Annotated in this window: 30 protein-coding genes; 24 read left to right on the forward strand and 6 right to left on the reverse strand. The window is 51.9% G+C overall.

Annotated features, from left to right (window positions below; translation table 11 throughout):
- Positions 1–333 precede the first annotated feature (333 nt).
- From modA to VB741_RS21410, 3 genes are all read left to right on the forward strand, one after another.
- A complete protein-coding gene (gene modA / locus VB741_RS21400; RefSeq protein WP_323367242.1) occupies positions 334–1176 on the forward strand; it encodes a molybdate ABC transporter substrate-binding protein in 843 nt (280 codons plus the stop codon).
- Between the two features lie 59 nt (positions 1177–1235).
- Complete coding sequence (gene modB / locus VB741_RS21405) at positions 1236–3080, forward strand: molybdate ABC transporter permease subunit (protein WP_323367243.1); 1845 nt, start codon at positions 1236–1238, stop codon at positions 3078–3080.
- Positions 3081–3152: 72 nt separating this feature from the next.
- The gene (locus VB741_RS21410) at positions 3153–4604 is read left to right on the forward strand and encodes a carotenoid oxygenase family protein (protein WP_323367244.1); all 1452 of its coding nucleotides are present in this window, start codon (positions 3153–3155) and stop codon (positions 4602–4604) included.
- 129 nt (positions 4605–4733) lie between these two features.
- On the opposite strand, the gene ftsH is transcribed toward VB741_RS21410, so the two are convergent.
- Positions 4734–6521, reverse strand: coding sequence for an ATP-dependent zinc metalloprotease FtsH (ftsH, locus tag VB741_RS21415; protein ID WP_323367245.1), 1788 nt, complete (start codon positions 6519–6521; stop codon positions 4734–4736).
- Between the two features lie 764 nt (positions 6522–7285).
- On the opposite strand from ftsH, the gene VB741_RS21420 reads away from it, so the two are divergent.
- Entirely contained in the window at positions 7286–7825 is a 540-nt protein-coding gene (locus VB741_RS21420) for a hypothetical protein (RefSeq protein ID WP_323367246.1), read from the forward strand.
- On the opposite strand, the gene VB741_RS21425 is transcribed toward VB741_RS21420, so the two are convergent.
- Entirely contained in the window at positions 7803–8966 is a 1164-nt protein-coding gene (locus VB741_RS21425; protein ID WP_323367247.1) for a SagB/ThcOx family dehydrogenase, read from the reverse strand. The two genes, VB741_RS21420 and VB741_RS21425, sit on opposite strands and share 23 nt — an antisense overlap.
- A 185-nt stretch (positions 8967–9151) precedes the next feature.
- Here VB741_RS21425 and VB741_RS21430 point away from each other — a divergent pair, with 185 nt between their 5' ends.
- The 7 genes from VB741_RS21430 to VB741_RS21460 all read left to right on the forward strand — a co-directional run bounded on the left by VB741_RS21430 (position 9152) and on the right by VB741_RS21460 (position 20739).
- A complete protein-coding gene (locus tag VB741_RS21430; RefSeq protein WP_323367248.1) occupies positions 9152–11038 on the forward strand; it encodes a GTPase family protein in 1887 nt (628 codons plus the stop codon).
- 783 nt (positions 11039–11821) lie between these two features.
- The gene (locus VB741_RS21435) at positions 11822–12913 is read left to right on the forward strand and encodes a response regulator (protein ID WP_323367249.1); all 1092 of its coding nucleotides are present in this window, start codon (positions 11822–11824) and stop codon (positions 12911–12913) included.
- A 77-nt stretch (positions 12914–12990) separates the two neighbouring features.
- Complete coding sequence (locus tag VB741_RS21440) at positions 12991–13356, forward strand: response regulator (RefSeq protein ID WP_323367250.1); 366 nt, start codon at positions 12991–12993, stop codon at positions 13354–13356.
- A 96-nt stretch (positions 13357–13452) separates the two neighbouring features.
- Positions 13453–14031: a chemotaxis protein CheW gene (locus tag VB741_RS21445; RefSeq protein ID WP_323367251.1), complete on the forward strand. Its 579-nt coding sequence runs from the start codon at positions 13453–13455 to the stop codon at positions 14029–14031.
- A gap of 73 nt (positions 14032–14104) precedes the next feature.
- The gene (locus tag VB741_RS21450; protein WP_323367252.1) at positions 14105–16513 is read left to right on the forward strand and encodes a methyl-accepting chemotaxis protein; all 2409 of its coding nucleotides are present in this window, start codon (positions 14105–14107) and stop codon (positions 16511–16513) included.
- A gap of 3 nt (positions 16514–16516) precedes the next feature.
- Entirely contained in the window at positions 16517–19711 is a 3195-nt protein-coding gene (locus VB741_RS21455) for a hybrid sensor histidine kinase/response regulator (RefSeq protein WP_323367253.1), read from the forward strand.
- Positions 19712–19884: 173 nt separating this feature from the next.
- Positions 19885–20739 (forward strand): sulfotransferase family protein, encoded by an 855-nt coding sequence (locus VB741_RS21460; RefSeq protein ID WP_323367254.1) that lies wholly within the window; start codon positions 19885–19887, stop codon positions 20737–20739.
- A 35-nt stretch (positions 20740–20774) separates the two neighbouring features.
- On the opposite strand, the gene VB741_RS21465 is transcribed toward VB741_RS21460, so the two are convergent.
- On the reverse strand, positions 20775–22751 hold the full coding sequence (locus VB741_RS21465; protein WP_323367255.1) for an ArnT family glycosyltransferase: 1977 nt from the start codon (positions 22749–22751) through the stop codon (positions 20775–20777).
- A gap of 572 nt (positions 22752–23323) precedes the next feature.
- Between VB741_RS21465 and VB741_RS21470 the strand changes: the two genes are divergently transcribed.
- Entirely contained in the window at positions 23324–24082 is a 759-nt protein-coding gene (locus VB741_RS21470; protein WP_323367256.1) for a TSUP family transporter, read from the forward strand.
- 100 nt (positions 24083–24182) lie between these two features.
- On the opposite strand, the gene VB741_RS21475 is transcribed toward VB741_RS21470, so the two are convergent.
- From VB741_RS21475 to VB741_RS21485, 3 genes are all read right to left on the reverse strand, one after another.
- Positions 24183–24419: a hypothetical protein gene (locus VB741_RS21475; protein WP_323367257.1), complete on the reverse strand. Its 237-nt coding sequence runs from the start codon at positions 24417–24419 to the stop codon at positions 24183–24185.
- 329 nt (positions 24420–24748) lie between these two features.
- A complete protein-coding gene (locus tag VB741_RS21480) occupies positions 24749–25747 on the reverse strand; it encodes a pentapeptide repeat-containing protein (RefSeq protein WP_323367258.1) in 999 nt (332 codons plus the stop codon).
- Between the two features lie 163 nt (positions 25748–25910).
- Positions 25911–28838 carry a DUF4347 domain-containing protein gene (locus tag VB741_RS21485; RefSeq protein WP_323367259.1) on the reverse strand — a complete coding sequence of 976 codons (2928 nt, stop codon included), beginning with the start codon at positions 28836–28838 and terminating at the stop codon, positions 25911–25913.
- A gap of 288 nt (positions 28839–29126) precedes the next feature.
- Between VB741_RS21485 and VB741_RS21490 the strand changes: the two genes are divergently transcribed.
- The 12 genes from VB741_RS21490 (at position 29127) to VB741_RS21545 (ending at position 42479) form a co-directional block, all read left to right on the forward strand.
- Complete coding sequence (locus VB741_RS21490; RefSeq protein WP_323367260.1) at positions 29127–29279, forward strand: hypothetical protein; 153 nt, start codon at positions 29127–29129, stop codon at positions 29277–29279.
- A gap of 360 nt (positions 29280–29639) precedes the next feature.
- Positions 29640–30653, forward strand: a complete 1014-nt coding sequence (locus VB741_RS21495) for an NAD-dependent epimerase/dehydratase family protein (RefSeq protein WP_323367261.1) — start codon at positions 29640–29642, stop codon at positions 30651–30653.
- Positions 30654–30802: 149 nt separating this feature from the next.
- The gene (locus VB741_RS21500; protein WP_323367262.1) at positions 30803–34483 is read left to right on the forward strand and encodes a CHAT domain-containing protein; all 3681 of its coding nucleotides are present in this window, start codon (positions 30803–30805) and stop codon (positions 34481–34483) included.
- Between the two features lie 286 nt (positions 34484–34769).
- On the forward strand, positions 34770–35198 hold the full coding sequence (gene psbQ / locus VB741_RS21505; protein ID WP_323367263.1) for a photosystem II protein PsbQ: 429 nt from the start codon (positions 34770–34772) through the stop codon (positions 35196–35198).
- A gap of 34 nt (positions 35199–35232) precedes the next feature.
- Complete coding sequence (locus VB741_RS21510) at positions 35233–36405, forward strand: NAD(P)/FAD-dependent oxidoreductase (protein WP_323367264.1); 1173 nt, start codon at positions 35233–35235, stop codon at positions 36403–36405.
- Between the two features lie 34 nt (positions 36406–36439).
- The gene (locus tag VB741_RS21515) at positions 36440–37135 is read left to right on the forward strand and encodes a Uma2 family endonuclease (protein ID WP_323367265.1); all 696 of its coding nucleotides are present in this window, start codon (positions 36440–36442) and stop codon (positions 37133–37135) included.
- A 32-nt stretch (positions 37136–37167) separates the two neighbouring features.
- Entirely contained in the window at positions 37168–38049 is an 882-nt protein-coding gene (locus VB741_RS21520; RefSeq protein WP_323367266.1) for an oxygenase MpaB family protein, read from the forward strand.
- A 9-nt stretch (positions 38050–38058) separates the two neighbouring features.
- Positions 38059–38748 carry an SAM-dependent methyltransferase gene (locus tag VB741_RS21525; RefSeq protein WP_323367267.1) on the forward strand — a complete coding sequence of 230 codons (690 nt, stop codon included), beginning with the start codon at positions 38059–38061 and terminating at the stop codon, positions 38746–38748.
- 13 nt (positions 38749–38761) lie between these two features.
- On the forward strand, positions 38762–39868 hold the full coding sequence (locus tag VB741_RS21530; protein ID WP_323367268.1) for an agmatine deiminase family protein: 1107 nt from the start codon (positions 38762–38764) through the stop codon (positions 39866–39868).
- 100 nt (positions 39869–39968) lie between these two features.
- Positions 39969–40466: a DUF302 domain-containing protein gene (locus VB741_RS21535; RefSeq protein WP_323367269.1), complete on the forward strand. Its 498-nt coding sequence runs from the start codon at positions 39969–39971 to the stop codon at positions 40464–40466.
- Between the two features lie 179 nt (positions 40467–40645).
- A complete protein-coding gene (locus VB741_RS21540) occupies positions 40646–41620 on the forward strand; it encodes a DMT family transporter (RefSeq protein WP_323367270.1) in 975 nt (324 codons plus the stop codon).
- 466 nt (positions 41621–42086) lie between these two features.
- On the forward strand, positions 42087–42479 hold the full coding sequence (locus VB741_RS21545) for a hypothetical protein (RefSeq protein ID WP_323367271.1): 393 nt from the start codon (positions 42087–42089) through the stop codon (positions 42477–42479).
- Positions 42480–42590 lie beyond the last annotated feature (111 nt).

Below are 42590 nucleotides of genomic sequence, written 5' to 3' on the forward strand. Positions count from 1 at the left end.
CGTCGCCTCCCAGTCTGCTTTTGGAACCTTAATACCCGCAATTTCGATGGCTTCGCTCATACTCACAACTTAGCAAAGATTGAAGCACTGACACCCTAAGTTTTCTTTAACTTCCTGGGACGGTTACTTAGATTCGGACCTAGAATTTGACTTTTCGACCGATCATTTTGAGCGGTGACGGATGTTAAAACTGGTCCTATGACATTAAGTCGCCACGAAATAAAATTATCGACCAAGAGTCTGTAACTGGATCTAGACCTTTTGGGGTGCTGGGTGGATGGCCCATCGTTTAGAATGCAACCCTGGCTTAGCATTCTGTGAGTTCGGTGGCCCATGTTCCGATGGCAATTTTTACGACAATTTCTACTCCGAGCCACGGTGGGCGGTGTCCTATGTTTAGGCAGTTGCAAGGCACCGGGGACGATGCCACCGAGTCCGATGGACAGTCGTTCCGAGGCGACCATTCCGATCACCCTGTCGGCGGCGGCGAGTCTGCAGGATGTTCTGATTCCCCTCGAGGCCGCGTACCAAGATCTGGAGCCAGCAGTCGAGATTACTTACAATTTTGGGTCGTCGGGTTCCCTGGCTCAACAGATTATCCAAGGAGCTCCGGTGGATGTGTTTCTCTCTGCCTCCCCAGAGTGGCTCGATACCCTGGAAACCCAAGGGCATCTACTACAGAATTCCCGGCAGGCCCTGGTGAACAATTCGATGGTGTTGGTCGTACCCCACGATCCTCAGGGCCAAACGGTTAATGGTCAGACGGTCACTGGGTTTCAGGATCTGTCTCGGGCGCATCGCATTGCCATGGGTGAGCCGGAGAGTGTGCCCGCTGGAGCCTATGCCCAGGAAGTGTTGATGACGCTGAACCTGTATGAGGGTCTCAAGCCCAAGTTAGTCTTTGGCAAAAGTGTTCGCCATGTGTTGGCCTATGTGGAGACTGGAAATGTTGATGCGGGCCTAGTGTATGGGACGGATGCGTTGATATCCCAGCGGGTTGAGGTGGTGGCGACGGCCCCTGACCATAGTCATTCGGCCATTACCTATGGAGCGGCTGTGGTGAATGGCCGGGCCCAGACGGCGGCGGCCCAGGACCTGGTGCGGTTTCTGGGTAGCGCTGCGGCGTTAGACATTTTTGAGCAGCATGGGTTTGTTGCGGTGGAGTCGGACGGTTGAGTAGAGCGTTTGAATAGGGCAAATGACACAATCAAGGGTGCCCCCGTGAGTTTGTTCCTATGCCCACCGATCTGTCCCCCCTATGGATTTCTCTGAAAACGGCCTTTGCGGCCACTTTGTTGGCGCTGAGCCTGGGGGTGATGGCCGCCCGCTGGGTATTGGGGCATAAAATGCGGGGCCTGCTGGACGGCATCTTTACGTTACCCTTGGTGCTGCCTCCTACGGTGATGGGTTTTTTGTTGCTGTTACTGTTGGGCCAAAATAGCCCAGTTGGTCAGGGGCTGAAGGCCCTGGGGATTTCCTTGATTTTTACCTGGGCAGCCACGGTGATAGCGGCTACGGTGGTGGCTTTTCCATTGATGTATAAGACGGTTTTGGCGGCGTTTGAACAGATTGATCCGGCGGTGGTGAGTGCAGCTCGTACCCTGGGGGCAACAGAATGGCGATTGTTTTGGCAGGTGCTGTTGCCCCTGGCTTGGCCGGGGATTGTGGCGGGAATTATTCTCAGTTTTGCTCGGGCTCTGGGGGAATTTGGGGCCACTCTCATGGTGGGGGGCAGCATTCCTGGGGTGACCCAGACGATGCCCATTGCCATCTTTTTTGCGGCGGAAGCGGGCAAGATGGGGGTGGCGTTGGCCTGGGTATTGTTGATGGTGGCGATCGCGTTGGGGGGCATGGGGGTAATGGTGCACATCACCAGCTCTAGCCAGAGGCAACGGCATTATGGGTGGATAAAACGGTGGTTCGACTGGGTTTATTTTGGGACCGACCGGGCAAAAATGGCAGATTTTCCAACCCGGCAGAAATGGTCAGACCGTCCCCTAGAGCCTGAATTGTTAGTGGATCTGGAGAAACCGTTGCCGGGGTTTTCCCTAGCGGTGGGGTTTAAGGCTCAGGCCTTGCCCCTGGGGGTGTTGGGGGCTTCGGGGGCGGGAAAAAGTATGACCCTGCGGTGTATTGCGGGGTTGGAGACGCCGAGGCAGGGCCGCATCGTGCTGAATGGTCGGGTGCTGTTTGATGGGGCGACGGGGGTGAATGTGGGGAGTTGCGATCGCAACATCGGCATGGTGTTCCAAAACTATGCCCTCTTTCCCCACCTCACCGTGGCCCAAAATATTGCCTTTGGCATCCAGCCCGGCCAGCCCCGCTCTCCCCTCGTCCACCAATGGCTGGACATGCTCGAACTGGCGGGCTTGGACCACCGCTATCCCCACCAGCTCTCGGGGGGGCAGCAGCAGCGGGTGGCCCTAGCCAGGGCGCTGGCTAGATCGCCGGATATTCTCCTGTTGGACGAACCCCTATCTGCCTTGGATACCTATCTCCGCAGCCACCTGGAAACCCTACTCCACAGGGCTCTCTCCCAATATGGCGGCGTCACCCTATTCGTCACCCACAAGCTAGAAGAAGCCTACCGCCTCTGTCCCAATCTGTTGGTCCTGGCCAACGGTCAGATTGCCGCCGCCGGTACCCGAGAAGACATTTTCCATCATCCCCCCACCCTGGAGGTGGCCCGAGTCACCGAATGTAAAAACTTTTCCCAGGTCCGCCTGTGCCCAGAGCAGGGCTCAGACCATTATTCTGTCGATGCCCTAGACTGGGGCTGCAGACTCCAGGTGACTACACCCCCGCCAGCAGATGCGGGCCACATCGGTGTGCGGGCCCACCATATCCAATTTCCCTCGGATCTGGAGCCTACCAATACGTTTCCCGGCTGGTTAGCCAGGGCCAGCGAAACCCAGCATCGGGTCACCCTCTATCTCAAGCTCCATGGCCCGCCCAATTCTCCCCAGGACTATCACCTGCAAGCGGAAGTCTACCGCGATCGGTGGCAACAGCTGCAACAGCAGCCCCTGCCCTGGCCCATTCAGCTGCCGCCTCCAGCGGTGATTGTCATGCCCCGTTAATAGCTAGGTCTCCCAGGTCTCCCTATACTGAAAACTGTTCATCTCCCCAAAATTCACCCCCCAGCAGATCTAATGCCCACCCTCACCCACGATCGGGATGCCTTTAGCCAAGGGAAACCTCTGTGGTCCCGTGGAATCGCACAACCCGCTGTTGAATTTGGTCCCATCCCCTTGTCCGTCATCGCCGGGCAGGTGCCTGCCGATTTACACGGTAGTCTCTACCGCAATGGGGCCGGCCAGCTGGAGCGGGCCGGTCAGCTGGTTGACCATTGGTTTGATGGCGATGGGGGCATCCTGGCCATTCACTTTTCCCAGGGTGGGGCAACGGGGCTATATCGCTATGTCCAAACCCAGGGGTTGCAAGCAGAGGCTGCCGCTAACCGCTATCTATATCCCGGCTATGGTAAACCGGCCGCCGGGCCATTCTGGCAACGGCTGGGGACCCAGCCCAAAAATGCGGCCAATACCTCCGTCCTCGCCCTCCCCGACAAACTGCTCGCCCTTTGGGAAGCGGGCAATCCCCATGCCCTGGACCTAGACACCCTAGACACCGTCGGCTTAGATGATCTGGGCAGCTTGTCACCCCATCAGCCCTATTCCGCCCATCCCAAAAGGGATCCCCAGACGGGGGACATTTATAACTTTGGGGTGGTGTTGGGGCGGCGCAGTTATATTCAGCTGTATCGCAGTGATGGGACGGGTCAGATCCGCCAACAGGGTCAGATTCCCCTGCCTCGGACCACCTTAGTCCATGATTTTGTTCTGGCCGGTCCCTATCTTGTTTTCCTAGTCCCACCTGTGGTTTTATCCCTGTGGCCCATTCTGTTCCAGAACAAGGGCTTTAGTGATGCCATGGGGTGGCGGCCCCAGTACGGCACCCAGGTGATTGTGGTGGATCGTCAGACCCTGGAAGAAGTCTCCCGTTTTGAAACTGATCCCTGGTTTCAGTGGCACATGGGCAATGGTTACCAGGGGGCCGATGGAGCGGTGGTGATTGACTATAGCCGCTACGACAACTTTGATACTAACCAGTGGCTGAAGGAATTTGTCACCGGACATCCCACCACACCGGCCACAGGGCGATTATTTCGACTGCGGTTGGATGCGATCGCATCCAACATCCTTTCCAACGAACCCCTATCTGACCTGGAAGGCGAGTTTCCCATTGTCCCGCCCCATGCGGTGGGTCATCCCCACGATGCTCTGTTTTTCTGCCATAAGTCTCAACCCAAAACCGAAGAATACTTTGACGGCATTGGCCGGTTAGACCCGAACAGTGGTGCTCTGGACCTGATGACGTTTGCCCAGGGTTGTTATCCCAGCGAGCCCACCTATGTGGCCAAGGCCCAAGGCTCTGGTTGGATTCTCACCGTTGTCTTCGATGGTCATCGGGACCAAAGTACCCTCCAGATTTTGTCAGCGGACAATTTGGCGGCAGGCCCCGTCTGTGTTTTAGCCCTGCCGGAAGTCATTCCCTTTGGCTTTCATGGTACTTGGCAATCCAAACCGTCAAGCAATAGTTAAAAACTCGTCGATGATCAGGGTTCTGAATCGATTTTTGCGAAAATTTAGCCCATCAATCCCAAGTCATGAATTTGTTGCTTAACGGTCCCTTGGCACCTAGCTATGGGTGCCAAGGCCGCCGCTGCACAGTTAAACTACCCGTCCTTTAGCCAACCAGATCTGAGTATTCACAGGAGACCTGGCTTGGGTCAACATCGCTTTAAGTTGATCCCCTTCCAACACATCTTCCGTCAACAGGGTTTGGGCCATGGAGTCCAACAGATCCCGATTCAGCATGAGTACGGATTTAGCCACCCCATGGGCTTGATGAATGGACTGTTTGACCAACCGATCAATCTCTGCTGCCACCTCGCCACTCATGGGACGGCGGGTGGTATCGCTGCCGAGAAACTCGGACTGGGTCTTGGCAAAGGCAATGGGCCCTAGGTCTGGGGCCATGCCATACTGGGTAACCGCCCGCTCCGCCAGGTCCGTCGCCTTCTGAATGTCGTCACTGGCCCCGGATGATACTTTGCCAAACACCACTTCCTCTGCGGCCCGACCGCCCAGTAGGGTGGCCAACTGCCCCCGCAGTTCATCCTCTAGCATCAGATAGCGGTCTTCCTCCGGGGTTTGCATGGTGTAGCCCAGGGCTCCTTTCCCACGGGGAACAATGGAGATTTTGGAGACTTGGGTGCCACCGGGCATGAGGGCTCCGACAATGGCATGGCCCACTTCGTGGTACGCCACGGTTTTGCGCTCGATGGGGGAGAGAATGCGCGATCGCAACTCTAATCCAGCCACTACCCGCTCCATGGCTTCTCTAAAATCGGCCATGATGACGGCCTGACGGTTATGGCGGGCGGCCAGGAGGGCGGCTTCGTTGATCAGGTTAGCCAGGTCGGCCCCAGTGAAGCCTGAAGTTTGGGTTGCGATCGCGCCCAAATCCACATCCTTCGCCACCAATACCCCTTGAGCATGCACCTTTAAAATCTCCAACCGACCACTGCGGTCCGGCCGATCCACCAGTACCTGACGATCAAACCGGCCCGCCCGCTTCAGCGCAGGATCTAAAATCTCAGGTCGATTGGTCGCCCCGATGAGAATTACCCCGCTATCGCCATCAAACCCATCCATTTCCGTTAGCAGCTGGTTGAGGGTTTGTTCCCGCTCATCATTGCCCCCATTGGGATTGCCCCCACTGCGAGACTTCCCAATAGCGTCTAACTCATCAATAAACACAATACAGGGAGCCAGCTTCTTTGCCTTATTAAACAGATCCCGAACCCGAGAGGCCCCCACCCCCACATACAGCTCCACAAATTCTGACGCCGCCACGCTCAAAAATGGTACATTAGCCTCACCCGCAACGGCCTTAGCCAACAAGGTTTTACCCGTTCCCGGTGGCCCCACCAGCAGCACCCCCTTAGGCAGCTTTGCACCAATCTTGCGATACTTAGCACCATCCTTCAGAAAATCCACCACCTCTTTAAGTTCTTGCTTAGCCTCATCCACCCCCGCCACATCGGCAAAGGTAACAGCCGTTTTCTCACCCTGTCTGGTTCTAGTCGGGGTAGGGCTATAGGTTCTCGCCTTAGTTTTACCCGTCCCCATCGCATCAGCACCAGGACTGGTTTTGAGCAACCAAGCCAGAGTACCCATCAGAGCTCCACTGGACAGCAGCAATGCCATTAAGCCCGCCACAGCACCAGTGTTATCCACCGGAGCCACCACATCAACCTGATACCGGCGCAACAGGGCTGGAATATCATCGGTATTGTCCGCTGGCCTAGTGGTGTAGAAGCGCTTAAATCCAAAGTCAGGCTTGAGGATATAGTCAATTCGCTCAGGCCTGAGCGTCACCCGCTGCACTTTCTGAGCTTTTACCTGCTCTAAGAATGTACCGAAGGTGACGTGGGAAATAGTTGCTGTCTTCATGGGTGTTGTCTCTTACTGGGCTGCTCAACAACCCAATTATGTCCGGATACATTTTCAGAAAAAAGGTGAGATCACCCCACCCCCCGCCAGCCATTTTATCAACTCAAAAGATTCCCGTACGGCTCTCCCAACCCATTCGTTCGGTTTACCCCAGGCATGAGTTCCCTATACCCACAACAAACCATCACAACAGTGTTTAAACCGAACCAATCCGGAGGATTACCCCCCTTAACCAAGTCCAGTTTGAGAATCAAAGTCCCTCTCCCCCCGGGAGAGGGATTTAGGGTGAGGGAAATTTTAGGTTCTAACCCACCCTACAGGCAGCAAGCTAAACCCCCAGCCCCTCTCCCAGAGAGCGCCCACAAAGCGTCTCCAAAGGAGACAGCATCAAAGTCCCTCTCCCCCCGGGAGAGGGATTTAGCGTGAGGGCACCCCCAGATCTCCAGCTAGACAAGCCTTAAAAACATCACAGATCAGTTCAGCCAATTGGCCCATAACCATAGTCCATCCAGGATCTCCCCCGCAGAATGCATGGACTTTGCCGGATGGGTTTCCCGAACCACCGATCAAGATAGACCACAAAAACCCTACAAACTGTGCAACAAGCTCAACAGCCTCTGCCTAAGGCTCAGCAAATTTATCCAGGTTACTCAGCCCAAAACCTTGTTGCATAACCTGCGGGAAACAAAAACAACACAGCTAGGGAATGTTGTGTTGGAATAGAAAGGCAAGAGTAATGTTGTTGGTCCTCGGAGAGATTTTCAATGCCACGTTCCAACCGTCGCAAGCCTCAGAGAAAGAAAGAGCAAACACAACTACAACGATCATTTCAATCCTTAACCAAACCATGGCCCCAACCATGGCCCCAAAAATTGTCTACCCATTGGCCAAGTAAACCATGGCCCCCAACCCAAGAGCCCACCTGGAGCTTAGTGGCCGCCGGTTGGGGGTTGGCCGCTTTGGGGCTGCTACTGTTTATGGGCACAAAGGTTCAAGCTTCAGCCTCCGATCCCCAATCTGAATGTCAGCAAATTATTCAGTCCAATGTCGTCCTGTCCCGTGAACAGTTGGCCGAGTTGCTCACCATTCCTGAGCGCTCCGCTGAGCAGCGTTTCCCCTACTTTTTCAGTGGCAACGGTAAGCAGCGTTTCGAACAAGACCATCGGCACATATCAATTTTTTCTGTCCCAATTATAGGCCCGTTTCTTTTTGCTACGTCAAGGCCGGATATGGGCTATTATCCACAGTTTCGAAGGGCGCAGGCATTGACGACCCAGGGAACTATGCTTTTTCACCGACGGTGACTAGGTATAGGGCCGCTTCCGTTTCACCATCAATCCCTAATAATTCATTCAGGGGATCATCCAAGAAAGCCCCAATGCCGCATACCCCTAGCCCCAAGGCTGTAGCAGCCAAATATAGATTCTGTCCCAGGTGGCCTGCCTCCATGAGAACATAACGATAGGTGCGCTCGTGATATTTCCAGCGGGTGCGTTGAAAAATACCTGAAACAACAAAACAAACCTGAGCTTCACCCAGAAAATCTTGACTCAGACCAGCTTTAATTAATGGCTGGCGCAGATCGCCAGCTTTTACCAGTTCTAACTGGTGGGTTTGGATGGCGTGGTGATAGAGACCTGGTTCTAAACCATCTACTCGGTGGACAATGGGATAAATCTCTAAGGGATATAGGGCTCCAGATGAGGGCACTGTGCGAAACTCTCGTTCATCCCAGGTAATTCCTTGGGTGAGAAACAGTAGCTGGGAAAGTTGGCGCAGAGCCATCTGACGCTGGGTGTTATACCGACGATGTGAGCGTCGACTGGTGATGGTGACAGCTAAGTTTAGAGCTGTTATTGATGCCAGATCGGCAGACTCAACCTTAGGTAAATCTATTTTCTGGACATCTGGATAGGTCTTGTAGAGGGAAGGTACTTGGCCCCAGTTGAGCACAGTGGCAATAGTCTCGCCATAGCCTGGTTGGCTCCACTTGTGGTAGAGCAGGCCAATATCTTGATTACTCTCGGAGAGATTAACGGTGTCACGAGGGGGGACAAAATGATCAAAGCCGATGCCAGTGGCGATGGCCAGCATAAACAACAGCAAATTCCGTCGTCCGTTGCTTGGGGAGATAGATTTCGGAACGGTAGACGATGGTTGGTCTGTAGTCTGAAGAGTTATGGGTTGCTGAGTGCTGTTTTTAACGGATAATGGCCCAGAACGTTCTCGAAAACGATTACGTACAAAGGCTTTGACCCTTGCCCAGGTTTGAATGAGGTGGGTAGAAGCTAGGGCCACCCAAAAGTACCCTACCTGACTGTGAAAGCCAAAGTGATGCAGCCCCATGGTATCGGCGATCAGCCCAGTGATAAAGACATAGAGGCTACTGCCCACCAGCAGGGTAATCACCACATAGTCAAGATCGCGCCGTTTTACTAGTGCCATAGGCCCTCACAAGGTAAGCATTTTAGAAAGAAAACTAACTGGCTGAGACTTTCGTTCTTTTTCACGATAGCGAACCAAAGCTTTTTCTATAGCGTCAGGTGCAAGCCCTTAATAGGTTCGGATGTTTCCCCTATCGTCCTGGGAACGGCTTGCTTACACTAGGAAAAACGACTGGGTGAAAGGCAATGGTGCAGTTGAAACGATGGCAGTGGGTGGTGCTGGCCCTGCCCCTAGTGGCCGTCGTGGTTTTTATCATGATTTTGGCTGGCTTTCAGCTGCGTAGCTGGGGGCTCACCTGGGTATGGGCCGTGATTTTGCTAGTGTTTGTGGGTTGGCGGTGGCTGCTGGTGCACTGGACTAAACCCCGTGAAATTGACCGCATTGTCACCGCTATCAAGGCCGAACTCACCTCAGTGACCGCCAATGGTGCGGACAATCAAGCCTTAGAGACATCATTGCAACCCATTTTGACAGAGGCCCGTGAAGACCCGCCCGTATGGGATGACTGGGCAGCTTTTTGGCAACGGTGCCAGAGCATTGTGGCCACAGTGGCCCACCACTACCACCCCGAGGTGAAGTATCCACTGCTCAATATCTACGTCACCCAGGCCTATGGACTGATCCGGGGGACGGTGGATGATATGGACCGGGCCATGACCCAGTTGGCTCCGGTGCTAAACCAGGTCACCGTGGGCCAGGCCTATGAAGCTTATGAAATCTACCGCAAGCTGGAACCTTCCATGGGGAAACTGTGGCGGGCCTGGAGCTGGGCCCAGTGGTTAATGAACCCAGCGGCGGCGGCGGCGAAGATGGCCAGCCAGAAAATCAGCACCCAGGCTAACCAGCAATTATTAGTTAACCTCAGCCAGCTGCTGCGGGAAACGGCCCTGCGCAATTTGGCCCAGCAAACGGCCACCCTCTACGGGGGGGATACCCTACCGGCGATTTTTGCCACAGACCAGGCTAAGGCGTCAGAACCAGGGGCCAAAACCGCTACGCTCCAATCCATTTTAGCCACCGCTACTCCTGCTAAAACCGTTGAACAAAAGCCGGTTTCCTTGATGTTGGTGGGGCGGACGGGGGCAGGGAAAAGTAGTCTGATCAATACCTTGTTTAAAACTGAGTTGGCGGAGGTGGATGTATTACCCAGTACGGATAAAATCCGTCAGTACCGCTGGCAGCTGGACACTGGGGAAGTGTTGAACCTGATTGATTCCCCTGGTTACGAACAGATCGAGCGGGGGGATTTTCGAGATTTGGTCCTGGACCAGGCGGCTAATGCAGACTTGTTGGTGCTGACGACACCAGCCCTGGACCCCGCATTGCAAAGTGACAAAACCTTTTTGCATGACCTAAAAGCCGCTGAGCAGCATCCTCCCACGGTGATTGCCCTCACCCAGGTGGATCGCCTGCGGCCGGTGCGGGAATGGCAACCGCCCTACGATTGGCAAACGGGACAGCGCCCCAAGGAATCTGCCATTCGAGATGCCGTCGCCTATCGAGTAGAGACCTTGGGACAATCGGCTGGGACCGTGGTGCCTCTGGTTACATATGATGGGGACAGGGCGGCTTGGAATGATGAAACCCTGGCCCTCAAGCTAGTGGAAACGTTGGGAAATGCAAAACAATATCGGCTGGCCCGATTTCTCACGAATCAAACAGCTCTGGCCAAAGCGGCGGCTAAACTGATTGATCAATACACGTTCCAAATGACCACCACCCAGGGGGTGACCGAACTGCTCAAGAGCCCTATCCTGCGTTACATCTCGCGGATGATGACGGGCTCAGATCTATTGGCAACGGTACTGATGGAAAAAATCCCGGTGGAGCAGGTGCCGGTGGTGATCGGTAAGCTGCAGCTGGCCTATGACCTGTTTAACCTATTGGCCAAGGAGGAGAGCACCTTTGACCTGGCGATGCTCTGGCCCACGTTACTGAATAATGATGCTCCACCAGAACACAATGCTTGGGCCTTTGGCCATGCCCTGACGGCCTATTGGCTGGGGGAGACGACGCAGTTGGCTAAGGCGTTTGAACGGTACTTGCAAGCCTATGGGGAAAGGAAAAAATAATGTTAGCTACGGCATACGGGTATTCAATATGCGCGTTGTTCATGAAAAATTGATTTATCTTTAATGTCCTTGAACTAAAGAATATATGAAGCGTCAGTTTAATTCGCTACAGTATGGGTAGCAAATGTGAGGATTTATTCATTTTTGCCCACATCTACCAACCCATATTCGTTCAACTTTAGGAATGGCCTAGGCTTTTCCCATCAGGGTGCGACTTAAATTTCACATATAAATTGTATTGCATAAGTAATTTACTGTTAAGTTCTTATGGGTCCCATTGGGCAGCCATGTCTATTGTGGTCCGATGAATCTAGCGATGTTGTCAGCCCTGTCTGCCAGCTCCAAATATCCATGAGGTGTCAGTTAATCATCATGGGTGACCCATGGTACTTGTTGACTATATAAATAATCGAATAATTGTGGGAGAGATAATCTCAAATGAGATAGCTCATCTTTCAGGCGTTATCAATCCACTTGTTAATATCTAGGAATGTTATGTATGAACAGTTTGAAATAACTTCTTTTTTGCATAAAGTTATTTCATCTTCTCAAAATGGGCGAGTTAATATTATTGGGAAAGATGTCGAATGGTGTCTTGATATTGTTGATGAACGATTATTGTTTGCTGCCCACTCATTACAGTACCTGACAGCATTGGAAACAATATTACCCAAGCTGGGTTATGAGTCTGCATTGCCTGTCTATTGGCGATTGATCCGCTCGGATTTATATAAACACAGATCGGAGAATAGAGGTCAGGAAGCCCTCAACTGGACTTGTAAAATGGTGATGGCCTTGGTGCGGTATGAGGCCCTGACTGTTCCCCAGGCTGAAAATACGTTGGCTATGTTAGGGGAGGATGCGGTTGAATCTCTTTTGGGTTTGGAGTTGGCAGCGGTAACCTGGCATTCCATGCCTGGGGACCTATGGCCTACCACCACCCCTGGGGTAGATATTGTTTCTCTGCTTGAGCGTGTCACTGACCGGTTAGGAACTTGGCAGTCTGTTTGCGATCGCATCATCTCGCCCCACCAACGCCCCTATTGCGACACCCCCGAGGACCTATATCAACCGGTACCCGAAGGCCTCCTCTCGCACTCAATGTTAACCGCCCTGGCCCGGCTAATGCAGGGGGCCAGTATTCGGCAGTTGGCCCAAGCGATCAAGCAAGATGAGGTAAAGTTAGCGCAGCTCCTTTACCCCTATATTCAGCATCGGGTGATCAAACTTTGGCCACCGGTCCAACCCCTGGACCGATTACCCTGGCTACCAGCAGCAAAGCAAAGGCAGTCCACCCTGGCCCCAACAGCCAATGTGTCAGCTTCAGCCACCACCAGTCGACTGGTCACCAACAGCTCACAACTGGGTAGTGGAACACCCTCTACCAGCAGTTATGATTCAGGCGCTAACGGTTCATCAGCACCTCGCTCCCCAGAACGGGTCCACATATCGGACTCCAGTATTTTGGGGCGACGCCCATCTACGGAGGCACAATCTCGCTATCTGATTATTTGCATTGACGATAGCCAGGCCATGTTAGATCAGATTGATAGTTATCTAGACCCGGAACGTTTTGTGCTCAAAACGGTGATTGATCCCGTGGCCTCGGTTTCAAAAATATGTGCCATGAAACCGGATCTGGTACTGATGGATGTTTCCATGCCCAGTATTAATGGCAATTCTTTCTGTCAAATCTTAAAACGTAGCTATATGTTCAAAGATGTTCCTATCATCATGATCAGCAGTAATGCCAGTCCTTTAAGCAAGGCTACGGCAGAATCTTCAGGGGCAACTGACTATCTAGAAAAACCATTTTCCAAAGCACAGCTGATGCAGGTTTTAGAAACTTATTTAGAAATTGAACGTTCTATTTAATTAAAGTCCGCGCCACCAATTTCTCTAACAAATTCTCTTGGCAAAGCAGTTACTACAATCATAAGGTATCGAACAAAATGGTTAAAAGAATCTTGGTGATCGATGATGTTAAGTCTGAGTTGGACTTGCTCAGCCACTACCTTGAACAGGCCGGTTATGTGGTAACGGGGATCGAAAACGGATTAGAAGTGTTTGACAAGGTTAAGGCCGATCGGCCTGATGTGATTGTGACAGATCTGGTAATGCCTGATATTACCGGGCTAGAACTCTGTCGCAAACTCAAGAAAGACCCTGATACGGCCAATATCCCCATTGTTGCTTGTACGACCAAAGGTCGCAAAATGGATCAAAGCTGGGCAAGAAAACAAGGTGTAGTTGGCTATGTCGTCAAACCCTGCACCGCTGAAGAGCTGGTTGAGGCAGTAAGATTTGCCTCGATGTAATTTGAACATTGGCCAGGTTCAGAACAAGCGTTTCTTCTATCGAGAAACGCTAAATTCAACTTGGATGTGATTTGATGCCCTATAGTCACCTTTTTCATGGAAACCCCAGCTGTACAAATGACTCAGACGCTGAAGCCAACAGAACGACTGCAGCAGCTTTTACCTGAGTTATTTAATCCTCAACCTGTTTCAGGTGAACAGTTTCTGCGACTGCAGCTCACCCCAGACTTAACCATTGCTCTGGCCTTGAGTTGGGTTGAGGAGACCCTACTGATTTCTCCTCAGTTGGTTACACCAATACCGAATATGCCGCCCCATGCATTGGGATTGCTCAGTTCAAAGGGACAAGTTTTTTGGGCGATCAATCTGGTGCAGCTGTTAAATTTACCCATGGTATTAGAACCGTCTCAATATTATGAGGTGGTGGTGATTCGCACATTGCCTGGGGAAACAGACCAAAATATGGGTTTCCAAAGCACTCTGTTTCTGGGCCTAGTTGTGCCTAAAATCAAGGGTTCGATCCGATTGTCACTGGAGGATATTGTTTCTCCAGTGAATGAAGTGGAGATAGGTTTGCAGCCCTATTTGAGTGGCCAATTGGTTGTAGATGGTCAAACGATTCTGGTATTGAGTGCTGAGGCCATCGGCACATCTCAAATGTCGATGCCGGGTTAATTCGTTAACAGTTAATTTTTAGGTTTACTTATTCAGTTTATTTATTCATGATTGGAGAGGCTAGGAAACCGCTATGACAGCTCAGCAATACCCATTAGACGACCGGCCCCAGATGAAAAATCGATCTCAAAAACAGGGGTTACCCATGTCGACGGTAGCGTCTGTCCGGGGACAACCGCTGGGCAGACAGCTACTGCAAACACTGCTGCCGGTGGCTCTGCTGCCTTTGGCGGTAGCCAGTGGCTTAGGTTTTTGGGTAACTCGTCGAGCAGAGCGAGCAGATGCTTTGTTTTTGCTAACAGAGGAATCGTTTTTGGCCAGTGAGGCCGCGAGTCTTTTCGTAGAAGATAACTTTGGTGACGTTAACGAACGCCTGCTTAATCCCATTGTTACCCAAGCATTACAACAGGCTGACGAAAAGGTAAAGGCTGATAATTTGGCCGAGCGTCCCATTGAGCAATTAAATCAGGAGTTTGGTCAAACTAAACTGGTGACCCCTAATCCGGTACTTAATAAATATCTGACACAGCTAACTGAAGTAAAGGGCTTAGCTGAGACAATTATCACTGAGCGCAATGGCCTTAATGTGGGCTACAGTAAGAGGACATCTGACTTTGTTCAACGGGATGAGGAGTGGTGGATCGAGGCTCAGAAAGCGGGTAAATCTATTGCGCCTGCAACGTTTGATGAATCCTCTGGGGCGTTTGCCATATCGTTGGCATCAGCCTTGACTTCAGAGGGTTCTAATGATTTCCTCGGTGTGATGAGGAAGCTGGTACCCACTGATGTTTTGAATCGACAAATTGCGACCTATGTAACGGCATCCATTAGTGGTACCCAACAGGTTCAGGTAATAGATATTCGCAATGGTGTTCCATTTTCGACAATTAATGCTGATGGGGTAGTGCCAGGTGAAGTCGAGTTGATTGGTGGGGAGTCTGTGCTAGCCATTGCCCGAGGCTTGCAGGAGCATTTTGAGCACGAACATGAGGCGGGCTCGGAGGAGTCTACAGATGTTCTTAAGGAAGAGTTAATCGCCTTGGGCGGGGCTAAAATCATTGAAGTCAATCGAGTTGAAACCGAAGTAGGTCAGGAGATTCTATCGGTTTTGTTGGAAACTCAAGACAAGGACTTTAGTCTGTCTACGGTGCCAGGCACCCCCTGGGTTGCGATCTCATCCGTAGATCTCGCCCAGATCAACTCAGCTGGAAATGATTTGCTGATTGTCTTTGCCCTCACCGCCTTGATCCTGGGTACAGCCGTGGCCCTTGTGCTACAACTATTTGCCAAACAGCTATCGGCACCGCTCCAGGTTTTGACCACCACCGCACAAACGGCCACCGCAGGCAACCTGGAGGCCCGGGCCAGCATTGAAGGAACTAGTGAAACTCAAATTTTGGGTCAAAGCTTTAACCAACTGTTAGAACAAATCCAAACGCTGCTCAACCGTCAGCAAGAGCTAACCGATGAGCAGCGGCAAGAAAGAGAAGCACTGGAAAATGAAATCTCCCAGCTGATGGAAGACGTGGGTGGGGCGGCTGATGGCGATCTGTCTGTCCGAGCCAAGCTTGTACCGGGGGATGTGGGCATTGTCGCTGACTTATTTAACGCGGTAATTGAAAACCTGCGGGATATTGCCACCAATGTAAAACAGTCCACCGGTGATGTAAGCCAATCCTTGCTATCGAATGAGGAACAAATGCGCAGCCTGGCAGAGCGAGCCATTACGGAAGTAAGCTCCCTCAGAACTGCGATGGACGCTGTACAAGAAATGGACCAGTCCATTCAAACGGTTGCCGATAACGCCAGTCAAGCATCGACCCTCACCAACGATACCTATGCAACGGCCCAGGCCGGTTCCCAGTCTATGGAAGAAACGGCGGGCAGTATTCTAGAACTGCGTTCAACGGTGGGTGAGGCCGCTAAGAAAATTAAGCGTTTAGGAGAATCGGCCCAAAAGATCGCTCAGGCGGTCAGTCTGATCGATGAAATCGCTCTAAAAACAAACCTATTGGCGGTGAATGCCAGTGTGGAAGCCTCCCGAGCGGGTGAGCTGGGTCAGGGCTTTACGGCGGTTGCAGAACAGGTGGGCTCCCTGGCGGAACAATCGGCAGGGGCCACCAAAACCATTGCCCAGATTGTGGCGGAAATTCAAACAGAGACCCAGGAAGTGGTTGCTGCCATTGAAATCGGTACATCCCAGGTGGTGGATAGTAGCCAGCGGGTAAAAGCCACCCAGCAGCAACTAGAACAGGTATTGGCAAAATCGGCACAAATTAACCAGCTGATGCAGGAGATTTCCGCATCGACAGCCAACCAATCAATGGTATCCAAGGCCGTGACTGAGCTGGTGCAGAAAGCCACCCAAACATCTGAAGAACAGTCTCAATCATCGACTCAGGTTGCCCAGGCCATCCAAGCAACCGCCAAAGTGGCTCAAGAGCTGCAAGCCTCGGTAGCACAGTTTAAGGTCGAAGGGTAAACCATGGAATTAGACAAGGAGCAACAGGCCCGACTCACCTTCCTAGCAGAAGCTGAAACCTATTTTAACGACATCGAAACTGTCTTGCTGGGGTTAACAACGGCGGACGATCGCACCGCCCAGATCAACATTGCCATGCGGGCGGCCCACTCCGTTAAGGGCACGGCGGGTATGATGGGGTTTATGGTGCTGGCCCAGGTAGCTCACCATCTCGAAGACTCGTTTAAGATTCTTCGGGCCCGTCAGCTATCCGTGGATACCCATCTGGAAACCTTGTTGTTGCAAGGGGTGGACTATTTACGCATCGTTCGACAACAATACCAAGATCAGCAGCCCATTGACTCCCAGTGGTTTGCCAATGATGTGGAGCCCATCTTTGAACAGCTCAATCAACGCCTAGGAGAGCTTACCCCTGAGGATGAAGCTCGACTGATGTCGGAGGACAATAATGAAAATCTGGATTTCATTATTTTTACCACCAGCGTGGATGATACCCTAGAAGAGTTTGAGGAGCAGCTGCCCCATCTGAATGGTGACGATCTCAGGCAGGCCTTGCTCACCCTGGCCAAGCAGATGACTGAATTTGGTCTGATGGCCCAGTTAGACTCATTTGTCTCCCTCTGCCAGTCTGTACAGGAGTACTGTACCTTGACCCCGGTGGAGGATATCCGTGGGATCGCCCACCAGGCGACGAAAACCTGGCGACGATGTCATGCCCTCGTACTGTTGGGGCGGACCGAAGGGCTGCCCAGGGAATTCACCCCAATCAAAGGCTTCAGCGGCCTGGTGGAACTCCCTAATGTGGACGTTTCTGTACCCAAACTGTTACCCGAGCTGCCGATTGACTTACCCAGTTTTGACACAGACGATATTGCTCAACTGCAGGATCAGTTTGCGGCGCTGAACATTACCCAAGATCTGCCGACAGACGAATTTCCAGCTGGTCTACCTGCAGATCTACTAGAAGATTTACCAAACGATGATCTAGCGGATTTAATCGATCGGGATCTAGCCGAAAGAAATCACCCTATTGATGAATTAGTTGACTTAGAGGCCCTCCAGGACCAATTTGCCAACCTGGAGATAGGGACTCCTTTAGAGGCCCTCCAGAGAAAAGTTGCCGACCCGGAGACAGAGACTCCTTTAGAGGCCCTCCAGGAACAATTTTCCCTGGAGACAGAGACTGCTTTGGAGGCCTTCCAGAGACCAGTTGCCGACCCGGAGACAGAGACTGCTGCCCCTGCCGCAATGCCTCTGGTGCCTCTGACTGTACCGCCTCAGGCACCTGTTCCCAGTGCCCAAAAGGACTCCACTGTAAGGGTTTCGGTGGAACAGCTGAAGCAAATTAACAGTACCTTTGAGTCGTTAATTCTCGACCGTAATGCCGTCAACCTCAAGCTAGAACAGCTACAGGCATTTAGTGAACTGATGCAGCAGCGGATGGTGGCGCTGGCCTCGTTTAACAAAGAACTGCGGCAATGGTACGACCAGGCCTCTACGGAAGGACCGATATCCGTAGCAGGGGCCAATGGAGCTGAGTTACCGAACGGTTATAGTCCCAACCAGCAAAGTGGAACCGCCACCATTGCTGCCCCCGAAGATCTGGATGTGTTGGAGTTTGATCGCTATTCCAAGCTACACCTGCTGGCCCAGGAACACATGGAGACCATTGTCAAACTAGAGGAGGTGAGTCGCGATATTGAGCTAGGTCTGAATGAAGTGGATCAGGCGGTGGGGAGTCTCAACTATACGAGTCGAACCCTGAAAAACCGCATTACCCAAACCCAAATGCGACCGTTTGCAGAAATTGTTGGCCGTTTCCCTCGGGTGGTGCGGGACTGGTCGGTGCAATATGGCAAACGGGTAGAGTTCAAGCTGGAGGGCGGCACCACCCTGATCGAACAGTTTGCGCTCGATCAGCTGAGCGACCCGCTGATGCACCTGCTGCGTAATGCCTTTGACCATGGCATCGAAACCCCAGAGGTCCGCCTAGCCCACGCAAAACCGGCGGTGGGCACCATTGCCCTACGGGCGGTAAATCGCGGTAACCGAGTGGTGATTACCCTGAGGGATGATGGGGGTGGAATTGATCTAGAACGGGTGCGCGATCGCATCCGCCAATACGGTCTTCCCCCTGAGCAAGTGGACACCATGGAACAGCAGGAACTGGTGTCGTTTATCTTTGAACCCGGCTTTAGCACCAGCAGCACGGTAACCGAGCTATCGGGGCGCGGCTATGGCATGGATGTGGTCCGCACCAACTTGACAGAACTGCAAGGGGATATTCAGGTGGCCACCGCATTGGGGCAAGGCACCACCTTCACCATTACCATCCCCCTATCCCTATCGATTTTGCGGGTAATGCTCTTGGAACGGAGCACCTCAGTCTTTGCCCTGCCCGTTGACATGGTGCAAGAAATCATCAGAACTCCTGAGGGGCAACTCACCGAGTCAACCATGCCCTGGAAGGAAGGGGTTATTCCCCTGATCCAATTAGAAAACCATTGGGCGATGCAGTCCGCCAATAGCCCCTTAGAAATGAGCGGTCAACCCTTGATTAACTGTCCCATGGTGGTGGTGGTGGGTGAAAACGAGAACTGCTACGGACTGGTGATCGATCGCTTTTGGCAAGAACAAGAAGTGGCCATTCGTTCCGTGGCGAGCCCCATGCCATTGCCGTCAGGATTTAGTGGTGTGACCGTCCTAGGAGATGGTCGTGTGATCCCCCTGCTTGAGCCCATTCGCCTCATGGAGTGGATCGTCGCTGGTCCAGCACAAACACCGACAGCTAATCCAGTGATGTCCCTCAAGTCCAACGCATCCAGGATATTGGTGGTGGATGATTCGATCCATGCCCGACGTTACCTAGCTACTACCCTAGAACGGTCTGGTTACCTAGTGGAACAGGCCAAAGACGGTCGAGAAGCAGTGGATAAGCTGCTGGGGGGCCTAGTGGTCAAAGCGGTGATCTGTGATATTGAAATGCCTCGTCTCGACGGCTATGGTGTTTTAGAAGAACTCAGGAATGAAGCCAAGTTCGGTGAACTACCGATCTTAATGCTCACCTCTCGCAGTAGTGAAAAACACCGTAAGCTAGCGATGAATTTGGGTGCTACGGCTTATTTTTCGAAACCGTATAACGAACAGGAACTGTTGACCCAGTTAAAGCAACTGACGGGTGTCCTACAGAGAGCGTAGGATAGGGTCTGCACCCATTCTGGATCCCCCATTCTGGGTCCCCATTCTGGACTTAGTAAGCACAGCGGCAACCCAGGGGATGGTTCTGCGCCATGAAAATCTGACAGGTCGTATGGGGTAACGTATGTATAGAGGCTTTTTTAAGTTTTTATTGACGGTTATCTAGTAGCACTATGGCATCGACATTGGGTCAGTGGCGGCAGCGGCTGCGGGAATATAAGAACGAGCTGGTGCAAAACTACTTTAGTTACCGGATTGAGGCGGCAAACCAGCCCTATGGTGTGGCGTTTCGGGCCCAGCCCTATCGATTTCTGCTGTTACTGAGTCACATGCGGTCCGGGTCTTCCCTGCTGACCCATGTGCTCACCACCAATCCGGAGGTGATTGGCTATGGGGAAACTCATACGGACTACGCTGATGCCCATGACTTTAAAGTATTGCTGAAAAAGGTGTATTGGCAGGCCCAGGACTTTCGCACCCTGGGGGATGTGCAGAACCTCCGCATGAACCATCGGTATGTGATGGACAAGGTGCTGCACAACAAGAAGTTTTTGGACCATGGGTTTCTGAAATCTGACCAGGTGTATGCCATCTTTTTGCTGCGGGAGCCGGAGCGTAGTCTGGCTAGCATTGCGGACCTGAAACCCCATTGGAGCCAGCAGGACACCGTGGACTATTATGTTGAGCGGATGGTGATGCTGGTGGAGTACGCTCGGTTGATTAATAATTCGCAGCGGATGCTGGTGGTGTCCTATGAGCAGCTATTGGAGAATACCCCCCAGGTATTGATCACATTGCAGCAGTTTTTGCACACCCAGGCTCCGTTTGAGGAAGAGTATAAGGTGCTGAAAACAACGGGGATGAAAGGAGTGGGGGACTCAAAGGGGAATATTAAGGCAGGGAAAATTGTGCGATCGCAACGTCAACTCACCCAATCCTTCCCACCGGCACTGGTGGCCCAGGCGCAACAGGTCCACAGCCAATGCCAGGCAGAACTCAGGCAGCTTTGCCAATCAATTGAGGATTAGGTGAGGATTAGGGTTTTAACCATGGACTCTCAGGTCTAACCGGCTGAAAATAGTTGGACTGACTTCTGAGAGCTCTCAGTATCTGCGGTTTGTTGCCAGATTTCACGATAGACTTTCCCCTCCACGGTGAGTTCAGACTCTAGGGGGGTCGCCAACGGACTAGAGGCGGTTTTCAGAATCAAACAGGGATCAAACTGGTTATGGGGAGACTTTTTCGCCATCGGTTCAGACTCATTGGCCACCGCGACATGGCGCATTTTAAAGCCTCGGCGCGGGGCATCTAACAATAGCCAGTAAGGATACTCAAAGGAACTATTCTCATACACCAGGCCAACATTGGCACAGCTTTGACCTTGGATTTCCTCAGCGGCGTTGGTGTAGATCCGCTCCAGGGCCGGTTGGGTTGTAAAGTACTGGGCGGAGCGAGGATTTGTCCAAATGTTACCCTCACCCATCAGGGGTCGGACTTGGTTATAAAACACCCACTGGAATGACAGCAGCACCAAAAAAATGGTCAAAACATTCACCACTCGGCGATTTAAAGAGTTACCCATGACGGTGCCCACCAGGGCGGCAAAGAGAATAAAAATGGGTAGGTGTAGACGACAGCGAGAGCCGGACCAGGTGAGCAGCTGGCAGAATAGCAAAAAACCTCCCGTGGTGGTCAACCAATAGAAAAACAACCGGCGGCGCTGTTGGAGACGGCCATTGAGCAACAACAGCCCCGAGGCGATAAAAATAATCAACAGATGGAGGGGGTTACCGGCGTCGTCTTCGTGAAAGGAAAGACCGGGAACATAGAAGCGGGGATCTTTGGCACTGGTGGTCAATGGGTCATTGATATCCATGCCGAGAATGTCATGGAGGACTCTAATCACCTTGTCGACAATGCCGGTAATGGGGGTGATCACCCCTTCCAAGTGCAGGTTTCTCACAATGTCCGCATGGAGGGCCAGATTTCTAACCACGTTGGAAATCAGGTACTTCAGCCCCACGGCAGCGCCGGTTTCATCCCCCGGTGACCCCAAGGGCGACCCAAACAGACCAAAATTGCGCAGGTAATGACCGGCATTGATGGCGATGACAATGGCGAGAATGCCCACCATGGGTTTGAACATGCGCCAGCCCAGACGCTGGATGCCCCATAGCAGCAGCCACAGGCAAAACGGAAAGGTATAGATGTAGGCGGTGCCCTTGGTTAAAATGGCCAGGCCCAGACTCGCCCCCAGACAGACCATGGGCAGGGGTCTGAGCCCCTGGCGCATGGTAACCAGGGCGAAGTAAACAAAACTCACGATCCACAGGGCAACAACATGGTCATTGTTGGTGCTAGAGCCTTGTAACACCGCCATGGGCATGGTAATAGCAAAAATGGCGGCCAGGATTTGACCATTGCGGCGGGCCCCCAGTTCCTTGGCAATCAGGGAGACGCCAAACATATTACCAATCATACTGATCCACTGGATGCAGCCGCTGAGGTGGTCGCTGTGGCTGAGGATTTGGAGCTGGGCGATGGCAAACTCAGACCAAGGGTTTTGATATAGCTGGAAAGTGTTGTGGCTGGGATAGTGGGCCACGGTTCCATTTTGGATCCAGTGCATCACCCGGCTGAGGCGATACTCCATGGAGTCGGAATGATTGGGGGCAGCCATTACGGCCGTTATGCCAATGGCCAGCAGGGCCAGGGTGGCTCCCACCGTCGATAGTTTCAGTTCCAGGGGTAGTTCAATAAACGGATTGGGATGAAACCAATGTTTAGGAGCCGTCTTCACCAGCCTGGGGCCATAGGCCTGCCAGAGAAAAAAGGTAAGGCCCGCCGTCACAGCTAACCAAGCCAGGGTTAATAGGATGGCATTGAACCCACCCACCAGACTCAAAACCTCGGTGAGCACCGTCACGATCACGGCCCAGATAATCAAGGCGGCTAAGAGGGCTTCCCGCTTGTGGTGAAAAAGCTTTGAACCGATGAGTACCAGCAGAATAAGACTCGCTATAGGTAGGATGACGGCCATCTTTTAATTCACTCAATATTTATAGGGATTAAATGGGGCTTGCCTAAATTTAGATAATAGGAAGAAATAGTGAGTAGTATTATCCCACATTGGGTTTGGCCCATTGGGGCTGACCGGTGCTGACTGTGGGTGCTGACTGTGAGTGCTCTGACTAAGAATTTTAAGGTTGTTTGGGGAGAAACTAGCGATCGCAACTCCTTAACCCCCTAGCATGGTCCCCTAGCGATATGTCCGGCAGATAGTGCCAGATAGTGCAGGGAGCCATGGCCGTTGCCTCCCAGGTAAACTCTTTTTTTGTTTGAGCAGGGCCTCTCCCAATTCAGTGGATAGCCCTGGGCGTTCAACGACCTTTACGCTGGCCGGTGTCTTTTTCCTGTCCGCTTCGCTGACCCTGGGCATCGATGGGGAGAGTCCTGTCTTTCATCCGCTTACTCTAGCAGGTACTCTGTTGTGATTGATGTCTCTCACAACGCAGCCCCCCTGAAAGTTGACGACTGAAAGCGTTGCGTTTAAGGATGGGATGCGCGTTCAACAGAAGACCCAGACAAATACTAATCAGAAATAGGGACAATATGCACCTAAGTATCGATATGGTAGCCCTGCTGTTTATGGTGGCAGTGGTGGCCGGTTGTGTAGACTCGATTGCTGGGGGCGGCGGATTGATTACATTACCCTCAATGCTGCTCGTGGGCATTCCTCCGGCAGCGGCCCTAGCGACGAACAAACTGCAGGGCTGCGGTGGCACCTTGGCCGCATCTTTTTATTTTCTGCGCCAGCAAGTTGTTCGCCTGCGCGATCTTAAACTGATGATCGTTATGACCTTTGTGGGGGCGGTATTGGGTGTCTGGCTGATCTTGCAGATCAACAGTACCGCGCTGAAAGCAATTATCCCTTTCTTGCTGATCAGTGTGGGCATCTACTTTGCCCTATCGCCTCAGCTAGGCACCACTGACCAGAAGCAACCCGTGGCCCACGGTCCCTTTTCCCTATGGATTGCTCCATGCCTCGGTTTCTATGACGGTTTTTTCGGACCTGGCGCAGGCATCTTGATGGCGCTGTCCCTAGTCAGTCTGCGGGGCTATAACCTGACCAAGGCGACGGCCCACACTAAAATCCTTAACGGCACCAGCAATGTGTCATCGCTACTGTATTTCCTGGCCTTTGGGAAGGTGTATTGGACCGTGGGCCTGGTGATGCTGGTGGGGCAAATTATCGGTTCATCCATCGGGGCCAGACTTGTCTTAGCCAAAGGTGCAACCCTGATTCGTCCAGTGATTTCAGGGGTGTGTTTTCTGATGGCTGTCAAGCTATTATTCGATATTTTTGGATAATTAGTAGCTGTTCAGAAACTACTTCATGGGATAAGCCTGAAAGGCTTGTTAAGCCATGATTTAAATCAACAAAGCCAGGATCTTATTTTTTAACAAGCCCTTAGGCCCCTAGATATTCAGTCAACACCTCACAGGCTCCATCCTCAACGCCATCGTAAATAGAAGGACTATTGGAAAAAGGAGGTGTGGGTTTCTCGGCCAGCTCTAGGTGCCCATGTAAAATCGTCAGAATCGCTTCGGATAGGGACGTGATGTCATGTTCCTGTTGATAGGGGCGAAGCTTATCTAACAGTTCGGCTGTGAGCAGTAGAGAAATTTGGGTTCTTGCGGTTGCCATGGTATTCAGCATCGAGAGTTCAGAATCGAGAGGATTGACCCAACTTAATTGTCGTTTAATCCAGGCCGTTTATTCCACAGCATGGATGCCCTACTCACGAGTCTGAGGATGTTCGGTTTTGCCGCCCCTCTGTTGCCAAACCCAAAATGGCATGCCGGAGATTTTTAACCCAAATTCAGATTACCGGCGAAATTTGAATGTACACTAGCCCCGTCATGCCCTGCCCCATCGAGCCGTCCATCACAATAAAGATGACAAGATTCATCTAGCTACCCGTAGGGAGCTGGGATTGTTATTCTGCCTATGGCATTGTGCCTAATTCTGCAATATTAAACCCCTTCCCCCCAACCATCGGAGCCACCAGTGGTTTGGGCCATCTTGGGCAGTGCCTCCCTGGCTTCCAAAAATCGATTGGTGGCAAGAGATTCTACCCCGGCAGGCAAGAGAATGTCAGACTTGTAGTAGCAGGCAAACTGACCATCTACTAAACCCGAAATCTGACTAAAGTCTGCATTGGCCACCTCGATCCGTTTCTCCCCATGGGCAAATAGGGTGCCCCAGAAAATGCCTAGATAGGCAAATTTTTCGCCCTTGAGACAGTAGAACCGGGCTCCGGCCATGTAGGCATGGCTAAAATCCGTTAAGGCCGATGTGACCGTGGAGCTAAAGTCAGCTCTCGCTAAGCTGGCCCCGACCAATCTGGCTTCCGATAGGTTGGCCCCATTAAAACTGCATCTAGCCAGATTAGCGCCGGTAAAGTTGCACCCCGTTAGGTTGGCCGCCGTAAAGTTAGTACTTTCTAAATTGCATCCTGTAAAGTCAGTTCCGGTTAAGTCGGCTTGCCTAAAATTAGAGCGACTGAGGTTGGCACCTCTGCCAATGGTCTTTGGCTGCAGTTTTGTCACCGGCTGATTAATCGTTACCACCGGTTGAAACCGATAGCCCTGTCCTTCAACCAGAACAAACCGACTGTTGTGAATTACGGTGGGATGATCGTCATCCAGGGCGTCAGCCTTGAGTCCGGGGTAGTGACCAATGAACGTGGAACCGCTGATATGGGCCCCTGATAGTAAAACGTCAATGTGCTCACCATCGGGGGCAAACGATGTATTCATCGGGTCCCGATCGATATGCCCTCCCAACACATAGCTTTGGTTGAGGGTAGCCCCCGCTAGGCTGGAGTCACTGGCTTCTAAGACGATCAGTTTTTTGGCTCCGTATTCTGCCTGGGGCTGGGGACGGACAGCATTGATAGGGTTGAGCTTTAGGGATTCAGGTTGTTCCATTTGAATGGGTTGAAAGGGCTGCAACTCCTGTGAGATCACCATGGGAGCTGAAGGTAGATCCACTAAATTTAGGATCTTTATTTTTGCATCTTAACTGGCGGATTTAGGTGATCCCACCCATATTCACAGAACTTATACCGGGCGTTTTATGCTTCAAATGTAAATTCACGCATTAGTGCTAGGGGAACCCCCAACTAACCATCCCCTACCCAATGGCAAACTCCACCACCATATCGTTAAAATCTCGGTCCCCCAGGCCACCCAGGTCCTCAAATCCAAAGGCATTGTCCCCTAGCAATTTGGCATGGTCCCTATTGCCCCCATTTGCCCCAGCATGGCTAAAGAACACCTCCCCTGTGGTTGGGTCACTCCCCTCAGCCACCAGGAATATGCCCAAGAAGCCCCCACCGGTCAGAGCCGCAGAGAATGTGTTCACCTGACCATTCTCTCCAGAGAGCTGCACCTCTAGTTGGTTGGCTAGGGCGGCTTCCTTGTAGCCCGTATCCCCCGGCAGCAAAGAGTTTCCGGTGAGAGGATCACGGATGCCGCCATTGGCAAAATCGGTGGTGTAAAACCCCACGGTGTTGTCCCTGGCCGCCGCTCGGTACACCGTAAACTCAACATTGACCACCCCCGTTTGACCCGTAAGGTCAATGGCGGTGGCATCCCCCACCAAGAGATTCGTGGTGGCTGTTTGGGTAAAGATTTGGGCGGTTAACTGGGTGCCCGCACCAAAGTCGAGGGAGATTTGCGTATCACTCACTGCGGTGGGGGTGGCTAGGCGCGTTACCCCATTGACCACCAGCTCAAATTCTAAAAACTGGCCCTCAGTCACTTGGCCATTGTCGATGCTAAAGGCCGGAGCATAGTCATCGGGCAGCTGCCCCCCTTCCAGGATGGAGAAGCTACCAATCTGGGTACGGCTCGTCGAATCTACACTAAAAATGAGAATCTCACCGATCTGGCCCATGGCACCCAGGTTCACCTGGTCCACTTGCAATCGCACCGTATTGCCAGCCCCCAGCCCCGTCACCTCCAGACCCGCCAGGGGGGTTAGCTTAGCTGGATTGGTCGGAACCACCGTGTTGGTGAGGGTATAGGTTTCATCAGTGGCTGGTTCTGCCGTGGGGAGATGATTCCCCACGGGGTCCGTAATGTTTTGACTCGCTGCTAAATCCAGCCCGACGGTGCCGTTAAAGCCAGCCAGGTTTCCACCCGAGACCGTAATGTCATAGACCGTGGCACTGACGGCACTGACGTTGGTCACAGCAGCGGTGGACCCACCGGTGACCCTAAAGTCAGCCGGGTCAATGTTGAGGATGCTTTGATCAAAAGTGAGACGAAATACCAAACTGTCGGCATCGGTGTTCGCTGTGGTCGGCGTTTGCCGGGTAATACTGAGCAAACTAGGGGCCAAATCCCGATTAAAAGCGGTGATGGCCCCATCTTCAAAGCCAGTGACAAACACCTGTTGATCGTCAGGGCTGACCACCACCCCAAGGGTCCCGGCTAGTTCATCAGCACCGTTACCATCTTGATCCTGAATAAATTGACTAAACGTTAAGCGACCCGAGGCATCCCGATCAAAGACGGTCAGGCCATTTTCCTCAAACCCAGCTACCAGTACTTGCCGACCATCGGGGCTCACCGTCACACTGCTAAAGCCGTTAATCGCCGGAAATCCGCTCACCCCCGTGCCCGCAAAAATGTCATTGGCCCCACCAAATAGCTGGGCTCCCCCCTCGTTATCGCGGATCACCTGGGCAAAACTCAACGTACCATCGGCATTGCGATCAAATACAGTCAGGGCCGCATCGGTGGCACTGGCCACATACACTTGTTTCCCGTCAGGGCTGACGTCAACACTGGATGCCCCAAACAGATCTTGAACATCACCCACACCATCCTTCAGGGTTTGACGAAAGGTTAAATTACCTGACCCATCCCGGTCAAACACAGTAATTGCTGCATCCACATGGCTGGTGACAAACACCTGGTCCCCCGTGGGACTGATGGCCACCCCCGACGCCCCAAATAACTCATTGGCGCCCCCTTGGCCATCGGCAATGGACTGGCGCAGGGTTAAGGTGCCCGACCCATCCCGGTCAAATACAGTGATGGCTCCATCCGTCAGGCTAACCACAAAGACCTGGGTCCCATCAGCGCTCACCGCCACATCAATGGCTCCCGCTAGGGTATTGATGTCATTGTCATTGGGGTCACGGCGACCATCCCTCAGTCGCTGTTGCTCGGTTAAATTACCCGCACTATCGCGATTAAAGACGGTCAGGCCGTCGTCTCCGACACTGGTGACAAATACCTGGGTACCATCGGGGCTGACCGCTACGCCAAAAGCTCCGGCCAGCAGTTCTGACCCTAAAATTGCCCCGACATTAGACCCATCCCGGATGGTTTGGCGAAAGGTGATATTGCCAAACTCATCCCGATCAAAGACCGTCAGGGCTGATTCCACCGCACTGGTGACAAATAGTTGACTGCCATCGGGACTAATGGCTACGCCGGATGCGCCAAACAGGCGGTTGCTATCGGGGTCGCCCCCATCAAAGGTCCCATCCTTAATGTCTTCTTTAAAGGTGAGCACCAAGGTGGCGGTGTACTGCTCCAGCACGTCCAGCTGAAATGTCTGGGCGGCGATGGGGGGCCACTGGCCGTTGCCCACGACGGTGGTGGCGGCGGTGACGGTCGTTCCAGTCAGGGCTGAGAGTTCTTCGACAAATTCGAGGCCCGCATCTCCCGCCGCCACATTACAGGCCAACAGATTGAGCTGGGCAGCGTCCGTGGGTCTAAACCAGCTGCGGAGATGGGGGGCATATTGCTCCAAGTTACCCAGTTCTAGTCTGCCAGCACCCAGCTGCAGCTCACCGGGAGCGCCGTGGGCTACTAGGGTGAGGGATGGGGTGGGTCGGTATTGGATTAGCTGACTAATTTGCTCGATGCCGTCTCGGTCTGGATCGAGCACATGGGCGGTGATACCGGGGCGGAGGGCGGCTAGCAGTAGGGGCAAGTCCTTTACCCGACTGTCAAAAATGACCAGGGCGGTCTCGTCGATGAGCACCTGTTGTCTGACGGGCTGACGGCGATCAGACTTGGCAGTAAGGATAGGAGAGGTCATAGGAGTTTGTTTATAGATTGATATCGGTCAATCCGTAGGGAAATTCCGCTAGAAAATAAATATAGTGTTGTGAACTATGGGTACAGCGGTGGTAAGTACTCGACCCGCTAGGGAAAAGCGGCCATGGGCAGCACAACCTGTCAGGGCATTCATCGGCTACCGATACAGGTGCCAATAGGGGATCTGAAAAGACTGATTTTTTCCTATCAACATGTCCAAGACTTCCTTAGACCATCAGCATCCTGAGGCGGGGACTAAGGAAACAACATTGAATATTTATGCAGCTTTATGGGACCCACAACGCTCGGTGACTTCAGCCCATGGGGACTGGGGGAGGTGGCAGGCCAGGTGAAAGAGCTCGAGGCATCGAATACCTATGCGGAGTTGATCCGCGCCGTACAGCTCAGGATGAATTGGCACCGCTATGGCAACAGGTCTTGACCGATTAATAGGGATTCAAGGCTTGGATTAATCAGTCAGCCCCATGCTCCCTCGCCGTACCTATGATTATGTATGAACATAAAGACATGAATGTATATCGGGCAAGGAACTCACACCCGTGGGTCATCATCTTTAACCATGTCCAGAAATTTAATTTATATTGAATCAGGATTACGGATACAGAACTTTGTATATGGTGCTGGTGTATGAGGTACGGGGAATATCTGGGTAAGGAGTCAATCCTTCCGTAAAAGTGCTTTACACTAAGGCGATCCAGTCCCAGAGCATACCGTCGGCTGATGGTGGCCCCTTGGCCCCCCCATTTGTCGCCAGCCAGTTTATCCAGGTATAGGAGTTTTTATGAAAGCGTTTGTCACTGGCAGTACCGGTCTGCTCGGTAGCAATCTCACCCAACTATTATTAAATCAGGGCTTTGAAGTGATTGCGTTAACGCGTGAGTTGACCAAAGCCAGTAAAATTTTGGGGGAGCATCCGAGTTTAAAAGTTGTGCAAGGGGACCTGCAAGAAGTGCCCGCCTTTGCCCAGTATTTGCAAGGCTGCGATGTATTGTTCCATACGGCATCTTATTTTCGGGAATCCTTCGACTATGGCGACCATTGGCCGCAGCTGAAGGCGATTAACGTAGATGCCACCATTCACCTGTTGGAAGCCGCTGAAAAAGCAGGGGTGTCCAAGGTGGTCTATGTCAGTAGTGCCTGTGGCTGTGTGGGCATTATTCGAGGCGGTGCTCCTAGTAATGAGTCAACGCCGTTCCAGGACTTCAACCATAAAAATCCTTATTTCAAGAGTAAATTGATGGCTGAAGAAGCCATTTCGAATTTCCTCAAAACCCATAACTTGCCCGTTGTGCTGATTTTGCCAGCGGGCATGATGGGACCCAATGATGCGGCCCCAACGGAGATGGGACGCTTTATTTTGAATTTTATGAAAGGTAAGGCTCCTTTGATACCCAGTGGTGGGTTTCCCCTGGTGGATGCCCGAGATGTGGCCCAGGCCATGCTGTCCTCTGTCTATTCGGGGCAGCCCAATGAACGCTACCTAGTTACCGGTGGATACTACTCGGTGGATGAGATTATGCGTAATCTGTCCGAATTCAGCGGCCAACCCGTGCCGAATAAAAAACTCCCCCGGTTTGCCGTGCGGATCTGGGCAATTATTCAAGACATCATCGGACGAGTCAAGGGACAAAAGCCGTTTATTCCTGGAGATATGGTGCGGATCATGCTTTCGAGGCAGTGGTTTGATGCCACTAAAGCGGCCCAGGGGCTCAAAGCTTCTTATCGTCCCATCAAGGACACCATTAAAGATACTGTGCAGTGGTATCAGCAAAATGGCTACGGGCGCGACGCCTAGCAACCGCCGAAGAAGACTTACTGAAGATTTACAGCGGTCTCCCCTCTGCTTCCTAGAAACATTCCGGGAGATTTAAGCCATGGGCTGAAGATAGGGCAAAGTTATGGAATAGCCCTATCTAATAACCCTATTTAAGGGAGGTGTGAGCGATGGCACCGATCAAAAGCTGTGCAGTTCTGATTATTGGTGGTTTGTTGGCTGGTGGAATGGTTCCTGGCCTAGTCTCGGCTCAGTCCATTGTTCCCAGTGGCAGCATTAGTCCCAATGGAGCCAATACAGAGGTTACCGTCCAGGGAGATGGCACCCATCAGATTACCGGCGGCACGCTCTCCCGGGATGGGGCCAACCTATTTCATAGTTTTGAGCAGTTTGGCCTCACCTCTGCCGAGGCGGCCCACTTTATTACCCAGCCCAATGTGCTCAATGTGGTGGGCCGAATCAACGGTGGGAATCCATCCGTGATCAATGGTCAGCTCCGATTGACGGGGAGTGAGGCAAATCTATTTTTGTTAAATCCGGTGGGGGTATTGTTTGGCCCCGATGCCACCCTGGCCCTGCCGGGAGATCTGAGCGTGTCAACAGCGGATGGTCTGGCCTTTGCCGATGGCACTTTAGATATCATTGGCACCAGCCCCGACTATGCCAGCTTGGTGGGCAGTCCCACGGGTTTAGTGTTTCGATTTAGCACTCCTGGCTCGGTGGTTAATGCGGCGGATCTGACCCTGGGGGCAGAGAGTGCTTTGACCCTGGCCGGTGGAACTGTGGTCTCGACGGGGACGGTATCAGCGGGTGAGGTTGCGATCGCATCAGTCCCCGGAGAACAGTTTATCCGACTGGGTATCGATGGTTCTCTCCTCAGCTACGACGTTGCCCCCACCGAGGGCCTATCTCTCCTGGGCCTATCTCCCCTAGCGCTGCCAGAACTCTTGACCGGTGCCGGAGACGCAGTCCCCAGTTTACAAGTAAATACCGACGGCACCGTACGGCTGGTTAATAGTGATTTAGTAATTCCAAATACCCCTGGCACAACAATTGTAAACGGCAATATTACCGCTGGTGATATTGCCCTATTGGGAGATACCGTTGGTGTCGCGAATAGTCTGCTGGATGCCAGCGGTCCCGATGGTGGTGGCACCATCCATATTGGCGGTAGCTATCGGGGGCAAGGACCTTTACCCAACGCCCAGATTACTTATGTCAGCGCTGATTCGGTATTAGATGCCAGTGCTACCGTGGGTGGAAATGGGGGTGAAATCATTGTCTGGAGCGATCAGACCACCCATGTTTTAGGAAAACTGTTGGCTCGTGGTGGTGCTGCTGGCGGTAACGGTGGTCTGGTGGAAACTAGCGGACTGCAAGGGCTTACCCTGGGAGGCAACCCTGATGTATCTGCTCCCCTGGGTAACGGTGGCCTATGGTTAATCGATCCTTTTGATGTGGTGATTACAGATGCCCCCAATTCCACCGGATTTAATCCAGCCAATCCTTTCGAACCCATTTCATCGCCAGCGATTTTAAGCGTCGATACCATTACAGCAGCCTTATCCGGTGGCACCAATGTTAGTATCACCACCGGCACCACCGGCAATGAAACGGGCAATATTACCCTGGCAACCAATCTGTCTTACTCCACATTTAATCAAACAACTCTCACCCTGGAAGCCGCAGGCAGTATTTTTATTAACGGGGCGATCCAACCCCTTTCTTTTTCGGCTCCGCTTAACATTGTCCTCACCGCTGACACGGACAACACCGGGAATGGTCAGGTTGTGCTGAACAATCTCGGCTCATCGGGATCACCAGGATTTCCTCTAACCGTCATCAATACGTCCGGTGGAGACCTCACAGTTACCGCTAACAGCAGCAATCTCACGGGTACCTCAGCCATTACATTGGCCGCCAACAATGTGATTACGACCAATGGATTTAGGTCTGAGGAAACACCCATCAGTGGTTCAGTCACTTTCAACGGCACCGCTAGTGACGGTAGCCTGGGCATTAATCTAGAGAGCAATTCAGAGTTTGATGTAGGGGGAAACATTACCCTGATCAGCAATCAGGATATTGAAGTAGATACCCTGGCAGCAGGTGGCAACATTACCGTTACCACATCGGAATTTTTTAGGGCCTTAGGCAGTTTTGATCGCAGTGAGTCAGAGTCTGGTAATTTCCCTCAGTTTGTCAGCGTAGTCAGCGATCGGGGTCAGGTAGCTATCACCCATGGTGGCAATGGCGAGACCCCTTTTGTCGTCGGTGATCCTGGCGAGAACGGCACTGCAGCTGCCATTGTCGCTACTAGGAATGAAATCTCTCCAACAATATCTTTCCCAGGAGACTTTATTGAAGGAGATATTTCAATTGCAACTGGAGATCCTGAACCCGACCCGGATCCTGAACCGGACCCGGACCCTGAACCCGACCCGGACCCTGAAGATTTACCCGATGTAGACGACTGTGTTGCAGACTGTACAACTGACTCATCCAACCCAGAACTGACTGAAAAAGATGATCCTGGTGTTCTTCTCACGGTTGATCCAGAGTTACTCCCTGAGGCAGAACAAGCACTGTTACTCAATGAGATTAAATATACGGATGAGTTTCGCGGTCACCTCAATCTTGATGATGAAGAGACCTTGAATCCTAAACTCCCCCAGTTACAGCAACAGCTAGCCTTGGCAGCGGAAGAGACTGGGGAACCTACCGCCATCGTTTACGTTTCGTTTGTGTCCCCTACTGAGACAAACACCCATGACCAGGTGTTGCCGAAACAAGCCGAAACACCCACCATCGAAGGCACCGAAGTTCTAGAACTCGTGGTGATCACGCCAGAGGGCCTGCCAATTTTGAAAACCTTTGCCGTTACTGAGGCAGAGGTGCAAAAAACGGCTGAACAGTTCATTAGCAATGTCGCCAACCGGGGACGGGTAAACCGCAACACCTATTTAAGTTCAGCCCAGCAACTCAACGATTGGCTGATTGCGCCGTTAGAGGCTGAACTCTACGGGCGGGGTATCACTAATATTGCCTTTGTCATGCCGTCAGGCTTGCGATCGCTCCCCGTCTCTGCCCTGCACAATGGGGACCAATTTTTGATCGAGCGATTTAGTGTGGGTCTAATGCCCAGCGTCAGCCTGACGGACCTGCGCTATGTGGATGTGCGGGATACTGAGGTACTGGCCATGGGGGCATCCGTCTTTGATGATCAGCCCGAACTGCCTGCGGTCCCCCTCGAACTCAATACCATCGCTGAGCAACTGTGGCCGGGCGACTTTGTGCTCAATGAAACCTTTACCCCCGACGCCCTGATCGCCAACCGTGCCCGTAAGCCCTACGGTATTTTGCACCTGGCTACCCATGGAGAATTCAAGGCCGGTGAGCTGGACCAATCCTATATTCAGTTTTGGGATCAGCGTTTAAGTCTCGACCAGGTGAGATCCTTAGGCCTCAATAATCCCCCGGTGGAGCTGATGGTGCTCAGCGCCTGCCGCACGGCCCTAGGTAATCGGGAAGCGGAATTGGGTTTTGCCGGTCTAGCCATCCAGGCCGGCGTGAAGACGGCGATCGCCAGCCTATGGAAAGTGGATGATGTCAGCACCGCCGGGTTAATGACCCAGTTTTATACCAGTTTGCAAACGGAGCCGATCAAAGTTGAGGCCCTGCGTCAGGCCCAGCTGGCCATGCTCAACGGTGAAATTCGGGTCGAAGCGGGGCAGCTGCTGTGGTCGGGGGGCTCATTGGAACTGCCGGCGGAACTGGCCAACATCGACAGCGACTTATTTTCCCATCCCTATTTTTGGGCCTCCTTTACAACTATTGGTAGCCCTTGGTGAAGGCAGGCCTTGTTGGGCAAGGGTTTCGGGATTGGCTAAATTTGCGTGCCTTAGATATGCATTAATTTTGGGGCACCTGTTCGTTGGTGGGGTGAGAAAGGGGGTTGGAGAAATGAATGGTAGCTCTTGGTGAAGGGGTGAGAAGGGGGGGTGGAAAAATGGATTGACGTACTATAATTAGCGGGGTCTAGACTGCTTAAGGGCTAGATTTTAAGAGCATTTTTTAGGAGCATTGTAGGTTATGGAACGGTTTCGATCACTGCTTCGATCACTAACGCGGTCGCTGATGGGCATCTGTTTAGTTGCGATCGCAACCCTACTGGTGAGCTGTAGTTCTGGAGGGCAGGCCACTGCACCCGCCACCTATTCAGCCGCCCAGCTTTCGCAGATCAGTATCTACGCAGGCCGCATCCAAAGCTCAAAAGATCGCTTACCTGAGTTGGCTGATTATATCCGCACCAAGAACTGGGTCAACATCGATAATTTTATCCACGGTCCCCTGGGTACTCTCAGAGAAGGCATGAATCGCCTAGCGTATCAGCTATTACCCGAAGATAAAGCCAACCTCTTAGCCATCGCTGACAAAGTTTCTGTTGACCTTGAAGCAATGAGTTCTGCCGTGGGTGCCTATGACTTTAACGGTACCAGTACGGCCTATGCCAAATTCGCCAGTGACTTGAGCAAACTTCTCAACTCATTGCCCACGGCAGAATGAGCCACAAAATCATCCCCTAGGTAATCCCTGATCTATGACAAGAATTGCTATCATCGGCTGTGGCATTGTTGGTGCGACCATCGCCTACGAACTAAGTTCTCATAGCGATTTAGAAATTCACCTCATCGATCAAGGAGACCCAGCCCAAGGCTCCACCCAAGCAGCCTTGGGCGTTTTAATGGGGATTATTAGCCACAAGGTCAAAGGACGCAGCTGGCGACTGCGTCGAGATAGCGTTGAACGATATAAGACCTTAATTCCCGAATTAGAAGAGTCCCTAGGGCGGCCAATTCCCCACATCCAAGGCCTGCTCAGTTTATGTTTTGATCCAGAACGGCTACCCCACTGGCAAGACCTACAAGAAAAGCGGGCCAGCCAAGGCTATCCCTTAGAAATTTGGTCCCCGGATGAGCTGCGACAGCACTGTCCCCAGATCGATGCCCAGAATGTCGCTGCCGCCATCTATTCCCCACAAGATGGCCAGGTCCATCCTCAGCAACTGACCCTGGCCCTGGTGGAAGCAGCCCAGCAACGGGGCGTTATCTGCCACTGGCAAAGCCCCGTTTTAGGCTTAAAGACCCAATCGGGCTATTGTTCTCAGCTGCAGCTGCCCGATGAGAGTCTCGATGTCGATTTTGTGATCATTTCAGCGGGGCTGGACTCCGCTGACTTGAGCCAAATCGGGCCAGAACCGCTACCCATGATCCCGGTCCTGGGACAAGCTCTGGAAGTTGAACTGGAACACCCCCTGGGGACTGACAATTTCCAGCCGGTGATTAACGGTCATGATATTAATCTGGTGCCCTTGGGGGAAAACCGTTATTGGCTAGGGGCAACGGTGGAATTCCCCCCCGGTGGTAAAGCCGTAGAACTACCCCTAGATGTTGAACTAGTACCCAATCCAGAACAGTTAGAACAGATGCGACAGCTGGTAACGGGCTTCTGTCCAGCCTTGATCAAGGCTCGGATTGTACGTCACTGGAGTGGGTTACGCCCCCGCCCCCAAGGGGAGAGAGCCCCTGTGATTAAGCCCTTAGCAGGCTATGAAAACGTGATTTTGGCAACGGGCCACTATCGCAATGGGGTGTTGTTGGCTCCGGGAACAGCCGTAACGGTGGCAGAACTCCTGGGACTCACGGTCAAAACCGAAGGCAGATATGGAGAAAAAGAAGGACTAGGAACTTTGGCAGACGAGGGTCTAAGCTAAACTGATATGGCCAGTCTGTATCCTATCGCCAACGATGATTACGACTCCCCAACGGCTGATGATCACTCCACCATTAGAAAATGGCGATCGTTTAACTCGGTCTGAATTCGAGCGTCGTTATCAGGCCATGCCCCACCTACGCAAAGCAGAGTTAGTAGAGGGAGTTGTTTACACTATGTCATCACCGCTCAGAATTAGAAGCCATGGTGAGCCCCATGGCAATCTGACTGGTTGGTTATGGACCTATAAGACATCCACTCCCGGTACTGTCATGGGCATTGAACCTACAGTGCGGCTGGATGCTGACAATGAGCCCCAGCCTGATGCAGTTCTATTTGTGCCAGGGCGTCAAGCGAGCATTGCAGAGGATGATTATATTGAAGGTGCCCCAGAACTGGTCATTGAGATTGCAGCCAGTAGTGCTGCCATTGATCTCCATGATAAAAAGCGGGCCTATCGGCGTAATGGCGTGAACGAATACATTGTGTGGCGTACCCTGGAAAACCAGCTGGATTGGTTTAGCCTAGAAGCAGATGAGTATGTTCCTTTGGTCGTGGACGAGCAGGGCATTCTTTACAGTCAGGTATTTCCTGGGCTATGGCTAGATGTATTTGCTTTGTTGTCGGGGGATATGGCACAGGTGCTGACAGTGTTACAAAAGGGCTTAGCAACGGAGCAACATCGGGAGTTTATGCAACAACTCTCCGCAGAAAGCAACCATAACCGATAGCTAGAATATCAATCTAAGGCATCTCGTAAGACATGGGACACTATGATATTGCTCGAAAAATTGAGGAGATGGATCCGGAGCGAGATGCTGTTGCCATTTGTCATCTACTGGCAGGCTACGAATTTCCCTGGGATATCACCCGTGCCTTAGAAATTGCCCTGCTGCGTACATTTTGTGTGCCGAGCATCGCCCAACTACTGGATCACACAGGAGAGTTTCAGCATCATACCCAAAAGCGCTACGACGATACCGGAGTCATTGTCTCAGAGTTGTTTAAATGGGGCTATGAGCATCCCCGTGGTCAGGGTTTTCTGCAGCGGATGAATGCGATCCATGGTCGATATCCCATTGGGAATAGCGATTACCTCTATGTGCTGTCCACATTCATCTATGAGCCCGTACGCTGGTGCGATCGCTTTGGCTGGCGACCCCTGAGCGACTTGGAAAAGCAGGCCATGTATCACTTTTGGGTGGCCGTAGGGCAGCGCATGGGCATTACCGATATCCCCGACTCCTATGGGGCGTTTGAACAATATAACCAAACCTACGAGCAGCAGCATTTTGCCTATGCCGCCGCCAATCAACGGGTAGCAGGTGCCACGCGGGCCATGCTGTTGGGTTGGTTTCCGATGGGGTTGCGATCGCTCGCCAACCAAGCCATTCCAGCCCTGTTAGATGCCCCTCTGCTCAATGCCCTGGGTTGGCAACCGGCCCCAGCCAGTCTTACCCAACTGCTGGAAAATGGCCTGAAAGTACGCAGTCGTTTTTTACGTAAACTTCCCCCCAGATCTCTGCCAGACTTCTTTGCCGATCAATCCATTCGTAGCTATCCCCAAGGCTATGGCCTAAATGACATTGGACCCCCATCACTGTTGGCGGATCTAAACTCTATCGATCAGAAAGAACATTCCTAGGAGATTGCCATGGCCATGCAGCTAGACAACGTCGTTCCCTTTGGTCGTCTGTTTGACGAATACGTGAGAATGTTTAATCTCACGGAGACAGATCTACGAGGTTCCATTCTCAGTGTTGCCGACGGACCCGCAGGCTTTAATGCCCAAGGCACTGAGCTAGGCTATACCATCAAGTCGGTTGATCCCCTCTACTGCTTCAGCGCCGGGGAAATTAAACAACGCTTTGACGCCGTTGTGGACAACATTATCACCCAAGTGGAAAACACCCCAGATGACTGGATTTGGAGCTATCATAGTTCCCCGCAGGACCTACGAAAAAACCGTGAAAAAGCCATCCAAACGTTTTGCCAAGACTTTGCCCAGGGCAAAGCCGAAAACCGTTACGAAGTTGGAGAACTGCCCCAGCTAAAATACCCAGATTCCAGCTATGACCTGGGGCTCTGCTCCCATTTTCTGTTTCTTTATTCCGATCAGTTTGACCGCACCTTTCACCTAAACTCGATCTGCGAAATGCTGCGCGTATGTCCGGAAGTTCGCATTTTTCCCCTCCTTACCCTCAGTTTGCAACCCTCCCCCCATCTAGACTTTGTGATAGAGGCCCTAACAAAGCTAGACTATCAATGCAAGATTCAGCCAGTGGCCTACGAACTACAACGTAACGGCAACAAAATGCTCAAAATTACAGCCAATCCATCATAGTTTTTTGTCAATCATGGTCACTAGACGACAACTCCTCCAAAACACTGCCCTATTTACTGGAGGCCTGATCATGGGCTGTACGAACTCCAACCCTAACCCAGCCCGTACATGGGTGATGCCCGATGAAGCGATGCCCCACCAACGCACCTGGATGGCCTTTGGCGCAAGCGAGCAGATCTGGGGTCGTCAACTATTGCCAGAAGTCCGACGTAATTTAGTCACCATTGCCCAAACCATTGCTCAGTATGAGCCAGTGTCAATGCTCGTCAGAGCTGAGGAGTATGATCTAGCCAAAAACCTATTGGGGGCCTCCATAGAGCTAGTGGTTTCCCCCTTGGATGACTTGTGGATACGCGATACGGGTCCCCTGTTCGTCTGGTCTGACCAGGGTAAAAAAGCAGCCATTAACTTTAATTTCAACGGCTGGGGTCAAAAGCAAGTGTTTGCACAAGATGCCACAGTGGCTGAGTTGGTAGCTGGCCAAGCCGAGGCTGAGGTGATTAATACTAGCCTGGTCTTAGAAGGTGGCTGTATCGAGGTGGATGGCCATGGCACCGCCATCATCACCGAAAGCTGTGTACTCAATGAAAACCGTAATCCCGGTGTTTCTAAGGCCCAGTTTGAAGATTTGCTCATGCCCCTGCTCGGTCTTGAAAAGATCATTTGGCTACCGGGCATCAAGGGCTATGACATTACCGATGGCCATACCGACTTTTATGCTCGCTTTGCCAGTCCTGGAGTTGTTCTAGCAGGTTATGAGCCGAACCCAGAATACTTCGATCATGAGGTGACTAAGCAACATCTAGAGATTCTACAAACGGCAACCGATGCCCAGGGTCAGTCCCTAGAGGTAATTGTTCTGGAAGCCCCTGGCACCATCCGCAGCACCTATGAGACTGAAGACTTTGCAGCGGGCTATATCGGTTTCTATGCCTGTAATGGTGCCATCATCATGCAGGACTTTGGCGATGGGCCAGCTGACCAAGCAGCGCAGCAGGCATTGCAGCAAGCTTTTCTTGATCGCGAAATTGTTGCCATCAATATTGATGGCATTGCCGCTGGCGGTGGTAGCATTCACTGCGCCACCCAGCAGGAGCCCATGCTGGTAGCTACTCCCTAGGGGTTGATACCCCCTAATCATTCGCAATGGTAGATATTCTTTTTTGCCAGTAATAGGGCTTCGTTGTAGGCTGACAGTGGTGTTTAGCTCCTTCAAAACTATGCGCAATCCTACCGCCATTGGCCTTGGGTTAATTACCCTACTCGCAGGTCTGACCATTGCCTATTTCTCCCGTCAGCAGGCCGTTGCCCAAGCCACAGCTCCCACTGGACTGATTATTAAGTCCAGTCCCTACAGCGTTGAAGAAACGGAAGACCGGTTTAAGAAAATCTTAGAAACCAAAGGGTTAAACCTATTTGCCACCGTGGACCATGCCCAAAATGCATCAGGGGTAGATCTGGAGCTGCGGCCTACTCGGGTGGTCATTTTTGGTAATCCCAAAGTGGGCACGCCCTTGATGCAGTGTCAACAGACCGTTGGCATTGACCTGCCGCAAAAGGTGCTGATTTGGGAAGACGAACAGGGCGAAGTTCAGCTGGCCTACGATGACCCGCAGTATTTAGGGGGACGTCATCGCCTCAATGGCTGCGGCATCGAGGCAATTAAAACAATCTCAGGCGCACTCAATAACCTGACTAATGGTGCGATCGCACCCTAGGATCATTTAACAAAACCCACGGTAATGTACCTGGGCAAATTCACAAAAACAGAGCCCTATGGGATGACGTCTTTAACCGACTGTCCCAAGGGGGACGAACCCTGTCAGCAAACGGCACCAACACTAGACCCTATTAACGACTATCATCAGGTGGCCTGTCATTATCCTACTACTACTCAATGACGCCACCCCAATCTACCAAACTACTGGGCATCGGCTTAGTGCTCCTAAGCTCCCTGAGTCTATCGATTCAAAATGTAGTCTTACGGCTGTTTTTTAGTGAGAGTCGGCTGTTTGGTCAGATTCCCTTCGGTGGATTTGTGACTCCCCATCTGAGTAATGTGGTCCTGCTACTAGCCATACGCATGGCGATGATGACGTTGCTGTTGACTGGGTTGATCCCCTGGTTATATCCGAAGACGTTTAGGGCGTTGGGGACATTGCCAAAGACACCTAGGTTGTTGGGCGCTGTTTTAGCCAGTGGGGTATGTTTGTTTTTGGGGTTGATTTTGTTATATATGGCCCTGAGTCAGGTGGCGGCAGGGATTGCGATCTCCACATTATTTATCTATCCAGCTATTACGGTTCTGTTGGCTTGGCTATTTTTTCACCAGGTGCCGCAAACCTATCAGCTTGGGTTCATGGTGGTCATTTCCATAGGTGTTGTGCTCACCTCTCTGACTACGTCTGTTGAACCTACGGGCAATCCGTTGCTTGGGGGGATTTGTGCCCTGGGGGCTGGGCTAGGGTTTGGACTATATGGTATTTTTGCGGAGCTGTCGCTGAAGGGACAGCCGGGGTTGCATCCTGTACCTTTTTCGTTATTTACGTTTGCCATGGTAGCCGTCTTGGCCAGCCTGGCGCTCATGGTCTTGCAAGAAATAATCATTGAACCAGCAGTTTGGGCTCCGGTTCTGGGAATGACTTTTATTTCGGCTATCTTCACTTTGGTAGCCTACATCTTAAATAACTTTGGCATTGGTTTCATTGGCGCATCGTTAACGGCATTACTCACGGCCAGTGCGCCTGCGTTAACGGCACTATTGGCCTGGTGGGTAGTGCAAGAGGCATTAGAACAACAACAAATTATTGGCATTGGGTTGGTGACACTTGGCGTGTCTATGCTGAGTTTAAAGTCTCGTCATACTCATTAACACCTAATCTCAGCTGCATTTAAGAAGATAACGATTTTAGGGGTAGCAAAAATAGACGACAGGGCAAATGTCAGCTACGACGTTAACTTTTAAAAAACTTTCCAGACGGTTGGTATATAGGAGGGATGATTATGCTGAACTTTCCGCCTAATCACCCATATAGTTGGATTAGGCTGACATATTTCCACCTAATCACCCGTATAGGGATCTTAGGCAGAAATATTTCCACCTAATCACCCGTATGGGGTAGATAGGTGGAAACTTTCCCTCTAAGTAATAGTTATGCCATCAGGTTTTTGCTGTATGTAGGGCTAAGCTGATCGTCATTCAAATTTCTAGACTGATCCCTTTGTTGCAAGGGCTTTAGAGTGATTATCATGCATTTAAAATGCACGACAACTTACCTTGGGACTTAGGCTGTTCTAGTGGGAATCTTAGGGGGTGAAGAATTTTTTTGAGTGGAAATATGATTCCTGACTCCCTGGATAACCACAAGCACCAGCAAAACTTATTAGAAACGCGAGAACTGGTCCCAAAAAAGAGTCCGCCCTTTCAATTTCTCACTCTCCGAAAAAAGCTTATCTTTGGTTATGCCCTGGTTGGAACCATTCCACTGGCTGGTGCTGTCGTTGGATTAATGGTGGGTAGCCATTATCAAAAAGAGTCTACTCAAACCTTAACTGCTACCTATCAGGAGCAAAAAAACCTGAGCCATTTGCAGGTGTTGATTTTGCAAAATCGACCTACTAAAGAACTCGCACCTTTTGTTGAAAATCCAGTTGCTTTTCGACAGGTAAGTGACAATTTTTTTGCCCGTTTGAGTTATCTTGACAACTTAGTTACTAGACCTCTTGCATAATAGTTTCTATGGTAGATTTTTAGGTTTTGGTTCATTGCTTTACACCTAGGCAGATGAACTACGAAGCCACCCAAACCCTTAGCAATTCAAAGTTTAAGCGTCGATTCGGCG

The organism is Leptothoe sp. PORK10 BA2 (assembly GCF_034932105.1).
In the GTDB taxonomy this organism is placed as follows: Bacteria; Cyanobacteriota; Cyanobacteriia; order Phormidesmidales; family Phormidesmidaceae; genus Leptothoe.

Coding starts and splice junctions, on each gene's coding strand:
- VB741_RS21490 (WP_323367260.1), top strand. CDS start 29,127: ATGGGACCCACAACGCTCGGTGACTTCAGCCCATGGGGACTGGGGGAG.
- modA (WP_323367242.1), top strand. CDS start 334: ATGTTCCGATGGCAATTTTTACGACAATTTCTACTCCGAGCCACGGTG.
- VB741_RS21435 (WP_323367249.1), top strand. CDS start 11,822: ATGGTGATGGCCTTGGTGCGGTATGAGGCCCTGACTGTTCCCCAGGCT.
- VB741_RS21545 (WP_323367271.1), top strand. CDS start 42,087: ATGATTCCTGACTCCCTGGATAACCACAAGCACCAGCAAAACTTATTA.
- VB741_RS21535 (WP_323367269.1), top strand. CDS start 39,969: ATGCGCAATCCTACCGCCATTGGCCTTGGGTTAATTACCCTACTCGCA.
- VB741_RS21450 (WP_323367252.1), top strand. CDS start 14,105: ATGACAGCTCAGCAATACCCATTAGACGACCGGCCCCAGATGAAAAAT.
- VB741_RS21445 (WP_323367251.1), top strand. CDS start 13,453: ATGGAAACCCCAGCTGTACAAATGACTCAGACGCTGAAGCCAACAGAA.
- VB741_RS21540 (WP_323367270.1), top strand. CDS start 40,646: ATGACGCCACCCCAATCTACCAAACTACTGGGCATCGGCTTAGTGCTC.
- VB741_RS21440 (WP_323367250.1), top strand. CDS start 12,991: ATGGTTAAAAGAATCTTGGTGATCGATGATGTTAAGTCTGAGTTGGAC.
- VB741_RS21470 (WP_323367256.1), top strand. CDS start 23,324: ATGCACCTAAGTATCGATATGGTAGCCCTGCTGTTTATGGTGGCAGTG.
- VB741_RS21455 (WP_323367253.1), top strand. CDS start 16,517: ATGGAATTAGACAAGGAGCAACAGGCCCGACTCACCTTCCTAGCAGAA.
- VB741_RS21465 (WP_323367255.1), bottom strand. CDS start 22,751: ATGGCCGTCATCCTACCTATAGCGAGTCTTATTCTGCTGGTACTCATC.
- VB741_RS21485 (WP_323367259.1), bottom strand. CDS start 28,838: ATGACCTCTCCTATCCTTACTGCCAAGTCTGATCGCCGTCAGCCCGTC.
- VB741_RS21515 (WP_323367265.1), top strand. CDS start 36,440: ATGATTACGACTCCCCAACGGCTGATGATCACTCCACCATTAGAAAAT.
- VB741_RS21520 (WP_323367266.1), top strand. CDS start 37,168: ATGGGACACTATGATATTGCTCGAAAAATTGAGGAGATGGATCCGGAG.
- modB (WP_323367243.1), top strand. CDS start 1,236: ATGCCCACCGATCTGTCCCCCCTATGGATTTCTCTGAAAACGGCCTTT.
- VB741_RS21525 (WP_323367267.1), top strand. CDS start 38,059: ATGGCCATGCAGCTAGACAACGTCGTTCCCTTTGGTCGTCTGTTTGAC.
- VB741_RS21425 (WP_323367247.1), bottom strand. CDS start 8,966: ATGGCACTAGTAAAACGGCGCGATCTTGACTATGTGGTGATTACCCTG.
- VB741_RS21430 (WP_323367248.1), top strand. CDS start 9,152: ATGGTGCAGTTGAAACGATGGCAGTGGGTGGTGCTGGCCCTGCCCCTA.
- VB741_RS21460 (WP_323367254.1), top strand. CDS start 19,885: ATGGCATCGACATTGGGTCAGTGGCGGCAGCGGCTGCGGGAATATAAG.
- VB741_RS21510 (WP_323367264.1), top strand. CDS start 35,233: ATGACAAGAATTGCTATCATCGGCTGTGGCATTGTTGGTGCGACCATC.
- VB741_RS21530 (WP_323367268.1), top strand. CDS start 38,762: ATGGTCACTAGACGACAACTCCTCCAAAACACTGCCCTATTTACTGGA.
- psbQ (WP_323367263.1), top strand. CDS start 34,770: ATGGGCATCTGTTTAGTTGCGATCGCAACCCTACTGGTGAGCTGTAGT.
- VB741_RS21410 (WP_323367244.1), top strand. CDS start 3,153: ATGCCCACCCTCACCCACGATCGGGATGCCTTTAGCCAAGGGAAACCT.
- VB741_RS21475 (WP_323367257.1), bottom strand. CDS start 24,419: ATGGCAACCGCAAGAACCCAAATTTCTCTACTGCTCACAGCCGAACTG.
- ftsH (WP_323367245.1), bottom strand. CDS start 6,521: ATGAAGACAGCAACTATTTCCCACGTCACCTTCGGTACATTCTTAGAG.
- VB741_RS21420 (WP_323367246.1), top strand. CDS start 7,286: ATGCCACGTTCCAACCGTCGCAAGCCTCAGAGAAAGAAAGAGCAAACA.
- VB741_RS21500 (WP_323367262.1), top strand. CDS start 30,803: ATGGCACCGATCAAAAGCTGTGCAGTTCTGATTATTGGTGGTTTGTTG.
- VB741_RS21495 (WP_323367261.1), top strand. CDS start 29,640: ATGAAAGCGTTTGTCACTGGCAGTACCGGTCTGCTCGGTAGCAATCTC.
- VB741_RS21480 (WP_323367258.1), bottom strand. CDS start 25,747: ATGGTGATCTCACAGGAGTTGCAGCCCTTTCAACCCATTCAAATGGAA.